Source organism: Pseudoflavonifractor sp. An85, assembly GCF_002161235.1.
Lineage (GTDB): Bacteria > Bacillota > Clostridia > Oscillospirales > Oscillospiraceae > Enterenecus.
In genome coordinates this window covers 1-56,254 of sequence record NZ_NFHE01000011.1, presented here as the reverse complement: position 1 = coordinate 56,254, position 56,254 = coordinate 1, and the positions used below count along the sequence as shown (strand labels likewise).

The following is a 56,254-nucleotide window of genomic DNA, read 5'->3' as shown; positions in this document are numbered from 1 at the left end:
GGTTTCGGAATATCCAATTCTTTATAGATGACGGATATTCTGGAACCAGCTTCCAGAGGCCGGGGTTCCAGGAGATGATGCGATATGTGAAGGATTACAGCGTATCCGCTGTGATTGTCAAAGACCTGTCCCGGCTGGGAAGGGAGTATTCCTATATGGGGCGGCTACAGGATTTCATCTTCCCCGCTTATGACGTCCGCTTTATCGCTATCAACGACGATGTAGACAGCGCCAAGGGGGAAAATGATTTTGCGGTGTTCAAAAATGTATTCAACGACTATTATGCCAAGGATACCAGCAAGAAAATCCGGGCGGTGGTAAAAATGCGGGGCGAAGCCGGGGAGCATATCGCCAGCAACCCGCCTTATGGCTACATAAAAGACCCGCAGGACAAAAAGAAATGGATTGTGGATGAAGGAGCGGCAAAGGTGGTGCGGCGTATCTTCAACCTCTGCATTGCGGGGAAAGGCCCCATGCAGATCGCAAAAATCCTCACAGACGACAAGGTGCTGACCGTCACCGCCTATCACGCAAGGCAGAAAGGCTGGACCATGCCGGAGAATCTTTATCAGTGGTGCGCAAAATCTGTCGCCGGGATATTAGAGCGACGGGAGTACACGGGTTGTACCGTGAACTTCAAGACCTATACCAAGTCCCTGAAATTCAAAAAGCGGATGGAAAACCCGGTTGAGAACCAGAAAGTCTTTGAGGACACCCAGCCCGCCATCATTGAGAAGGGCCAGTGGGAACGGGTGCAGGAACTGCGGAAGAACAAACGCAGGCCGACAAAAACAGGAAGAACCAGCATGTTCTCCGGTCTGCTCTACTGCGCCGACTGCGGAGCAAAGCTATATTTCTGCACCTGCAACACTTACAAGGACAACAGCCAGAATCATTTCGTCTGCTCCAATTACAAGAGCAACACCGGCTCCTGCAAAATCCACTATATCCGGGAACAGGTGCTTTACCGGATCGTACTGGAGACTATCCAGCGGACATTGACTTACGTCCGTATGTTCCGGAAGGATTTCAAGTTGGAAATGCTGGCGCAGGACGAGGAAAGCCGTAAGGCGGAACTGGCGGAAAAGCAGAAAGCCCTCTCCGGAGCAAAAAAGCGGATGGAGGATTTGGACAGGATTATCCAGCACATCTATGAGGACAATGTGCTGGGCAAGCTGTCCGACAGCCGGTACTTAAAATTATCCCGCCAATATGAGAAGGAGCAGGCAGAGATTGAGCAGCTTGCCGCTGTGCTGGAACGGGAAATTGAAACACAGGCCGGGCAGGTTTCCGATGTAAACAAGTTTCTGAAGCTGGTGGACAAGTACCTGGATATTCCAGAACTCGACGCCGCCATCCTCAATGAGCTTGTGAGCAGGATCGTGGTGCACAGCCCGGCAAGGGAGAACGGAAGGAAGCAGGTGCGAATCGATCTGTATTTCACCTATGTGGGGCAAATCCGCATTCCTTTGAAGATTGGAAGGGAGTCCTTAAACGAATCGGAACCGGCGTGACTTGACACGCCGGTTCCTACCAAAATTCTTTTTACTTCCTTATGGGACGTTGCCTAACGGTCAGCCTCTTTTTTGTGGCTGGAATGAATCAGCCTTTGTGCTTGCGGGCGACCACAGCGGCGCCGGACAGCAGACACACAGCGGCAGCGAAAACCACCACATACAGGGTCAGCTGGGCAGAGTCGCCGGTGGAAGTCACCGGGGCATCGGGCTTCAGGGAGGCCTGGGGCTGGTCGGTCACCTCAGGCTTATCGGAAACCTGGGGCACGTCCACGGCCACCAGTCCGTCCATGGCCTTCTGCAGGGCCTGGGCAGCGGCATCCACCGCATCCTGATCCAGCACGGTCAGGGTGGTGTCATCCATCACAGCCTGAGCCTTGGCCAGAGCGTCCCGGAAGTTGGCTACGGTCTCGGCGGTGTAGTTGTCCAGGTTGAGCTTGCCGGCCTCATCCAGCAGCTGGCTCAGAGCAGCCTTGTCGGCCTCCACCACCTGGTGGACATTCCGTTTGGCGGTCTCAGGCAGGGTGGCACCAAAGGCAGAAATGACGGCAGGTACCTGCTTGGCCACTTCCTCATCGGTCATATCCTGGGGCTTATCGCACCAGATGCAGAACATAGCGCCCACGGGGTCCTTTACAGTACCGCCCATGAAGGTATTGATGTCGAACTGGCTGGCCTTGTCGGCGTCGCACTGATAGCCGCCCACCACCCAGTAGTAGTCACCGTGGGTGTTCACCAGCTTGTGGCCCATCTCCGCCAGGAAGGGAGGCTTGGCCACGTCATAGCCCCACCAACCGGAGGACCAGTAGCAGATGATGATGTCCTTGTCGAAGGTGCCCTGATCGGTGGTCTCACCGTAATAGATGCCGTCGTTGAAGGCCATGGGGGTCATGCCGGCCTTCTTGACCAGAGTAGCCACCTGGTTGACGTAGGTGATAAAGTCGTCGTACTGGCCATTCTCCACCAGGAAGGGGAAGCCCATGCCCACGCTGGGGTCGTCGTTGGCAAACTCATCGCAGCCCATGTTGAACAGGGTACAGCCCTTGCTGGCAAAGTAGGTGATGTACTTCTCCACCAGAGCCTGGGTGAAGGCAGTGGCGGTCTTGTTGGTGATGTCGATGGTGCGCTGAGAGGTGCCGTAGGCGCAGTCCACACCGGTAAGCTCCTCGGCGGCGTCCAGAATGGCGTCCATGTGGCCGGGGGTGTTGATGAGAGGGATGATCTCCATGCCCTTAAGGGCAGCATAGGTGAAGATCTCGTCCATGTCGGCCTCGGTCAGCTCGTCCACCTCGAAGTCACTGTAGGCCTCGTTGCCCTTGTGGATGGCAGCAGCCACAGCTTCGCTGGAGTAGGTGTTCTCCCCCACCGTCAGGGACATGTCGTCCAGCAACAGGCGCAGGCCGTCGTTGCCCAGACCCAGCATCAGGTAGTTCATACCAGCCTGAGAGGCGCTGTCCATGATGGACTTCAGAGTATCCACGGAGAAGTACTTGCGGCCAGCGTCCACCATGACGATGGACTTGTCATACTCGTTGGTGGTCACGCTGCCGTGGACGTGGCGCTCAGCGGTCTCGGGCAGAGTTTTGCCAAAGGCAGCAATGACGTCGGCCACTTCCTGGGCCACACTGGCATCGGTCTGATCCTGGGGCTCATCGCTCCAGATGCAGAACATAGCGCCCACGGGGTCCTCCACGTTGCCGCCCATGAAGGTGTTGATATCAAACTGGCTGGCCTTCTCCACGGTACATTTGCCGTGGCCGATGACCCAGTAGTAGTCGCCGTGGGTGTTCACCATCTTGTGTCCCATCTCCGCCAGGAAGGGAGGCTTGGCCACGTCATAACCCCACCAACCGGAGGACCAGTAGCAGATGATAATGTCCTTGTCGAAGGTACCCTGGTCGGTGATGTTGTTGTAGTAGATGCCGTCATTGAAGGCCATGGGAGTCATGCCGGCCTTCTTGACCAGCGCGGACATCTCGTTGACGTAGGTGATAAACTCGTCGTACTGGCCATTCTCCACCAGATAGGGGAAGCCCATGCCCACGCTGGGGTCGTCGTTGGCAAACTCATCGCAGCCCATGTTGAACAGGGTGCAGCCCTTGCCGGCGAAGTAGGTGATGTACTTCTCCACCATCGCCTGGGTAAAGGCAGTGGCAGTCTTGTTGGTGATGTCGATGGTGCGCTGAGAGGTGCCGTAGGCGCAGTCCACACCGGTGAGCTCCTCGGCCGCATCCAAAATGGCGTCCATGTGGCCGGGGCTGTTGATCAGGGGGATAATCTCCATGCCCTTGGTGGCAGCGTAGGCAAACAGAGTGTCCATGTCGGTCTCGGTCAGCTCGTCCACCTCAAAATCACTGTAGGCCTCGTTGCCCTTGTGGATGGCAGCAGCCACAGCTTCGCTGGAGTAGGTGTTCTCACCCACCGTCAGGGACATGTCGTCCAGTAAAAAGCGCAGACCGTCGTTGCCCAGACCCAGCATCAGATAGTGCATACCAGCCTTCGACGCACTGTCCATGATGGACTTCAGGCTGTCCACGGAGAAATACTTACGTCCGGCATCCACCATGACAATGGATTTGTCATACTGGCTGACCGCAGGGGTGGTGTCCTCCTTGGGCTGCTCCACCTGGTTGGCAGCGCCAGCGGGCAGCATCATGCTGGCAGCCAAACAGGCGCCAAGCACGACAGAGCATGCTCGTTGGAATAATTTCATGATTTGAACCTCCTTGATGATATGTGAACTCTCCCTTTCTACCCACTACGTGGGTAACGACAACCGAAACAGACGCCCCTCCGATTGCCCGGGCTGGGACAAGCTGTGTGCTGCTACGACTGTAAGTCGTACGGAATACACTCCTGCATTCCTTTCTCCTTTCACCTCCTGTCTTTCCCATGATTTCCAATTCTATATCGTTATGGAACTTTATGGAACTGTAGGAAATTCACAACTCCCCATGATAAATTCACCACAGTGTACCATCATATTGACAGGTTGTCAACCAGTGAAACAAATTTTATGTCTCTGTGTCGCGTACAAAAAAGGCCCGCCTACGGCGGGTCTTTTTCAGACTATCAAAAAACTGACATTGATTCAAATAGGTCAAAAGTTCTTGTATAGGCAAAAATCCCTGGAGCAAAATTTTTCCGCCCTTAGGCGGAAAAATCAATCAAAATCTGTTTTTCCCGGGGACATGCGCATCGGGAAAAACACATCTCAGCCCGCCAGTGTGGCCTTGGGTCGCCCTCTGACCCAAGGGTACATGCAGCGGGCTGTACCCCCTCGAGAAAATGCTGGCATTTTCGAGAAGCGTGTCGAACTTTTTCGACACGCCAAAAAGACCCGCCGACGGCGGGTCTTTTTCCTTGGATGATTCGATGGTACGTTTATCCCATCTCACCGGGGAGGTCCACTTCGGGCATCAGCTCCTGGCTGACCACCGTGAGCATCTCCTCCAGCTTGGCGCAGTCCTCAGGGGTAAACCGCTGGCGAATGCGCTCCATAACCTTGCGCACATAGTCGGTGCTGATGTTGTAGTAATCCCGGTATTTCTGGGTCACTTGCAGGTGATATTCCCGCTTATCCTGCTCCGACTGGACCTTGGTCAGATACCCCTTGCGCACCAGACTGTTGATCTTGTACGCCGCATTGGGGGGAGAAATGCGCATAAAGGTCGCAAATTCATTGATGGTGGGGGTGCCCAGGGCCTGAATGGTCTCCATGGCAAAGGTCTCCACCGTGGTGAGACTGGCTTCTCGATTTTGAAAATGGGCAAAAATCTCCTGGTAAAAATGGAGCTTAAACTTGGTATACACCGCTCCGAATCTCTCCTCCAACATCCTGCTGCCTCCGTGTTTGTCTGTTTTTTGCTATTCTATCAGATTTCACACCAAAAAGGCAATGGGTTACTTTCCCAGGGCCAGGGTCAGCTCTGCGTTCACGGCCACCTTGCCGTCCACCTTGGCCACGGCTTCCGCCACAGCCACGGGGCCTTTCTGCTTGATAATGGTGCACTCCAGCTCCAGCACGTCGCCGGGCACCACCTGACGGCGGAACCGGGCATTTTTGATGCCGCCAAAGAAGCCCAACTTGCCCCGGTTTTCCTCCATGGACAGCACGGTGATCCCGGCCACCTGGGCCAGAGCCTCCAGAATGAGTACCCCGGGCATCACATGATACTGGGGAAAGTGGCCCTGGAAAAAGGGCTCGTTGACGGTGACGCACTTGATGCCCTTTGCCCACTTGCCTTCCTCTCCGTCCACGATCTTATCCACCAGGGCGAAGGGATAGCGGTGTGGCATAATTTCTGCAATTTGATTGGAATTATACTGCATCATGCCTTAATCCTCCCACTTTTTCATGAGCACACAGGCGTTGTGGCCGCCAAAGCCCAGGGAGTTGGACAGAGCATAGCGCACGGTCTGCTCCCGGCCCTGGTTGGGCACGATGTCCAGGTCACAGGCGGGGTCAGGCTCCTGATAGTTGATGGTGGCGGGAATGTAGTCCTCCTTCACAGCCAGCGCGGTGAAGATGGCCTCCACGCCGCCAGCCGCACCCAGCATGTGGCCAGTCATGGACTTGGTGGAGCTCACAGCCAGCTTATAGGCATGGTCGCCGAACACGGTCTTGATGGCGGCAGTCTCGCCGGAGTCGTTGAGGGGGGTAGAGGTGCCGTGGGCGTTGATGTAGTCCACGTCCTCGGCCTTTACATCGCCGTCGGCCAGAGCCTGGGCCATGGCCCGAGCGCCGCCTTCCCCGTTGGGGGCGGGGGCGGTCATGTGGTAGGCGTCACAGGTGACGCCGTAGCCCACCATCTCAGCGTAAATCTTGGCCCCACGAGCCAGAGCGTGCTCCAGCTCCTCCAGCACCAGGATACCGGCGCCCTCACCCATGACAAAGCCGCTGCGGCGGGCGTCAAAGGGTACGGAAGCGGCGTTTTTGTCCTCTCCGGTGTGGAGGGCCCGCATGGTGGTAAAGCCGCCAATGGACAGCGGGGTGACAGCGGCTTCCGCGCCGCCGCACACCATCACGGTGGCGTAGCCGTCCCGGATGTGGCGGAAGGCATCGCCCACGGCGTTGGAGCCGCCGGCACAGGCGGTGACGGGGCAGGTGCACATGCCCTGGAAGCCCAGGTCAATGGCGATGAGGCCCGCGCCCATGTTGGCAATGGCCTCGGGAATGTAGTAGGGGTTAACCCGGTCAAAGCCCTTTTCCAGTCCGCGGGTCTGCTCGGCCTCGGTGGTGCCGATGCCGCCCACGCCGCTGGAGACGATGACGCCGCACTGGGTCAGGTCCAACTCGTCCTTCTCCAGGCCGCTATCGGCAAAAGCCTCCCGGGCGGCTACCATGGCAAACTGGGCATAGCGGGCCATGTGCTTGACCTCCCGCTTATCCAGCACGGTGGTGGGGTCCCAGTTCTTGACCTCGGCGGCCAGCTTGACCTTGCGGTCGGATGCATCATAGAGGGTGATGGTGTCAATACCGCACACGCCCTCTTTCACAGCCTGCCAGGAGTCTGCCACGTTGTGGCCCAAAGGGTTGACGGTGCCCATACCAGTGATGACAACTCTGCGTTTGGTTCCCATAATATCCTCCTTCTCTGCTCACATGCCCATGCCGCCGTCCACGGACAGCACCTGGCCGGTGATGTATCCAGCGCCGTCGCTGGCCAAAAATGCCACAGCCTTGGCCACATCCTCAGGCGTTCCGGCCCGACGGGCGGGAATGGTGGTGAGCATGGCCTCGCGGGCAGCATCGGGCAGGGCGGCTGTCATATCGGTGGCGATGTAGCCGGGGGCCACGGCGTTGACGGTGATGCCCCGTCCGGCCAGCTCCTTGGCCAGGGACTTGGTCATGCCGATGACACCGGCCTTGCTGGCGCAGTAGTTCACCTGGCCGGGGTTGCCCCGCAGGGCTACCACCGAGCTCAGGTTGATGATGCGGCCATAGCGGCCCTTCATCATAGGCCGGGTCACCGCCTTCATGCACAAAAAGGTGCCCTTCAAGTTGGTGTTGATGACGGCGTCAAAGTCCTCTTCCTTCATGGTCATGGCCAGACCATCCCGGGTAATCCCGGCGTTGTTGACCAGGATGTGCACCCCGCCCAACTCCTTCACCGCGGTGTCCACCAGGTTCTTCACCGCCTCAGGGTCGGTGACATCTCCCTTGACGCTTCTCGCCTCCACGCCCAGCTCTTTGAGGGCGGCCAGGGTCTCCTGGGCAGCGGCGTCGTTGCCCGCGTAGGAGAACACCACGCTGGCGCCCTGGGAGGCCAGCTCCAGGCAGATGGCACGGCCAATGCCCCGGCTGCCGCCGGTGACGATGGCCACTTTTCCGTATAAAGACATGGTCATACTCCTCATTTCAGCGCCTGGACCAGGGCCTCCACATCGGCCACCGTCTCCACGGCATAGGTTTTGATGTCCGGGGTGGTCTTGCGCACAAAGCCGCTGAGTACCTTTCCCGGTCCGATTTCCACAATGGTGTCCACGCCCAGCTCAGCCAAGCGACGGATGGTGTCCTCCATGTACACGGAGGACTGCACCTGACGCTCCAGCAGGGCGGGAATGGTGTCGCTGTCTCCCTTTTCCCGGCCCAGGCAGTTGAAGAGCACGGGCACCTGCATCTCGCCAAAAGTCTCGCCCTTAAACTTCTCCGCCAGAGCGTCCCCGGCAGGCTTCAAGAGAGGGGTATGGAAGGGGCCGCTGACCTTCAGGGGCATACAGCGGCGCGCGCCCATCTCCTTGGCCAGGCGGGCGGCCTCGGCCACCGCCTCCTGGTGGCCGCCGAGAACCAGCTGCCCGGGGCAGTTGTAGTTGGCGATGCACACCACGCCCAGAGAACTGGCCTGCTCACAGGCCTGCTCCAGCTTCTCCCGGTCCAGGCCCAGCACGGCGGTCATGCCGCAGGGCACGCCCTTGGCGGCCTCGGCCATCACCTTGCCCCGGAAGGCCACCAGAGAGATGGCCTGCTGGGGGGTGAACACCCCGGCAGCCTGGAGGGCAGAGTACTCGCCCAGGCTCAGACCCGCCACATAGTCGGGGTGAATGCCCAGGTCAGCGAGAATTTTGGTCACGCCCACGGCAAAGGCCACCATGCAGGGCTGGGTGTACCGGGTCTCATTCAAAACTCCCTGGCTGTCCTGGAAGCTGACTTCCTTGACATCAAAGTCCAGGTTTGCCCCATCCAGAATCTCCCGGAACTGGGGGTAGGTCTCGTACAGGTCAGCGCCCATCCCGGGATGCTGGCTGCCCTGACCGGCATACAAAAAGGCAATGCTCATCCCTGCATCTCCTTTACGGTTTTCTCATAGCCTGCCATCAGATCCTCAAAAATCTGGCGCAGGGGGCGGATCTCGTGGACCATGCCAGCCACCTGACCGGCCATGAAGCTGCCAGTATCCACATCGCCGTCAAACACAGCCCGGCGCAGAGAGCCCAGGGTCAGCTTCTCCAGCTCCTCCAGGGGCAGGTGATCCTTCTCCATGCGCACATACTCCCGAGCCATCTTATTCTTCAGCACCCGCACGGGGGCGCCGGTGGAACGGCCGGTGACGATGGTGTCGGTGGCGCTGGCCTTCATGACCGCCTTCTTGTAGTTCTCGTGGATGGGGCATTCCTCACTGGCCAGCAGACAGGTGCCGATCTGAGCGCCGCAGGCGCCCAGGGCAAAGGCAGCGGCCAGCTGACGGCCGTCGGCGATGCCGCCGGCGGCAATGACGGGGACGGACACGGTGTCCACCACCTGAGGCACCAGGGCCATGGTGGTCATCTCACCCACGTGTCCACCGCTCTCGGTGCCCTCGGCAATGAAGCCGTCCACACCCAGCCGCTCCAGACGCTTGGCCAGAATGGGGGCAGCCACCACGGGGAAGATGCGGATGCCCGCCTCTTTCCAGGCGGGAACGTACTTGCCGGGGTTGCCCGCGCCAGTGGTAATGACGGACACACCCTCTTCCACCACCACTTGGGCCAGCTCGTCAATGTGGGGATTCATGAGCATCAGGTTGACGCCAAAGGGCTTGTCTGTGTTCTCTTTGGCGATGCGGATCTCTTTCCGCAGGGTCTCGCCGTCCCAGCCGCCGGCACCCACCAGGCCCAGAGCGCCAGCGTTGGACACAGCGGCGGCGAAGGCACCGGTCGCAATATTGGCCATGCCGCCCTGAATCAAGGGAAACTCGGTTCCCAGCAGTTCATTTAACTTCATTTTGTATCTCCTTCCCTACCCTGAGCCACTTCCAGCAGCGCGCCGGCCCAGGTCAGTCCGCCGCCAAAGCCCACGCACAAAACCTTGTTACCAGGCTGAATCTCCCCCTTCTGCACCAGCTCATCCAAGAGGATGGGCACGCTGGCGGCGGAGGTGTTGGCGGTATGGGCAATGTTTCCGGTGCATTTGGCCGGGTCTACCCCCAGCTTCTTCACGGCAAAGTTGATGATTCTCTGGTTGGCCTGGTGGAGCACAAAGCGGTCCACCTCCTCCAGGGTGATGCCGGCTTTTTGGGCCACTTCCCGGGCGCACCGGGGCAGGGCCTCCACGGCAAAGCGGAACACGTCCTGCCCGTCCATATGTACCACCGCAGGCACCCCCTTGTTCACACCGGGGATGGTGAGCACCTGGTCATTCCCCCGGCAGCCCAGCACGGCATGGATGGAGGGGAACTCCTCCCGCCACTCCACCACAGCCGCGCCAGCGCCGTCGCCAAAGAGCACGTAGGTGCTGCGATCATTGATATCAATGACCCGGCTGAGCACCTCTGCCCCCAGCACCAGGCCGTACTTCCGCTGGGAAGCGGCCAGCAGGCACTCTGCGGTGTGCAGGGCGTAGACAAAGCCGGAACAGGCGGCGTTTAAGTCAAAACAGATGGCGTCCTCCTGGAACCCCAATTCCTTTTGCAGCACGCAGGCGGTGGCGGGAGTCAGGTGATCGGGGGTGAGGGTTGCCACCAGGCACACGCCCACTTCCTCCGGCTTCACGCCGCTGCGCTCCAGAGCCTTTTTCGCTGCCTCCAGGCACAAGCTGGTGTGGCACTCCTCTCCCTGGCAGTGGTGTCGGGCACCGATGCCGGTGCGGGAGGTAATCCACTCGTCGCTGGTGTCCATGATCTGCTCCAGATCATGGTTGGTAATCATATGCTGGGGCAAGGCGCTGCCTGTGGCCAGCAATTTTATTCCACTCATGTGCGCTCCTTTCTCAGGGCCTTTGCGCCCATGGCTCGAAATTTCTCGTACCGTCCGGTGAACAGGGCGTGGGCGCTCATGCGGCTGAGCCCCGCCAGCTCCTCTTGGAGCACCACATCCAGAGTGCGCACCATGGCGGCCACGTCGGTGTGGGCCCCTCCGGCGGGCTCGGGAATGACCCGGTCAATAACCCCCAGCTCCAGAAGATCTGCGGCGGTGAGCTTCATCACGTCGCAGGCCTCGTCACTTTTGGAGGCATCTTTCCATAAAATCGCCGCAAACCCTTCCGGAGACAGCACGGAATACACGGCGTTTTCCAGCATCAGCACCCGGTTTCCCACACCCAGAGCCAAAGCGCCGCCGCTGCCCCCTTCGCCGGTGACAATGGCGATGGTGGGCACGGTGAGGGCAGACATTTTGGCCAGCATCCGGGCAATGGCCTCGCCCTGACCTCGGGCCTCCGCCTCCAGGCCGGGGTATGCCCCAGGGGTGTCAATGAAGGTGATAACCGGGCGACCAAACTTCTCCGCCTGGTCCATGAGCCGTCCGGCCTTGCGGTACCCTTCCGGGTTGGGCATACCGAAACGGCAGGCCATCCGCTCCTCCAGGTCTTTGCCCTTGCGGTGGCCAATGACGGTGACGGGACGGCCGTGGAACAGGCCCACGCCGCCAAAAATACTGGGGTCGTCGCCACACAGGCGATCCCCCTTCTGCTCAAAAAAGTCGGTGAGCAGTCCCTGGACAAAGTCCACCACCCCAGGGCGGGCGGTATTGCGGGCCAGGGCAACCCGCTGGGCGGGTGTATACTCAGCCATCCCGGTTTGCACCTGCCTTTCCGTGGAGCTTCAGCAGCTGGATCAGGGTGTCCCGCAGATCCTGGCGGGGCACCACAGCGTCCAAAAAGCCATGCTCCAGTAAGTATTCGGCGCTTTGGAAGCCTTCCGGCAGTTCCTGGCCGATGGTCTGTTCAATGACCCGGGGACCGGCAAAGCCGATGAGGGCCCCGGGCTCGGCAATCATAATATCCCCCAGGCTGGCAAAGGAGGCGGTGACGCCGCCGGTGGTGGGATGGGTGAGCACGGAAATGTACAGCCCTCCCCGGCGGGAAAACCGCTCCAGGGCCGCAGAGGTCTTGGCCATCTGCATCAGGGACAAAATGCCCTCCTGCATCCGGGCCCCGCCGCTGGCGGAAAAGAGGATGAGGGGCAGCTTTGCCTTAGCTGCCTGCTCCACCAACCGGGTGACCTTTTCACCCAGGGCGGCGCTCATGCTGCCCATGAAAAAGCGGCTGTCCAGTACGCCCACCGCCACCCGGTATCCGCCGATGCGGCCCAAGGCGGTGACCACGCCCTCATTCATGCCCGTTTTGCCCTGGGCCTGGGTGAGCTTCTGGCGGTAGCCGGGGAAATCCAGGGGATCGGCGGAGGCCAGTTCCGCGTCCAGCTCTTTGAAGGTACCCCGGTCCAGAATCTGGCTCAGGCGGTAGTAGGCTCCAATGGGGTGGTGATAGCCGCACAGGGGACACACATAGCCCTCGGCCACCAGATCCCGGTGGGCCACCTCTCCTCCGCAGTGGGAACACACCTCACTGCTGTGGGGGTGTACCGAGGCGGACACGCTGCGCATGGCCTTTAAGGACAGCAGCTTTTGTCTGCGCCGTTGAAATACGGAACTCATGCCTTCTTCTCCTCCTCAGCCCCGTGGCTCCAGGTCAACAGGGTGTCCAGATTGGCATCCATAAACCCGGTGTGGTAAGCTCCCCGAACAAAGTCGGGGTGATACAAAATCTGGTGCAGCAGATCGGTGTTGGTGGTGGTGCCCTCAATGACCAGCTCCTCCAGAGCCCGACGCATGCGACGGATGGCATCCAGCCGGGTGGGGGCATGGACAATGATCTTGGCCATCATGGAGTCGTAGTAGGGGGGCAGGTCATAGCCGGAGTACAGCCCCGTATCCACCCGCACCCCGCAGCCGCCGGGGAGGTGAAGAAAGTCGATGTGTCCCGGGCAGGGCCGGAAGTTCTCCGCCGGGTCCTCGGCGTTGATGCGGCACTCCATGGCGTGGCCGTGGAGCTGCACCTGCTCCTGGGTCACCGACAGGGGCAGCCCAGAGGCCACCCGGATCTGCTCCCGCACCAGGTCCAGACCGGTGACCATCTCGGTGACCGGGTGCTCCACCTGAATACGGGTGTTCATTTCGATAAAATAGAACTCTCCCTCTTCAGAGAGGACAAATTCAATGGTACCGGCGTTGACGTATCCGGCCGCCTTGGCCGCCGCCACCGCCGCCGCCCCCATACGCTCCCGCAGTTCGGGAGTAAGGGCCTTGGAGGGGGATTCCTCCAACATTTTCTGGTTGCGCCGCTGGATGGAGCAGTCCCGCTCCCCCAGCTGAATGACGTTGCCCTGGGCATCGGCCATGATCTGGAACTCGATGTGCCGGGGGTTGACAATCAGCTTTTCCAGGTACATCTCGTCGCTGCCAAAGCAGGCGATGGACTCGCTTCTCGCCTCCTGGAACAGGGGAATGAGCTGGTCGGGCTCGTACACCCGGCGCATGCCCCGGCCACCGCCACCTGCGGCAGCCTTGATAAGCACCGGATAGCCCATCTCGTCGGCCAGAGCCTTGGCCTGCTCGGGGGTGTCCACCGCTCCGTCAGAGCCGGGTACCACCGGCACCCCCGCCTGCTGCATCAGCTTGCGGGCGGCGGCCTTGTTGCCCATCTTGCGAATCACGTCCCCGGAGGGGCCAATGAAGGCGATTCCTGCCTGGGCACAGGCGTCGGCAAAGTCGGCGTTCTCCGACAAAAAGCCATAGCCGGGGTGGAGGGCGTCACAGCCGGTCTGCTGGGCCACGGTGAGGATGGCGTCCATATTCAAATAGCTGTCGGAAGACCGGGCGGGGCCAATGCAGTAGGCCTCCTCGGCCAGCTGTACATGCAGCGCGTCCGCGTCCCCCTGGGAGTACACCACCACAGGCTGGATGTTCATCTCCCGGCAGGCCCGGAAGATGCGCACCGCAATTTCGCCTCGGTTGGCAATGAGAATGCGTCGAAACATGCTCTCACCCTTCCCGGTAGCGGATCAGGTTCTGGCCAAAGGACACCAGGTCCCCATCCTGGGCCAGTACCTCCTCCACCACGCAGTCACAGGGGGCCTTGATCTCGTTCATGGTCTTCATGGCCTCCACCAGGCACAGCACGTCGCCCTGGCTCACCTTCTGCCCCGGCTTCACATAGGGGTCAGCTCCGGGGGCGGGAGCGGCATAGAAGGTGCCCACCAGGGGGGCGGTGATGCAGGTGCCCTCTTCCACCACCTCTGCCACAGGGGCAGCGGCAGGGGCGGCCACCGGAGCGGCCACCGGTGCCACCGCAGCAGCAGCCACGGTCACCGTCTTGCCCAGCTCCAGGGAGAAGTCCTTCCGGGTCACCTTGAGGGTGGTCAGCCCACTCTGGTCAAAACGAGCCATCAGCTCGTAAATTTCTTGATTGGTCATAGCTCCTCCTTTTGGAAAAAAGGCACCGGGGATACCGGTGCCATTTCTTTCCCTCTTTCGATTAGCCCTGGTGGCTCTCCAGATAGGCCACCAGATCGCCCACAGTCTTCATCTGGGGCAGAGCCTCGTCCTCGATGGTCACACCGAAGGCCTCCTCCAGAGCCATGGACAGCTCCACAGCAGCCAGAGAGTCGGCGTCCAGATCCTCAGCCAGGCGGGCCTCCATGGTCACCTTGTCGGCGTCACAGTTGAGAGTCTCCACAATGATATCCTTGATCTGCTCGAAATCCATATTGACAGCTCCTTTTGATTACTTCAAAGTTTTTATTTAAAATTATTTAAATAAAATAATTTAAGTACATTGTAGCACCCTTTCCCCCAAAGTCAAGGGGGGAAATGAAGTTTTACAGTTTCATATACATCCGACAAACTTCGACGGTTTATCATGGTAGAGATGCACAAGAAAAGGAGGAAGCCCCACGGCTTCCTCCTTGTTGTTATTCTTCTATGGCAATGTCCACTCCATTGACCTGCACCCCGTCCTGGGCGCGGATCAGAATGTACTTCACCCCGTCGATGACCCGGGTGGACACCAGGTCACTCTGGTCGGCAGGCAGGCGCACTGTCACATCGGCGGCGGACACCTCCACCTGCTTGGGCTGAATGACGTTGGCGGGGTTGATGGCCGTCTCCTCCCCAAAGGCCTCCTGGAACTTGCGTCCAAATTCCTCGGCGCAGTGGGCGGGCACGCCGCAGGAGCGCAGCACCCCCGCCATCTCCCCGTGGTCCAGGGTGAGGGGCTCCGGCTCGTGGCTCTCCTTATGGACCTCCATCATCTCCCGCAGCTGCTGGTGGACCCCTTCCACCACCTCATAGCTGCCCTGCCCCTCCAAAGCCTCGCTGAATATGGTCTGGAAGGTCTCCTTCTGGGCCTGGGCGGGCATGGGCGGCTGGCAGCGGAACAGCTCGCTCCACATGGCCTCCTGGCTGGCCTTGGTGTCCTTGGTGTAAAAGAGTGCCCCATACAGGTTGGTGCTGCGCTCGTCAAAGGCAGGGAACAAAAAACCCAGGGCGGGGGGCGACACCAGATGGTTCATCTGGCGGTTGTGGAACTCGTTTTCCCGCATGTAGTAGCTCAAGGCAGGTTTGGTCTCCTTCACCGGACAGATGGAACACATGATGTACCGGTACACCTCGTTGCCTCCGTCATCCTGGCGGCTGCCGTCCTTGCCCCGGTAGGGCACATCGTAGCTGTCCTGAATGAGCAAAATCAAATAGCTGCCCTCCAGCTCCACCGTCTCCACAATGCGGCGGAACAGCTCCTCCACGGCGGTGTCGTCCTTCAATGCGGAATCCCGCACCGTCATCAGCAGCTTGTGCTCTTCTCCATAGGCCACTTGCTGGGTCTCAAACTCCATGGGCAGCAGGTTTTTCCCCAGCTTGCCCGAAAGAGTCTTGCGCAGCACCCCCAAGAACATGTCCCGCTCATCCTCGCTGAGCATGGACAGAGGCTGGTTGAACTGGGAGACAATATGTTTTAACTCATTGACATAGCAACCCCGGATGGAGCCAATGGCGTTGCGATCATCTTTAAAGCGGCGGCGAATTTCGCCGATTTCCTTCTCATTCATGGTGGAATACTCCTTATAACTCGGTAATGCTCCCCTGCCCTGTGCAGGGAACACCAGTATAGCACGCTTTCCCTTCCCCTGGCAAGGCATGTTGTGGAACATGCACATTGACAAGCGGCGAAAACTGCGTATAATAAAACCCATTGGTGTCATGACACATGTATGGATAGAAAAAGGGAGGAAATCCACATGTCCAAATGGAAGGAATTTTTGGCCCGAAAGAATGTGATCATTTCGGGCAAACGCTACGGCATCGACGCGCTGGGGGCCATGGCTCAAGGCCTGTTCTGCTCTCTGCTCATCGGTACCATATTAAATACTCTGGGCAAGCAGCTGGGACTGGAGGCCCTGGTGCTGGTGGGGGGCTACGCTTCGGCCATGAGCGGGGCGGCCATGGCGGTGGCCATTGGCTACGCCTTGCAGGCCCCTCCTCTGGTGCTCTTTTCCCTGGTCACCGTGGGCTACGCCGCCAACGCCCTGGGTTCCACCACCCTGGACGGCGGCTCCGGAGCTGGTGGCCCGCTGGCGGTTCTGTTCATCGCCATCATCGCCGCCGAGCTGGGCAAGCTGGTGAGCAAGGAAACCAAAATTGACATCCTGGTCACCCCCCTGGTGACCATTCTGGTGGGCGTAGGCCTGTCCGCCTGGTGGGCCCCCGCCATTGGCACCGCCGCCGCCGCTGTGGGCGAGTTTGTGGAGTGGGCCACAGTGCTTCAACCCTTCTGGATGGGCATTCTGGTGTCCGTGGTCATTGGCATCGCTTTGACCCTGCCCATCTCCTCAGCGGCCATCTGCGCCGCTATCGGACTCACCGGACTGGCGGGGGGCGCCGCCGTGGCCGGGTGCTGCGCCAACATGGTGGGCTTTGCCTTCCTCTCCTTCCGGGAAAACCGGTGGGGCGGCCTCATCAGCCAGGGCCTGGGCACCTCCATGCTTCAAATGGGCAACATTGTCCGCAATCCCCGCATCTGGCTGCCCGCCATTCTCACCTCCGCCATCACCGGCCCCCTGGCCACCTGCGTGTTCCAGTTTCAGATGAATGACCCCGCCGGTGGCGTGGCCTCGGGCATGGGTACCTGCGGCATGGTGGGCCCCATTGGCGTGTACGCCGGTTGGGTCAACGACGTGGCCACCGGGGCCAAAGCCGCCATCACCGGCATGGACTGGCTGGCCATGGCCCTCATCTGCTTCATCCTCCCCGCCGTGCTCACCTGGGCCTTTGGCCTGGTGCTGCGCCGAGTGGGCTGGATCAAGGACGGCGACCTGACCCTCTCTTGACATTCCCCCTCTCTCCCTGTAACATGATAGAGAAACACAGAGAGAAAGAAGAGAGAAATCCATGGTTGACCGTCACGTTGAGAACAAACTGCGCTCCTTAGGGCTAATGGGAAATTATCAGGGCTACCACTGTCTGGTGTACAGCGTGCGCCTGATCCAGGAGGATGCCACCTATCTGGACATGGCCACCAAGCGACTCTACCCGGAGGTGGCCCGCACTTTTGGCATGAATGTGGGGGCGGTGGACAGCGCCATGCGCACCGCCATCTCCCTGTGCTGTGCCCGATGTGGGGAGCAGGTGGCGGATATGTGCTGTGGCAACGCCCACCCCACGGTGTCCCAGTTTCTCCACGGCCTGGTGGACGACCTCTCCTGATTTCGAATACTACAAGCGACCCCTGAACCCGATATACCGGGTTCAGGGGTCGCTGCTGTTTTATGCGGATGGGGCACCGGCGCGGGGAGCTTTCTCCCGGGCCTGTCCCTTGCCCTGTTCGGTGCGTCGCTTGATGACCTTCAAGCGCACGAACTCCTCCCGTTCCTTTTCCTCCAGCGCCTCGGTGATGAAGCGGATGGTGTTGTCCAGGTCGGGAATGACAATGTTTTTCAGAGCATTGGCCCGCTTCTGGGCCTTTTTAATGGCCTGAGCCAGACGGTAGATGGAGATCTCCACCTCCGCCATGCGGCGTGTCAAATCCTTGACCTTGGCAAACTGGATGTAAGCCTGGTCAAAAGCGGGGGACGTATAGGCAAAGCCATAGCTGGGGCTCAGAGGTGGGGTGTTGTCCGGGATATGGGGCAATTCCACGCCCATCACCGAACGCCAGCGAATGTCCAGACTGTGGTCCGGCTCCACGCCCTCTGCAATACGGTCACACAGGCCCAACTCCACGTTGGCCTTGGCCAGGGCCATATAGGCGGACTGGAACACCTGGTCAATTTCCCGCTGGATGCGAGAGGCGTCCTCCATCAATGTCATCATTTCACGGACCAGAATGTTTCGCTTCCGGTCCATCAGCTCATAGCCGGTGGTTGCCAGCGCACGGGAACGCTTGGCAGCCATGAGGTTGCCCTTGGTGGGCAGTACGGCAGCCATGGGGCCACCCCCTTTCCATCAGATCTGCGCTTAGAGCTCGCCCAGGGACTCGTAGGCTCCTTCCTTGTAGTGCTCGTCCAGCTCCTTGTCGCTGATACGGTCCAGCTCACCCCGGGGCAGGATGGACAGCAGCGCCCAGCCCAGTTCCAGGGTCTGATCCATGGAGCGGTCCTCCTGCTGGCCCTGGCTGACGAAGTAGTGCTCAAAGGCACGGCCAAAGCGGAGGTACTGCTGGTCCAGGGGGGACAGCTCGTCCTCGCCGATGACGGAGGCCAGACTGCGGGCATCCTGCACCTTGGAGTAGGAGGCAAACAGCTGGTTGGACAGAGCGGGGTGGTCGGCCCGGGTGTAGCCCTCGCCGATGCCGTCTTTCATCAGACGGGACAGAGAGGACAGGATGTTGATGGGGGGATACACGCCCGACTGGTCCATGTTCCGGTCCAGCACGATCTGGCCCTCGGTGATGTAGCCTGTCAAGTCTGGGATGGGGTGGGTGATATCGTCGTTGGGCATGGTGAGGATGGGCACCTGGGTCACCGAGCCCTGCTTGCCCACGATCATGCCCGCCCGCTCGTACAGGGAGGCCAGATCGGAGTACAGGTAGGCGGGGAAGCCCTTACGAGAGGGAATCTCGCCCTTGGAGGAGGAGAACTCACGCACGGCCTCGCAGTAGGAGGTCATGTCGGTCATCACCACCAGCACGTGATAGCCGTGGTTGAAGGCCAGGTACTCCGCGGCGGTCAGGGCGCAGCGGGGGGTCAGAATACGCTCAATGATGGGATCAGAGGCCAGGTTGAGGAACATGGCCACCCGGGGCAGAGCCCCAGACTCCTCGAAGTTGCGGCGGAAGAACTCGGCCACGTCGTTTTTCACGCCCATGGCGGCAAAGACGATGGCGAACTCTCCGTCATCCCCGGCCACCCGAGCCTGACGCACCATCTGGGCGGCCAGCTCGTTGTGAGCCATACCGGCGCCGGAGAAGATGGGCAGCTTCTGGCCACGAATCAGGGTGGACGTGCCGTCAATGGCGGACACGCCGGTGTAAATGCAGCTGCGGGGGTACTGGCGGCTCACGGGGTTGATGGCAGAGCCGTTGATGTTGCGCCGCTCGTCAGGGTACAGCTCGCCCAGCCCGTCAATGGGGCGGCCGGCCCCGTCAAAGACGCGGCCCAGCATCTCCTTGGACAGGGCCATATCCATGGGGCGGCCGGTAAAGTGGGTGGAGGTGTTCTCCAGAGAAATCCCCTTGGTGCCCTCAAACACCTGGAGCACTGCCTTGTCCCCTTCGATGAGAATGACACGGCCATAGCGGCGGGAGCCGTCGGCCATCACCAGTTCGGCCATCTCATCGTAGGACACGCCGGAGACCCCTTCCAGGGCCACCAGAGAGCCGTTGAGGTTTGATAGTCCGGTATATTCCAATCTCATGGCAGTCACCTCAGCTATTGGCAGTGTTGACCTGCTCCAGGGCTTTGTCGATCATGGCGGTGTAGTCGTCAAACTTGGACAGGTCTTCGTTGGGAATCTCGTACTTCATCTTCACCACCGCGTCAAAAATGCCGGTGGCGGTGTACTGGGACAGGGGGATGGCCTTGTCAATGCCCTCTTTCACCCCGTCGTACAGGCGCAGAATGGTCTGCATCATCAAAAGCTGCTTTTGCAGGGGCACATAGGTGTCCACGGGGTTGTAGGAGTTTTGCTGGAGGAAGCCCAGGCGGATGAGGCGGGCGGTCTCCATGATGAGCTTCTGGTTCTCGGGGAGAATGTCCGAGCCAATGAGCTTGACAATTTCCATCAGCTGGCTTTCCTCCCGCAGCAGGTTGGCAATGCGCTGGCGGCAGGGAGCAAAGTCCGGCGAGACGTTCTCACTGTACCAGTCTTTGAAATCCACGGTGTACTCCGAGTAGGAGTTGAGCCAGTTGATAGAGGGGAAGTGCCGGGCGTAGGCCAGGCTGCGGTCCAGGGCCCAGAAGCAGCGGACAAAGCGCTTGGTGTTCTGGGTCACCGGCTCGGAGAAGTCGCCGCCCTGGGGGGAGACAGCGCCAATGACAGTGACGGAGCCCTCCTTTCCTTCCAGGGTCTCCACATAGCCCGCCCGCTCGTAGAACTCAGCCAGACGGGAGGCCAGATAGGCGGGGAAGCCCTCTTCGGCGGGCATCTCCTCCAGACGGCCGGAGATCTCACGCAGAGCCTCGGCCCAGCGGGAGGTGGAGTCGGCCATGAGGGCCACGTGGTAGCCCATATCCCGGTAGTACTCGGCGATGGTCATACCGGTGTACACCGAGGCCTCACGGGCAGCCACCGGCATATTGGAGGTGTTGGCAATCAAAATGGTACGGTTCATCAGGGGCAGGCCGGTGCGGGGGTCCTTCAGTTCGGAGAACTCCTCCAGGGCCTGGGTCATCTCGTTGCCCCGCTCGCCGCAGCCCAAGTAGACGATGATGTCTGCGTCCGACCACTTGGCCAGCTGGTGCTGGGTCATGGTCTTGCCCGCGCCGAAGGGGCCGGGAATGGCGGCCGCGCCCCCCTTGCCGATGGGGAACAGGGTGTCCAAAATCCGCTGGCCGGTGATGAGGGGACGGTGGATGGGCAGACGCTGGGCAATGGGCCGCGCCCCCCGGATGGTGCACCGGGTGGCCAGCTTCAGTCTCGTCACCTTACCGCGCTGGTCGGTGACCTCCACCAGCACGTCCTCCACGGTGTAGGCCCCGCTCTCCACCACTCGGGTGACGGTACCGGCGAGTCCAGCGGGGGTGAGGCAGCGGTGGAGGATGGCGGCGGTCTCCTGGCACTGGGCGTAGAGGGTGCCGGGCTTGACCTGGTCTCCCTCTTTCACGGTAATCTCCACATCCCACTTCTTGGTGAGATCCAGAGCTGGGATGTTGACGCCCCGGCCCAGGAAGGGGCCGGAAATGGCCTCCAGGTCCTTCAGGGGGCGGGCAATGCCGTCAAAGATGTTACCCAGCAGGCCGGGACCCAGCATGAGGGCCATGGGGGAGCCGGTGGTAACCACAGGCTGACCGGGGGCCAGACCGGCGGTGTCCTCGTACACCTGCACGGTGGTCATATCCCCTTCCACGCCCACCACCTCGCCGATGAGCTGCTGGTCACCGGCGTACACCATGTCCATCATGGCAAGGCCTTTGCCGCCAACCACCTTGACCACAGGGCCGTTGACGCTATAAATCTGATATTCACTCATATTCCGCTTTCGCCTCCTCACATCTCGTTCAGGTCATCGGACAGGGACAACCCGAAGGACTCGGCGAAGTGGCCGGCCAGCTCGTCCAGCCGGTTGTCAAAGGAACAGTCCACCCGCAGCCCCAACTGGCTGCAGTGGACGATAAAGCCGCCCAGGGAGAAGCTTCCCTCCTGGCACTCCACCTGCACAGGAGCCAGGGCAGCGGCCAGCTTGGGGGCAAAGGGCATATCCTCTCCCCGCAGCTGCACCGTCACCGCCTGAGCTCCGGGCAGCAGCTCCAGGGCATGGCGGAGCATTTCCTCCATGTGGGTGTAGTAGGTCTCCCCGGCGGTGAAGGCTCCAATGCGCTCACACACCTGCTGGAACACCTCTTGGGTGATCTCCTTGCGGCGCAGGTAGATTTTCCGCTTGCTCTCCATCAAGTGTCGGGACACCTCACGGCCGGACTCGGCCCGGATGCGGGCTGCCTCCTTGTCGTAGTAGGCGCGAGCCGCCTCCTTGGCCCCAATTTTCGCCTCGGCCAGGGCCTCCGCTCTGGCCGCGTCCAATTCTTTCTTCATCTGCTCACTTTGCATAGCGGCGTTGCGTACCACCTCTTCGGTAAAGTGAAGCAGTTTTTCCGTTTGTTCTGGCATGTTCCGATCCCTCCTTGTCTTCTGGGATTCTCCTGTCGAGTTATAGTTTTACGCCAATGGCCTCTCGGATGTACCGGCCAATGGCATCGTGGTTGCGAGCTCCATGTCGATCCGGAATCTCCACCACCAGAGGGGTGCGGCCATTCATCTTCCAGTCTGCCAGCTGGTCGGAACACTGCTCGGCCAGACTTTCGGTGATGAGCAAAATGCCCACCGTCTCGTCGGAAAGAACCTTGGCAATGGCCTTCTCCGCCTCCTCCTTGCTGCGAGCCACCACGCCTTCCACTCCGGCCAGGCGCAGGCCCACTTGGGTGTCCGTATTATCGGAGATGACAAAGTAACGCATGGGTAAACTCCATTAAGATACAAACAGGAGAACCAAGGCAATAATCAGACCGTACAGAGCCACGCCTTCGGCCAGACCCACGAAGATCAGGGACTTACCGAACATGGAGTCGTTCTCGGAGATGGCGCCCAGAGCGGCGGAAGCGGAGGAGGACACGGCGATGCCGCCGCCGATGCCGGACAGGCCCACGGCCAAACCGGCGCCGATGTACTTCAGACCAGTGGCCAGACCGTCAGCAGCCACAGCGGTGGTTTCGGGGGTGGCAGCGGAAGCGCCGGTGAGGCCCAGCACGGCGGTGATGACAAACAGGCCGCAGAACATGGCGATGTTGCTCAGCAGAGCGTGACGGGCGGAAGCGCCGGTGAGCTTCTTCACCGCGATGGTCACCAGGGGCAGAAACAGCATCAGGGAACCCAGAATAAACAGGATGATTTTCATAATAATACCTCCAATTTTTATCTTAAGAGTTTTTCGACGTATAATCCACCAGGCGGGGGCGGTACTCCCGACCGCTGTCCTGATAGAAGCGACCAAACAGCTCGTAGAACTCCAGACGCAGCACCTGGATGCCCACCAGCAGGCCCTCAAAGCCCATGACAAACAGGTTGCCCAGGATGAGAACGATGGGGTTGAGGTCAGCCCCTGCCATGGTGTGGATGACCAGCATCAGGCACACGTGGGTGATGGCGTAGGCGCCCACACGCAGGAAAGACAGGGTGTTGGTGAGGAAGGACAGCAGGGTCTCAAACAGCTCGAAGAAGCCGGAGACCAGCAGGCCCCCCAGGGACTCGGGCTTCCAGTCCTCTTTTCCCTCGGCCAGAGCGGACAGGGGCTCCCGGAACAGAATGAGCACCAGAGGCAGCACCAGCACCGGCAGCACATACCACACCTGGAACAGGTTGAACCCGCCAAAGAGGGTGACCATAGCGGCAATGATGAGGCCCAAATAGAACACCATGCCGGCCAGACCGTTGGGACCAAAGAAGATCTTGTCAAAATCGTGCTGACGGATGCCGTTTAACACATTGAGCACCATCACAAAGGCCAGCATCGCCACGCCCATGGCCAGAGAGGCCACCAGCAGGTATACCACATTGCTCCCCTCCAGGATCTTAAATCCGGGGAGGATTTCCTCAAAGCCAAACACCGAGCCGTAGACGAAGCCGAAGATGGTGGAGGAAACGCCGCAGCAGGCGATGATCTTCCCCAGCCACATCTGCTTTTTCACCGCCAAAAACAGGCCGATGAGGGCCAGACCAATGCCCTGGCCCACGTCACCGAACATGATGCCGAAGAACACACAGTAGGTGATGGCCATAAACAAAGACGGGTCATACTCGTGATAGTTGGGCAGGCCGTACATCCGCAAAAACGGCTCAAAGATCCGGCCCAACAGGGAATTTTTCAACTTGGTGGGAGGCGTCAGTTCGGTCTCCTCCGCCTTGTCCACCACGTAGTCCAAAGCGCCGTAGGAATCCACCCGGGCCAGGAACTCGTCCAAGTCGTCCTCGGGCACCCAGCCCATGAGGTAGAAGGTCTCCTTGGAGCGCGCCCCGAAGCGGCGCATCTCCATGACCTGATTTTCCCGGCACAGCCAGGAGCGCAGACTCAACAGGTGCTCCCGCTCCTGGTCGGCTAGTTGGGTGCGCTGTCCTTTGATCTGCTCCAGGGCCTGCTCGTCGTCCTCCATCTCGTGGCGCAGCGCGTCAATGGCCTCTTGGGCGGTGCCGCCCAGGCGGTCATCCAGGGAGACCTGAACAAAGTGCATGGAGTCAAAGAGGGCATCCACCTTCTCCTCCCGAGCACGCAGGGCGAAGTAACAGCCGTACACCTGGTTGTTTTCCGTGTGGGTGGGGAAGAAATAGCAGTCCTCCCGCTTATCCAGCACCTCCGAGAAGGTGCGGTAACTGTCCTCGGGCATGTGGCCGAAGCGGAAAATCAGGTGGTCCATGTTGCGCAGGGTGTCCAGTTGCACCGAGATGCCGGACAGCTTCTCCAGCTGGGACACGGAAGAGCGGTCGTCAGCGGTCTCCTGCTTCAAGGCCTCCTCCCACTGGTCCATCTGATCCAGCTTTTGGGTCAGTTCGTCCAGATACCGCTGTCCCTCGTCCAGCTGGCCCTCATCAGAAAAGGGGCTATACTCCGGCTGGATTCCCAGCCGTTCCAGCACTTCCTCCGCCTGACGCAGCACCGGCATAACCTGATTGGGCATGTTCAGGGAACGCAGGTGGGTGTTGCGGTGCATCACCTGCAACACACTTTCCGGATGAAATTGCTGGCCCACCACACACCGGCGCACCACCGCCTCAAATTCCGGCAGCGGTCCGGTGATGGTGACAAATTTCATTGCTTGAACAGACATGTACTCCCTCCTCAGCGGTCCATCATGTCCAGAATGGACGGGTTCAGGGCCATCTGGTATTTGGCAGCCTCCACCGCAGAGACCACGGCTTTGAGTTCGATCTCCCGCAGGTTGATTAGGGCCACGGCGCTGTAGATGGAGGGCTTGCCCATCATCAGTTGGCGGCGGCTGGTACGGTAGAGGTTGGCTGTGTAGAGGTGGTTGAGGTCCTCCCCGCTCTCTTTGTGAAACACAGAGCCGTAGGGGGTTTGCTCGGCCAGCTCCAGCACCGCCTCCGCATTGGGGGCGGCACACATAGCATGAATCATTTGGGGTTTGAGCTTGTAGTGGTAGGGCAACAGCACCGGCAGGTAGTTGTCCTCCTGGGGGAAATACCGCTTCATGCGCAAAATGTGCATGAGGTTGAGCATATCCACCTGGCTGCCCACGGATTTCTCCAAAATGCGGCGCACATCTCCGTCATACTTGCGGCGGATGATGGACTGCAAGTGGCGGTAGTACACCCCGCTCAGCAGCGCCTCGGTGACACCGTAGTCGGGCAGGCTCCCGTCGGTGGAACGCAGCCGCTCCAGCGCGTCGTGGTAAATGCACCCCTGAGTGGCCTCCAACAGCCCATCGTAGGAGGTACACCGGCGCAGGGCCTGCACATCCACCTTGGTGTGGCTCATAAAGGCGGGGGGCAGGGGCTCCACTTCCTTATAAATGCTGGCGTGGAGGTGGCGCAGCGCCGCCAAAATCTCGTCCATCACCGCCCGCATAATGGGGAATTCCATGATGGTTCGATCTTTATGGGGGACAAAGGCCAGCAAGCTCAAGTATTCCTGGCGAATTTGTTCCCGCAAGGCAGACTCCAGGGTGGCACGGGTCAAGAGAGCATCTTGGGGCAGATGCTCGGAAGCGTGGCTCCATCCAGGCAGCTGGCGCAGCTCGGCCAGCACGTCGTCCACCGAGCGCATTCCGGCAATTCGCTCCAGCTCCTGCCGGGTAATGCGCTTTCCGTACATAGCTTTGGCCTTGGTGGCCAGAGCCTCATATCCTGCGCTCACCGAATATCAACCGTCTGGTGAAACAAGGTATCCACCCAGTTGTCCCCATACCGAGTGTAAGCGCGCTCCATCTTGGCCTCAGCGTCGGCCAGACGCACCTTTTGGGCAGCAATCAGCTGCTCTTTCTTCTCTTCCTCCTGGCTTTTCAGTTCCTCCAGCCAGGTCCCCGCCCGGTCCAGATATTTCTGGGCAATGGCGGCCTTTTCCTGCTCCAATTCTGCTTCGAAATTGGCTTTCTGGGTCTTAACCTCTTCCGCAACATCCCGGGCAGATCGTTCTGCTTCCAGAATTCGGTCAATTAGCATGGTATAGTCCATCCACACTGCCTCCTTCTCTGTGTTCATGTGAAGTATCACAATGTTGTATTATATCACTCATATACCAACAATGGAAGGATATTTTTATGAAAAGTGCCAAGGGCTGTCTCCCATCGGGGTAGGGATTGCATTTCACTGCATTAAAGTGTATAATGTCTTTCAACCCCTTTCCACGCCGGTATCTGCCGCCGGGAAAGGCGGCGGACCCAAAAAAGGAGGATCTAGCATGAAACAGCTGCTGCAACTTTTGGAAAACGATTGTACCCTCACCCCGTCCCAGTTGGCATCCATGACCGGCTCCACCGAAGCGGAGGTGGCAGCAGCCATTGCCGAATATGAGAAGGACCACATCATCGTGGGCTACAAGGCCATTGTGGACTGGGACCGCACCCATCGGGAGTCGGTGACCGCCCTCATTGAGGTGAAGGTGACCCCCCAGCGCGGAGACGGCTTTGACCGCATCGCCCAGCGCATCTACCAGTACGACGAGGTGGAGTCCCTGTATCTCATGAGCGGCTCCTTTGACTTCACCGTCATCATCTCGGGACGCACCTTGCAGGAGGTGGCCCGGTTTGTAGGCGAGAAGCTGGCCCCCATGGAGGGTGTCACCGGCACCGCCACCCACTTTATTTTAAAGAAATATAAGGAAAAGCACCTGATTTTCCCGGTGCAAGAGGAACAGGAAGAAAGGTTCGTGTTAGACTGATGGACTATCAACAGATTTTAAGCCGTCGGATTCAGGAAGTTCCCCCCTCCGGCATTCGAAAATACTTCGACATCATGGCTGAGATGGACGACGCCATCTCCCTGGGCGTGGGCGAGCCCGACTTCCAGACCCCCTGGCACATCCGAGACGCGGGCATCTACTCCCTGGAAAAGGGCTTTACCAAGTACACCCCCAACGCCGGTCTGTCCGACCTGCGCCGTGCCATCTGCCGCTACCTCAAGCGCCGGTTCGACCTGGAGTATCAGCCCATCGGGCAGACCCTGGTCACCGTGGGCGGCAGTGAGGGCCTAGACCTGGCCTTCCGCTGCCTGCTGGAGCCGGGGGACGAGGTCATCATCCCCACTCCCTCTTTTGTGTGCTATGGCCCTCTGGTGTCCATGATCCACGGCGTGCCCGTATACGTGGAGACCAAGGTGGAAAACGAGTTCCGCCTCACCCCTGAGGAGCTGAAGGCCGCCATCACCCCCCGCACCAAGATTTTGGTGCTCCCCTTCCCCAACAACCCCACCGGCGGCATTATGCACCGGGAGGATCTGGAGGCTCTGGCGGAGGTGCTGCGGGGTACCAATATTATGGTGGTGTCTGATGAAATCTATGCCGAGCTCACTTACGGCCAGCACCATGTGTCCATGGCCAACATCCCCGACATGTATGAGCGCACCATTGTCATCAACGGCTTTTCCAAGGCATATTCTATGACCGGCTGGCGCATGGGCTATGTGTGCGGCCCCAAGGAGATCATCGCCGCCATGACCAAGCTGCACCAATATGGCATCATGTCCGCCCCCACCACCAGCCAGTACGCCGCCATCGAGGCCATGGAGCACGGGGACCGGGACATCGAGGCCATGAAGCAGGAGTACGACGGCCGCCGCCGGTTCCTGGTGGACGGCTTCCGCAAGCTGGGTCTGGACTGCTTCGAGCCCCGGGGCGCCTTCTATGTCTTCCCCTGCATCCGCTCCACCGGACTGTCCAGCGAGGAATTCTGCGACAAGTTCCTGGCCCAGGAGCATGTGGCTGTCATTCCCGGCAACGCCTTCGGCCCCGGCGGCGAGGGCTTTGTGCGGGCCTGCTACGCCGCATCCATGAAAAACCTCACCGAGGCCCTCACCCGCCTGGAGCGGTTTTTGGGCACCCTGTAATTGCTTATATATAAGGAGGAATGGGTCATGTACATCACCTGTCTGGATTTGGAGGGAGTCCTGGTCCCGGAGATCTGGATTGCCTTCGCCCAGGCCCGGGGCATTCCCGAGCTGGAGCGCACCACCCGCGACGAGCCGGACTACGACAAGCTGATGCGCTACCGCTTGGATATCTTGGCTCAGCACGGGCTGAAGCTGGCCGACATCCAGGAGACCATCGCCACCCTGGACCCCCTGCCCGGCGCCAAAGAGTTTTTGGACGCCCTGCGAGAGAAAACCCAGGTCATCATCCTCAGCGATACCTTTGAGCAGTTCGCCCAGCCCCTGATGAAAAAGTTGGGCTGGCCCACCATCTTCTGCAACACCCTGGAAGTGGCCGAGGACGGCACCATCACCGGGCACCAGATGCGCTGCCCCCAGTCCAAGCTCACCACGGTGAAGGCCCTGCAATCGGCAGGCTTTACCACCATTGCCGCCGGGGACAGCTACAACGACCTGGGTATGATCGGGGCCAGCAAGGCCGGTTTCCTCTTCAAGAGCACCCCCGCTATCCAGGCCGAGCACCCCGAAGTGCCCGCCCTGGAGGAATACGACCAGCTGCTGGAGGCCATCCTGGCCGCCATGGACTAAGGCTGGAGGTTGCACATGGAGACAAACGCCTACGCCAAGCTGAACCTGTCCCTGGACATTCTCCGCCGCCGGGAAGATGGGTACCACGACTTGCAGATGGTCATGATATCCATTGACCTCACCGACACCCTCACCCTCACACCGGGCGAAGGGACCATGTCCACCAACCTGTCTTTTCTCCCCTCCGATGGCAGCAATCTGGCCCAAAAAGCCGCCGCTGCGTTCCGCTCTGCCACCGGGCAGGGGGAGATGCTGAACATCCACATTGACAAGCGCATCCCCGTGTGTGCGGGCATGGCCGGGGGCAGCTCCGACGCTGCCGCCGTGCTGCGGGCCATGAATGAGATGTACCACACCGGGCTTTCCCCTCTGGAGCTTGCGGACATTGGGGCCACTGTAGGCTCCGATGTTCCCTACTGCGTGGTGGGCGGCACCGCCCTGGTGGAGGGCCGGGGCGAACGGGTCACTCCCATCGCCTCCCTGCCCCCCTGCTACATTGTGGTGTGCAAGCCCCCCTTCCCCATCTCCACCCCCCAGCTGTTTGGCCGGGTGAACGTGAAGAAAATTACCTGCCGCCCTGACACCCAGGGGCTGGTGAAGGCCCTGGAGGGGGGCGACTTACAGGGGGTAGCCCGGCGGCTGTACAACGTCTTTGAGGACGTATTGGAGCCCCGCCACCGCCAAACGGTGGACGAAATTAAGTCCACCCTCATTGAGTACGGCGCCCTGGGGGCTGTCATGTCCGGCAGCGGCCCCACCGTGTTCGGCCTCTTTGAGGACGAGAGCAAGGCCCAACAGGCCGCCGATGCCTTGAAGGAGCAGTACAAAGACGTATTTGTGTGCCGACCGGTCTAGGCTCCCTAGAAGCTCTAGAGCAGAGTTTTCCCGTACACAAAAAATGCTTGTATTTTTTGGACTAAACCAAAAAAACACCGTCCATACTGTAAGAGACTTCACTCTCTTACTTAGGACGGTGTTTTTTATGTACTCTCATCATTTACATCGCTGGGAAGCGGCCCTGCTCATGGCCTTTGCCATTGTGCTCACCATTGGCATGTGGGCCAGCGCCACCCAAGGCGCACTGGCCGACGAGGTGCTGCGCCTGCATGTGGTGGCCAACTCGGACAGCGATGCCGACCAGGCGGTGAAGCTTCAGGTGCGGGATGCCATCCTCACCGCTGCCACCCCCTATCTGGATGGGGTGCAGGGTCAGGATGAGGCCCAGCAGGCTTTGGAGCCCCACTTGGAGGAGCTGGCCGACGCCGGGGCGCAGGTGCTCAGCCAGGCGGGGATGGACTATCCCATCACCGTGTCCATCACGGACCAGTGGTTCCCCACCCGTGAATACACCGACTTCGCCTTGCCCGCTGGCACCTACCGCTCCCTCCAGGTGATTCTGGGGGAGGGGCAGGGCCACAACTGGTGGTGCGTGGTCTACCCTCCCCTGTGCCTGAGCTCAGTGAGCGAGGAGAGCGTGGCCACCTCCGCCTCTGGGGTACTCAGCGAGGACCAAATCTCCCTCATTTCCGGTCAGGACGGGGAATATGTGCTGCGCTTCAAGGTCTTGGAGTGGTGGGACAGCCTGGTGCAGCACTTTCAAGGTTGATGCTGCTTAGAACAGGGGCTGCACGGAGCCGTCGGAGTAGGTCTCCTGGATATAGGCCTTCACCTCGTCGGACTGGAGGGCCTTCACCAGAGCCTGGATGGCCTCGTCATTCTCGTGACCCTCTTTCACCACCAGCACATTGCCGTAAGCCTCGGCAGCGGTGCCCTGGGAGGACTCCACAGCCAGAGCTTCGTTGACCTTCAGACCGCCCTCAATGGCGTAGTTGCCGTTGATAACTGCGATGTCCAGGCTGCTGAGAGAGCGGGGCAGCTGAGCGGCCTCGATCTCCTCGATCTGGTAGTTGTGGGGGTTGTCCACGATGTCCAGCTTGGTGGGCTCCAGACCCACGTTGTCAGCCAGCTGAATGAGGCCCTGCTCCTGGAGCAGCAGCAGAGCACGGCCACCGTTGGTGGGGTCGTTGGGAATACCGATCTGAGCGCCGTCAGGCAGCTCAGCCAGGTTGGTGCACTTACCGGCGTAGATGCCGAAGGGCTCGTAGTGGATGGTGGCCACGCTCACCAGGTGGGTGCCGTTTTCCTTGTTGAAGTTGTTCAAATAGGTGATGTGCTGGAAGTAGTTGGCGTCGTTCTCGCCGGACTCCACAGCCTGGTTGGGCACGATGTAGTCGTTGTACTCCTGGATCTCCAAGGTGTAGCCCTGCTCGGCCAGCACATCCTTGGCCACTTCCAGAATTTCAGCGTGAGGGGCAGGGGAAGCGCCCACGGTGATCACTTTGGCATCGTCGGTCTTGGACCCGCAGCCGGCCAGCAGGGACAGGGAGGCCACAGCGGCCAGGGTCAGAGCAAGAATTTTCTTTTTCATGGTAATTTCTCCTTCAAAATGTTCTACATAAAACAAAAACGCCCTTAACAGAACCCAATCTGTCAAGGACGAGAGCTTTCGCTTCGTGGTACCACCTTGGTTCACTTTTCCCTCACGAGAAAAGCCTTACAGAGTGCGGGAGGGTAAGCTACTACCATCCGATACTCCTGTGCGATGACGGGCACTCCCGTCGCAGCCTATGCAAGGGCCCTTGCAGTCGGTGCGCAGCTCCGAGACCATGTTCACCGTGACCTTCCGTACCCGCTTCCAGCTACCCGGGCTCTCTGTGCCGTATCTTCACGCCTACTCTTCTCTTCATTGCCTTTGTGAAACCGTATTTTGTTTTACTGGGCAAGAGTATACCCCCCTTCCCCGCCCATTGTCAACCAGCAGATTGCACAAAAGAAAAACCGAGAGAGCCACCCGCTCTCTCGGTTTGATACAGTTTACTGGAGTCCGGCCTTCTCTGCCCGCTGCTTTTTCCGGGCGGACTTGCGGCCACGCTTGGTGATGCGCCGATCCAGGGACACCGCGAAATGGGTGCCCAGAGACTGGAAGATCTGCACCAAAATCACAATGAGCACCACAGCAATGAGCATCACGGCGGGCTGATAGCGGTAGTAACCGTAGTTGATGGCGATCTTACCCAGACCGCCGCCGCCAATGGCGCCAGCCATGGCGCCATAGCTCAAGATGGTGATAAACGAGGTGGTAAAGCCAGAGATCAAAGAGGGTAGGCACTCGGGCAACAGAACTTTCCAGATGATCTGCCAAGGTGTGCAGCCCATGGCCTGGGCGGCTTCCAGCACACCCTTATCCATCTCCCGCAGCGAGGCCTCCACCAAACGGGCCACAAAGGGAGCAGAGGCAATGACCAGGGGTGGGATGGAGGCAATGGTGCCAATTCGGGTGCCCACCAGCACCGCGCTCAGAGGCAGCACAATGATCATGAGGATGAGGAAGGGCACCGAACGGAGCACGTTGATGATCACGTTGAGCACCTTCATCACCGGGCGAGGCAAGGGCAAGATTCCATTTTCCTCTCCTGCCACCAGCAGCACGCCCAGAATCAAGCCCAGGGCATAGGCCACCAAGGTGGCCAAAATGGTGGAGTACAGGGTTTCCCAGGTGCCGGAGAGGAACTCATGGAGGTACTTCTCATTGGTAAAGACCTGGGCCAAATCGGCCATAAACTTATCCATGATAGTCGTGCACCTCCTCCATGGTCACATTGGGCTGGTTTTTGATATAGGCCACGGCACGGGCCCGCTCCTCGGCGTCCTCGGGCAGGCCCAACAGCATGGTGCCAAAGGCCTTTCCATCCACGTTGCGGGTGTCGGCACCCAGAATGTTCACCTTCACCTGGCAGTCCATGGCCAGAGAGGCGATGAGGGGCTCGTAAGAAGAACTTCCGTTGAAGGCAATGCGGATGACATTGGCCGCAGGCAGCTGGTCAATGACCACCCCGTCAGGGTACACCAGGCGGCGGCCCGCCTCGGTCTTGGGGTTGGAGAACACCTCTTCCACCGTGCCCGTCTCCTGGAGCACGCCGTGGTCCAGAATGGCCACATGGGAGCAGATCTCCTCGATGACCCCCATCTCGTGGGTGATGATCACCACGGTGATACCCAACCGGCGGTTGATGTCCTGAATCAGGCGCAAAATATCCCGGGTGGTCTTGGGGTCCAGAGCGGAGGTAGCCTCGTCGCACAGCAAAATTTTGGGGTCAGAGGCCAGAGCACGGGCGATGGCGATGCGCTGCTTCTGGCCGCCGGAGAGCTGGGCGGGGTAGGCATCCGCCTTGTCGGGCAGACCAACAATGTCCAGCAGCTCCCGGGCCTTTTTCTTCACCTCAGACCCCTTCTTCCCGGCAATCTCCATGGGGAAGCAGATGTTGTCCAGGCAGGTGCGCTGCATGAGCAGGTTGAAGTGCTGGAAAATCATGCTGATGGAGCGGCGGCGCAGGGTCAGCTCCTTCTGAGACATGACGCACAGGTCCTCCCCATCGATGACCACCTGGCCCTCACTGGGTCGCTCCAGCAGGTTCAGGCAGCGCACCAGGGTGGACTTACCGGCGCCACTCATGCCCACAATGCCGAAGATGTCCCCATCTCCAATGGTCAGGGACACATCGTTCAAGGCGGTGAACTCCCCCTCAGCGGTGGGGAAGCGTTTTGTGATATGTTTTAACTCAATCATATGACGTTCTCCCTTTGTTTCCAAACAATAGCTTGATTTTATGACAATTTTCCTACTGTGTCAATAGGGCATACACCCCGGGATTTTCTTGGCAAACACCCTTACAATGTGATATCATGGCAAAAAAGGCGGGTGAAACCATGCAATCCATTCTCTTAGTAGAAGACGACAAACACATTGTGGACAACCTCACCGAGTATCTGGAGGGGGAGGGCTTCCGGGTGGGCAGCGCATCGGGCCAGGCGGCAGCCCTGGAGCGGCTGGAAGAGGAGCAGTTCGACCTCATCCTGCTGGACATCTCCCTGGCTGACGGCAACGGCTTTGCGGTGTGCTCGGCGGTGAAGGCCCTGTACCACCTTCCGGTGATTTTCCTCACCGCCTCCGGGGACGAGTACAGCACCGTCACCGGGTTTGAAGTGGGGGCAGACGACTACATTCCCAAGCCCTTCCGCCCCCGGGAACTGCTCATGCGCATCAAAAACGTGCTGCGGCGCACGGGCAGCGGCGGCGGTCTGGTGCGCCTGGGCCGGGTGGAAGTGGACACCGTCCGGGGCACTGCTACCAAAGACGGGCGGGATTTGAACCTGTCCGCCCTGGAGTACCGGCTGCTGCTGATGTTTCTCAACCACCCCGGGGCGGTACTCACCCGCAACCAACTGCTGGAGGGCATCTGGGACATTGCCGGGGACTTTGTGAGCGACAACACCCTGACGGTGTACATCAAGCGGCTGCGGGAGAAAATTGAGGACAATCCCCAGGCCCCCACCCTCATCAAAACCGTGCGAGGGCTGGGGTACAAAGCGGAAATGGGGTGAAGGGCTTGGCATATAAAACCCTCACCCGTCTGCTCTTTCTCCTCCTCACCATTGCCGCCACCGGATTTGGCTTCTACCTAGGTGGAATACCGGGTCTGCTCCTGCTGCCTCTGTGTCTGGGCTTTTGGGGCCTGGCGGAGTGGAATGCCACCCGCACTGACCGGGAACTGGCCCGGCTCTCCCAGACTCTCAACCGCATTCTCCACGGGGAGGAGCACCTGGGAGTGGAGGAGTACCGCGAGGGAGAACTGGGCATATTGCGCAGCGAAATTCACAAGATGACGGTGCGGCTGCGGGAACAGCAGCAGGCCCTCCAGGAGGACAAGGTATATCTGGCCAACTCCCTGGCCGACCTGTCCCACCAGCTGCGCACCCCGCTGACCTCCATGAATCTGGTGGCAGAACTGCTGACCCGGGAGGACCTTCCCCCCCAGCGAAGGGCCAAGCTGTGCCGGGAGCTCACCCAGCTGCTGGGCCAGATGGATTGGCTGGTGACCACCCTCCTGAAGCTCTCCAAGCTGGAGGCAGGCACCATCCCCTTCCGCTCCGACACCGTCCCTCTGGAGCAGGTGGTGGCGCAAGCTGCCGCCCCCTTCCTCATCCCCATGGAACTGCGGGAACAGACCTTCTCGGTGGACTGCTCCGGCTCCTTCACTGGGGACGTACACTGGACATCCGAGGCGGTGGGAAACCTCATCAAAAACGCCATGGAACACACCCCAGCTGGGGGTTCCATTACCATTTCCGGACGGGAAAATGCTCTCTTTTCCGAGTTGGTGGTGGAGGATACCGGGCCAGGGATTGCCCCCCAGGATCTCCCCCACCTCTTTGAGCGGTTCTACCGGGGTTCCTCCCGCTCCGCCCACGGCTTTGGCATTGGCCTGTCCCTCACCCAACGCATTGTCACCGGCCAGGGGGGCACCATCCAGGCCCGCAACCGCACCCCTCAGGGGGCACAATTTGTCCTGCGTTTTTACAAGGGGACCGTCTGATAGGCGGTCCCTTTTGTGACGGATCTGTCACTTACAAGTCACGGCCCTGTCACCTGGGTGTGGTAGGATGTAGCCACAATCCCAAAGGAGGAATGAACATGGAACTGCTTCGTGTGGAGCATTTGTGTAAAACCTACGGCACCGGGGAAAATCAGGTCAAAGCCCTGGATGACGTATCGTTTTCCGTAAACCGCGGGGAATTTGTGGCCATCATCGGCCCCTCCGGGTCGGGCAAGTCCACCCTGCTGCATCTGCTGGGGGGCGTGGACAAACCCACCAGCGGCAAGGTGTACGTGGATGGGTGTGACGTATACGCCCAAAACGAGGAGAAGCTGGCCATTTTCCGCCGCCGTCAGGTGGGGCTCATCTACCAGTTTTACAACCTGATTCCCGTGCTGGACGTGGTGGAGAACATGACCCTGCCGGTGCTGCTGGACAGGCAGAAGGTAAATCCCAAGCGGCTGAATGAATTGCTGGACACTTTGGGACTGCGGGGCCGGGAGCGGCACCTGCCCAACCAGCTATCCGGCGGCCAGCAGCAGCGGGTGTCCATCGGGCGGGCCCTGATGAACGCCCCGGCGGTGGTGCTGGCCGACGAGCCCACCGGAAACCTGGACTCCAAAAACAGCCAGGAGATCGTGGAACTGCTGCGGCTGTCCAACCGCACCTATCACCAGACCCTCATTGTCATCACCCACGACGAGTCTTTGGCCCTCCAGGCCGACCGGGTAATTGCCATTGAGGACGGAAAAATTGTGCGGGATGAGGTGATTCGTCCATGAACGTGCTGCACAAGGTCACCCTGCAAGCCCTGAAACAAAACCGCACCCGCACCATCGTCACCATCATAGGCATCATCCTGTCCACCGCCATGCTGTGCGCGGTGACCACCTTCACCACCAGCATGCAGAGATATTTGCTGGACCGGGAGGTGTATTCCTCCGGCAGCTGGCACGTAGGCCAGTTGGATATCACCTACCAGAAGTATCAGCAGTTGGCCCAGGCCACAGATGTGGAAACATCCGTATACACACAGCATCTGGGCTACGCCAAAGCCCCGGACAGCCTCAACGCCTACAAGCCTTATTTCTATGTATTGGGCCTGCCAGACACGGGGACAGACCTACTCTCCATCCACCTCACCCAGGGCCGCATGCCCACCTCATCCAATGAAATCGTCCTGCCTCAGCACTATTTGGATGCCTGTGGTCGGCGCTATCAGGTGGGGGATATTCTCACCCTTTCGGTGGGCCAGCGCATGTCGGAGGGCTTTGCCCTGGGACAAAACAACCCCTACGACTTCGACCAGGAGGAGACTCTGGAGGAAACCCAGCCCCACACCTATACCGTGGTAGGCATTTGCCAGCGTTGGGGACTGGAGGATTACTCTGCTCCAGGGTATACCGTATTCACCGGGGCAGACCCCTCCCTGTCGGGGGATGAAATCTGCGACGTGTACTTGTCCCTCACCGACCCAAGCCAGGCTTACACCTTTCAGACCAACCACAACCTGAAAAAAACCAACAGCCGAGTGCTGCTCTACTCTGGCATTTCCCGATATGCCCCCTTCTACGATACCCTGTACCGTCTAGCCGCTATTGTCCTTATCATCATCGTGGCCGCCTCGGTGATTCTCATTTACAACGCCTTCGCCATATCCGTCTCCGAGCGCACCCGGCAGTTCGGGTTGCTCTCCTCTCTGGGGGCCACCAAAAAACAGCTGCGGCGCATGGTGCGCTTCGAAGCTCTGGCCCTCAGCGCCATTGGCGTACCCCTGGGCATCTTGTCCGGCATCGTAGGTATCGGAATTACCCTGAAACTGGTCAGCACCCTATTTCTCAACGACTACCTGTTGGTACCCATGCAGCTGCATATATCCTGGCTGGGAGTACTCATCGCGGTGGTGCTGGGGGTGGTGACGGTGCTTCTCTCCGCCTGGATTCCCTCCCGTCGGGCCACCAAGGTGTCCGCCATGGAGGCCATTCGCCAGTCCCAGGACATCCACGGCACCAAAAAGCTGGTGCGCCCCTCCCTTTTGACCCGGAAGCTCTTCGGCCTGCCTGGAGTGCTGGGTGTGAAGTACTACAAGCGCAGCGCCAAAAAGTACCGCACCACGGTATTCAGTCTCTTCCTCAGCGTGGTACTCTTTGTCTCTGCCTCCTCCTTTGCATCTTCCCTCACCCAATCCGTACTGGGTGGTTTTTCCGGCATGCCTTATGATTTGGAACTGTCCTATGACCCCGCTCCGGGCCTAACGGAGGATTCTCTCATGACCCAGCTGCGTCAGATGGATGGTGTGGATCAGGCCGCCATGGTTTGGGAAGTATCTTGTGTGGGAGATTTTCTCCCCAACGATTTGAACCCAGCCATTCAGACCCCTTCCAGCACCGATGAGGATAAGGTTCGAGGGAATTTCCAGCTGGTGTTTGTGGATCAAAACACGTTTGACGCACTGGCCCAAACCTATTCCATTTCCCATGGCCAGGGCATTGCCTTTGACGGCGCCGCCCTGTTTGACTCCCAACAGGGAAAATATGTCTGGGTGGAGTCCCTCCAGACCACCTCCTGCTCCTTTACCATGCTGCGGCCAAAGTTCCTGGAACACTGCATTCCACAGCAAGAAGTAACCCTCTCGGATGGGAAAATCTATTTTCAATACCTGGACTACACTTCCGGGGTTTACAAAGACCTCTTTGTCCCTGTGGAAGAGGCTTACAATTCCACAACTCTGGACATTGGCGTGGTATCTCAGGACTGGCCCTTCTACCTCCAGCGCAGCAACGGCCTTACTCTGGTCTACCCTGTCTCCCAAATGGCAACCATAGTGGGCGCGGATACTCAAATCATGCCCAGCGTCCGCATGCTGTCCCAAGAACACGATCAAGCCGCGGAGGACATCAAAGAACTGATGCGCTCCCACAGTTCCATGGAATCCCCCCGTGACTATGCCGAAGAAGAACAGGGACAGAAAAACCTCATTCTTGTCATCCAGGTCTTTGCCTACGGCTTCATTGCCCTCATTTCCCTGGTGGCCATGACCAACGTGTTCAACACCATTTCCACCAACGTGATGCTGCGCACCCGGGACTTCGCCATGCTCCAGTCGGTGGGCATGACGGCGCGGGAGATGCGGCGCATGCTGGGCTTTGAGTGCATCCTCTACGGCACTCGAGCCCTGATTCTAGGCATTCCCGTGTCCATCTTCGTCAGCTACCTCATCTACGACGCCATCAACCAAGGCTACCCCCTCCCCTTCCAGGTGCCCTGGATTCCTCTGGGTATTGCCTGTCTGAGCGTGTTTGTGGTGGTGTTTGCCACCATGGCCTACGCCGCCAGAAAGGTACGCAAACAGCAGCTGGTGGAAGCTCTGAAAAACGAAAACCTATAAAAAACAAGTGCTATCCGCTTTGGATAGCACTTGTTTTTTCTTGTATTTACTTCTTGGCCAAAGGCAGGGTCACCGCCACGGTGGTGCCGGAACCCACCACACTGGCCAGCTTGATGTTGCCCTGGTACAGGGCCACAATGTGCTTGACAATGGCCAACCCTAAGCCGGTGCCGCCAGCTGCCCGGCTGCGGCCCTTATCCACCCGGTAGAAGCGCTCAAAGACACGGCTCTGGCTCTCCTCGGGGATGCCGATGCCGGTATCTGCCACCACAAAGTACGCCATACCGCCGGAGGGCTCCACAGTGACGGTGACCCGTCCCCCCTTGCGGTTGTACTTGATGGCATTTTCCATCAGGTTGATGGCCACTTCCTTAAAGCGGTCGGGGGCAATGCAGGCCTCCACCTCGCCGCCCGTCACGTTCAGCTGCACCCCCGCCTTTTCCGCCTGGGGCTGGAGAATGGTTGCCACGTCCCGGGTGATGCTCATCAGGGGCGCCCGCTCGGTGCCGGTGGCTCCCGCCACTGTCTCCAGTTCCGAGACGGTGAGAATGTCATCCACCAGATTGGACAGTCGGTCCACTTCCACGGAGATCATGGTCAAAAACCGCTGCTGATCCTCCGCCTTGGTCACCATGCCCGAAGAGAGCATGTCGGTAAAACCCTTGATGGAGGTCAAAGGCGTTTTCAGCTCGTGGGTGACGTTGGCGGTAAATTCGCTGCGCGCCGACTGCAAGGTCTCATCCACCTGGCGCACGGCCACCTCGGCCTCCTCCACCGGCTTGGCGGTGGTGGTGGCCAGACGTCGGGCCAGCACAAAGGCCAGCACCAGAGCCAGCACCGCCGCGGCAATGAGGCCCACAGCGGTCTGCGCCACCAGAGCGTTGACGGAAGACAAAGCCATAGCTGCCCGGCCCACATACCCGTCGGTAAACACCCGGGCCACGTAAATGGTGTAAATGCCGGTGGTGGCGGAGCGGCGCACATCCTCGCCCACCCCGTTTTCCTTGGCCTCGATCACCTCGGGCCGGGTGGCGTGGTTCTCCCGGGATTCCTTATCCGTATCCCCCAGCACCGTGCCGTCAGGAGAAATGATGGTCAGGCGCTTTTCCGGGGCCGCCTTGGTAAACTGCTCCAACAGCTCCTCCGTCCAGGTCTCATAGTTCTGGGCATCCATAAGTGCCAGCAGCTCGGTGAGGTTGGACCGGGCCGTGTCAATCTCCCGCTGGCGGAAGGTCCACATCCCCACGGCGGCGGAAATCACCACCGACAAGGCCGCAATGAGAAAAATGGATATGGTCAGTTTCTTCTTCAACGTCACTCACCCCATCTTATAGCCCACGGAACGCACCGTGGTGATATAGCCCTCGCCCAGCTTCTGGCGCAGGGCCTTGATGTGCATGTCCACGGTACGGGTCTCGCCGGTGAAATCGTAGTCCCACACGGCGGCCAGGATCTCATCCCGGGTGAGCACCGTGCCCCGGCGGCGCACCAGCAGCCGCAGCAGCTCAAATTCCTTGTACGTCAGAGAAATGTCCTCGCCGCCCCGGGTGACGGTGCGCCCGGCGGGGTCGATCACAAGATCCCGATAGCGCAGCAGAGGGTCACTGTCCCCCACCCGACGCATCACCGCGTTGACCCGGGCTTGCAACTCCATGACCCCGAAGGGCTTGGATATGTAGTCGTCCGCTCCCAAATCCAGGGCAGTGACTTTGTCCATCTCGGTCTGACGGGCGGTGAGCATGATGATGGGCATCTTGGCCGTGGCCTCATCCCCCCGCAGCCGCCGGACAATGTCCAGGCCATCCATACCGGGGAGCATGCCGTCCAGCAGAGCCAAATCCGCCACAGGCGCGTCGGCAAAGAAATCCTCGCCGCTCTCGTAGGCCAGCACCTCGTGGCCCATGGATTTGAAATAGTACTCCAACATGGTGCGGATGGACTGGTCGTCCTCCACAATGGCAATGCGTAGGGCCATGGTTGTTCTCTCCTTTAGTCGTTACTGAATTTCGCCGGTGACACAGAAAATTGCCCAGTTGGCAATGTTCACGGCGTGATCGGCCACTCGCTCCAGGTACTTGCCGATGATGATGAGGTCCACAGAGCGGTCGGAGTGGTCGGCTCGGGTGGCAATGCGCTCCACCAGGATCTTCTTGAGCTGGACAAACAGGTCGTCCACCACGTCGTCCAGATTGATGACCGCCCGGGCGGTGTTCTCGTCCCGGTCCACGTAGGCAGCAATGGCCTGACGCACCATGAGGCCCGCCTGACGGCTCATGGAGACAATCTCCTGGGGTACGTCGGGCTTGTCGCCGCTCTCGGCAATGAGCAGAGAGATCTCGGCAATGTTGGCGGCTTGGTCGCCAATGCGCTGCAGGTCGGTGACCATCTTCATAGCAGCGGAAATGGTGCGCAGGTCCCGGGCCACAGGCTGCTGGCGCATGAGCAGGGACATGCAGCGGTTCTCAATGTCCCGCTCCATCTGGTCCATGTTGTTGCGCATCTCAATGGTGGCCTTTGCACCCTCCGCCTTGCCCTGGGTGAGGGAGGCGGTGACCAGGTCGATGGCGTCCTGGGTCACGGTGCCCATGGCGGTGAGCTGGTGGCTGAGCTCCACCAGCTCAGCGTCAAACGTCTTTCTCATACAGCAACTTCCTCCTTAGCCGAATCGTCCGGTGATGTAGTCCTCGGTACGCTTATCTCTGGGGACAGAGAACAGCTTCTCGGTGTCGTCTGCTTCCACCAGCTCGCCGTGGAGGAAGAAGGCGCAGCGGTCGGACACACGGGTGGCCTGCTGCATGTTATGCGTCACAATCACTATTGTATACGTTTTTTTCAATTCTGCAATCAGATCTTCGATCTTGGAGGTGGAAATGGGGTCCAGAGCAGAAGTGGCCTCATCCATGAGCAGCACGTCGGGCTCCACCGCCAGAGCCCGGGCGATGCAGATACGCTGCTGCTGGCCGCCAGACAGGGACAGGGCGGACTTCTTCAGCCGGTCCTTCACCTCGTCCCAGATGGCCGCGCCACGCAGGGACTTCTCCACAATCTCATCCAGCTGCTTTTTGTTGCGGATGCCGTGGGTGCGAGGGCCATAGGCGATATTGTCGTAGATGGACATGGGGAAGGGGTTGGGCTTCTGGAACACCATGCCCACATGGCGGCGCAGCCAGGTCACATCCACCTGGGGATCAAAGATGTTCTGGTCCCGGTACATGACCTTGCCCTCGATGCGCACGGAGGGCACCAAGTCGTTCATCCGGTCCAGGGTCTTGAGGAAGGTGGACTTGCCGCAGCCAGAGGGGCCGATGAGAGCGGTGACCTGGTTCTGGGGCATCTCCAGGTTGATATCCTTCAGGGCATGGTTCTGGCCATACCACAGATTCAAATTCTCGGTTTTTAAAATGGCGTTCATGGGAGCAGTTCTCCTTTACTTGTTCTTCAGGCGGCTACCGGCCACGGCAGCCAGGATGTTGATGACCAGGGTGATGACCATCAGCACGGCGGCAATGGCCAGAGCGCTTTGCACGTCGCCGTGCTCGCTGGCGTACACATACAAAGCCACGCTGAGGGTGCCGGAGGAGGTGGTCAGCGACTCAAAGAAGTTGTTAAGCACGCTGCCCATACCGGCAGTGAACAGCAGAGCGGCAGACTCGCCCACGATACGGCCCACGGCCAGGATGCAACCGGTGACAATGCCGTCCACCGCGTTGGGCAGCACCACGGTACGCACCATGCGCCACTTACCGGCGCCCAGGCCCAGAGCGCCCTCTCGATAGGACTGGGGCACGGTTTTCAGGGATTCCTGGGTGGTACGCACGATGGTGGGCAGGATCATAATGACCAGGGTCAAACCGCCGCCCAGAATGCCGTACTGCAGACCCATGATCTGCTGGAAGAAGAGCATACCCACTAGACCGAAGATGATGGAGGGGATGCCGGTGAGGGTCTCGGTGGCAAACTCGATGATGGCCACCAGCTTGTGATTGGTGGCGTATTCGGTGAGGTAAATGGCAGCGCCCACACCCAGGGGAAGCACAATAATCATGGAGAGGAAAATGATGTACAGGGTGTTGAGGATGTTGGGCAAAATGCCGTCGGTACCACGGATTAGGCTGCGCTGGGTGGTCAAAAACTCCCAGGTGATGCCACCCAGGCCACGGTAAAAGACATAGCCGATCATGAAGACCAGCAGGGCCACGGTGAGGGCTGCACACAGGTAGAGCAGAGCTCGCAGGCCGCGATCATAGATACGGCGGCTCAAAGACAGATGTTCCACGATTTAGCCCTCCTTTTTATTCTTGACAAACACATTGAGTGCCACGTTGATGAGCATGATGAAGAGGAAGAGTACCAGAGCAATGGAGAAGAGAGATTCCCGCCACAAAGAGCCCACGGTGGCGTAGTTCATCTCGGAGGCAATGGCGGTGGTAAGGAAGCGCACGGAGGTAAACAGGTTCTCGGGCATATTGGCCACGTTGCCGGAGACCATGATGATGGCCATGGCCTCGCCAATGGCACGGCCCACGCCCAGCACAATGGCGGTGGCCACACCGGAACGGGCGGCGGGGAGGGAGACTCGGAAGATGGTCTCAGTGTGGGTGGCGCCCAGAGCCAGGGAGGCCTCCTCATACTCCTTGGGCACCGCCCGCAGGGAGGTCTCAGCCACGTTGATGATGGAAGGAAGGATCATGACGGTGAGCACCACGATGGCAGCCAGCAAGCAGGCGCCGGAAGACAGCTTGAAAGCCTTTTGAATGGCGGGCACCAGCACCACCATGCCCACCAGGCCGTACACCACGGAGGGAATGCCAGCCAACAGGGACACAGCAGAACGGATTACCGAGGCCACTCGTTGGTTGGCCACCTTGGCCAGGAACATGGCGGTGAGCACGCCCACCGGCACACCCACAATCACAGCCCCAGCCGTACCCGCAAAGGAGGTGAGAATGAAGGGCAAAATGCCGTGGGGTCCATTCTTACCGTCCCAGGTGTCTCCCAACAAAAAGTCGGTGACCCCGATTTCCAGCATGGCGGGCAGACCGGAAATCACCAGGTAGACGCTGATAAACAACACACTGGCCACGGCCACAAAACCGCACAGGAAGAAGATCGTTTTTACCAGCAGCTCCACGGCATCCCGCAGCTGCCGAGCTGTGTGCACCTTAGACTGTTCTTTACTTTTCTCTGAGGCCATGGGTACAACCTCCTTGGTGGTTTGAGTCATTACATTCTCGTTATCCACTTATATTCTCCTTTACACAGGGGAATGGCCCCCATCCCGCTACGGGGATGGGGGCTAGTCCCTTTGAGTTGTTGTTACTCAGCGGTGGGCACGGCGCCAGCCTGACGGATCAGGTCAGCAGCGTCAGCGGACATAGCCCAGTCGAAGAAGGCCTGAGCCTGAGCGGAGAGCTCCACACCTTCCTTGGTCACGACCACGAAGGGACGCTGAATCTTGTAAGTACCATCCAGAATGGTGGACTCGTTGCACTCCACACCGTCCACAGTGATGGCGGCGATGCCGTCCTCACCCTCAACAGCGGACAGAGAAGCGTAGCCGATGGCAGCGGTGTTGCTGCGCACAGCCTCGATGACAGCGCCGGTGGAGGTCAGCTCCTGATCCAGCTGGCACTTGTCCTCGGTCTCGGTGATGGACTCGAAGCCGTCACGGGTGCCGGAACCAGCCTCACGGCCGATGATAGCGATCTCGCCAGCGTCGCCGCCCACCTCAGACCAGTCGGTGATCTCGCCGGTGAAGATCTTGGCGATCTGCTCCACGGACAGGTCGGCAACCTTATTCTCAGCGTTGACAATGATGGCGATGCCGTCCAGAGCAATGATGTTCTCCACCAGGCCCTCAGCCTTCTCCTCGTCCTTCAGGCCGCGGGAAGCCAGGCCAAAGTCGGCAGTGCTGTTCATGGCAGCCTCCACACCAGCGGAGGAGCCGCCGCCCTCCACGGACACGGTGACACCCTTGTTGTCCAGGCCGAACTGCTCAGCCAGGATGCTCATCACGTCGGTCATAGAGGTGGAGCCCAGGCACACCACGTTGCCGGACAGAGCCGGGCTCTCGGACTTGTCAGAACCTGCGTCGGACTCCTTGGCAGCCTGGTTGCCGCAAGCGGCCAGGCTGAAAGCCATGGCGCCAGCCATCAGCACAGCGATAAACTTCTTCATTTGTTTCGTCTCTCCATTTCATTTATGACTTGTTTGTTGTTTTCCTCGTTTGGGAACAGTACCGAGTTTACAAAAGTTTTGTAAAGTACGCGCTCATGACTTTGTAAAGTCTCTGTAAAGTCAGCCCAATTCTTCGCAATTAGCGATACCATTGTAAAACCAGTGCATTTCCTTCCCGTTTTAGTGCAAAACTACTAACCAGGCAATCAGCCAGGAATACGATCCACGCTGGGGTGGAAAGCTGGGGAGGAATGGCCAAGACACAAGTCTTTACAAAGGGGTGTACTGTGTAAAGAAGCACCAAAGCCAGCCCAGACCAGGCCAGAGAGAAGGGCAGACACACCAATCCCCCCACATTTCCCCCCACTTGGGAATAATCCCAAAAGGAGACCCCCAACACATATTTATAATAGAGGCCAAAGAGAAACTCGGTGGCTGTGGCCACCAAGCACCCTACCGTCATACCCCACAGCGGTTGAGGGTCCGGTCCGCTCAGTGCCACAATGGCCACTGCTCCCACCCCGTACACCGGGCACAGGGGAAGCAGCAGCAGACACTTGCGCCCCCGCCCATGGCCGTGAACCACCTTGGAATAGGCCACCTCCAACAAATAACCCAGAAAGCTATACACCAATATATACCAAATCAATTCTTGCATGGTTTCCCCTCCTGTCCCCCTAGTGTGTCCCAAGGAGGGGTTTCTCATGAAATGAATAAAAATTTTTTCTTTCCACCGGATTTTTACCACCAGTTACCTGTTGTTTGACCTGGGGGTTTGTGGTACAATGTATCGAACTTTGCAAGGAGGGACTCCACATGCGTCATTTGATTGACTTCGGGGATTTGACACGACAGGAATGGGACGAGATTTATAAAAGAGCGGACAAGATCATTGACCATCCGGAACAGTATTTAGATGTATGCCACGGTAAGGTGTCGGCCAACCTATTTTACGAGCCCTCCACCCGCACCAACTTCTCCTTTCAAACTGCCATGATGCGCCTGGGCGGTTCGGTGTTCGGCTTTGCCGACCCCAACTCCTCCTCGGTGGCCAAGGGCGAGACGTTGAAGGACACCATTAAAATGGTATCCAACTACGCCGATGTCATCGTCATGCGCACCCCTTGGGAGGGCGCAGCCAAGGCCGCATCTCTCTACTCCGACGTGCCGGTGATCAACGCCGGTGACGGCGGACACATGCACCCCACCCAGACCACCGCCGACCTGACCACCATCACCCGCCTGCGAGGCAGCGTGGATGGCCTGTCCATCGGTCTGTGCGGCGACTTGAAAAACGGACGCACCGTCCACTCCTTGATTAAAGCGCTGGCCAAGTTCCAGAACATTCGCTTCTACCTCATCGCTCCCCGGGATCTGGCCATTCCCCAGTACCTGCGCCAGTTCATGCAGGAGCGCAACATGCCCTTTGTGGAGGTCACCGGTCTGGAGACCGTCATTCCCCAGTTGGACGTGCTGTATATGACCCGCATTCAGAAAGAGCGGTTTGTGGACCCCCTGGAGTACGAGCGCAACAAGGGCATTTACGTGCTCACCCGCTCCAAGCTGGACCGGGCCCGGGAAAACCTGCTCATCATGCATCCCCTGCCCCGTGTGGATGAGATCACCGTGGATGTGGACGACGATCCCCGTGCCGTGTACTTCCAGCAAGCCCGCTTCGGCATGTTTGCCCGCATGGCTCTGCTGTCTGATCTGGCCAACCAGCCCCGTATGACCCCCGCCCCCGTGGAGATCGGCACCAAACCTGTGTGCCACAATCCCCGGTGCATCACCCAGACCGAGCACTATCTGCCTCCTCTGGTGAAGAAAAACGGCGGTGTGGACTGCTGCGCCTTCTGTGACGCCCCTCTGGATTGATTTTTTACAAAAAGGGCTTGACACCCCAGACATTCTGTGCTATTATACACAGGCTGATGTTTGGGGCGTCACCCTTTACCTGCGGGTGTAGTTCAATGGTAGAATCCCAGCCTTCCAAGCTGGTCGCGTGGGTTCGATTCCCATCACCCGCTCCATACGCGCCTGTAGCTCAGGTGGATAGAGCAACTGCCTTCTAAGCAGTGGGTCAGGGGTTCGAGTCCCTTCAGGCGTGCCAGTTTTTCGCCCTGCTTGAATCAGCGCAAGAAGTAAATATGGTGGGTATAGCTCAGTTGGCAGAGCACCGGATTGTGGTTCCGGGTGTCGTGGGTTCGAGCCCCATTACCCACCCCATACTGTGGCTAAGGGCCGGAGCGTCCGCTCCGGCCCTTGCTTCCATCCTTTCATTGGGGTGTAGCCAAGTGGTAAGGCACGGGACTTTGACTCCCGCATTCGTTGGTTCGAGTCCAACCATCCCAGCCAGACCAACGTCCCCCTGGCTCGCCCGGGGGGACATCTGGAAAACTTCATATGACCTAGTAGCTCAGTTGGTAGAGCAACGCCCTTTTAAGGCGAAGGTCCGGGGTTCGAGTCCCCGCTGGGTCACCACGTCGGAGCAAGCGTCATATCGCTTGCTCCGACTTTTTTCAAAAGTCAGAGTGCGCTCATTTTGCTGCTCCTCCTTTCCAAATCGAACCCGCTGCGCTGGGCTTCGATTTGGTTTTAGGTGCAGACCTGATAGCCGTGCATCTATACTGTTGCGATACTTCAAATAAAAGGACACAACATAAGTTGTGTCCTTTTATTTGGTAGCCGCAAGTGATTTATGATGCTCGGGGTCGGCAGAGCCGCCCCACCATGTGGGGCCCCAGTCCCGAATGCGAATGCGTTCGGGATTTTTACTTCTTCACTATTCACTCTTTACTTTTCGCCCACTTCTACTGCCTACCCAGGATTTTGGGAAGTGAATGAGTCATACTCTTGCACGTCTTTTGTAAATCCGTTATACTTCATTCATCCACAGAAATTGCAATGGAGGAGAGCGAATGGAAAAAATTCAGTATGAAAACTTAATCATCCGTCAAGCCGAAGTCTCCGATGCAAAGCAGCTTGCCACCTGGTGGAATGATGGCGCTGTCATGGCACACGCAGGTTTTCCCCACGGCGTAGGAACCACCGAGGAGGAAGTCATAAGAGGACTTGGTAAGGGTTGTCTGGTCATTCAAGAAAATGATCGTCTGATCGGTGAGTGCAATTATCGTAATGTAGATCACGGTGTTGCTGAAATCGGCATTAAGATCTGCGAAACCGATGGTCAAAATCGTGGTGTGGGAAGAAAAATTTTGAGTATGCTGATTGGCTGGCTGTTCCAAAACGGCTATTCTAAAATCATTCTCGACACAAATTTGAAGAACACCAGAGCACAACACGTTTATGAATCCTTGGGTTTTCGCAAGGTGAGAACGAACATAGACGCTTGGAAAGATCAGATGGGTCAGCTTCAATCTTCCATTGACTACGAGTTGGTTGAGCAGGATTTTATCAGCTACTTAAACGATGGGCTTCCGGTTTAAGCTGCCCTGCGTTTGCGCCAAAGGCCCGGCTGTCAGAGTTACATAGCATGCGCACAGCGGCCCACTTCCGAATCAGTGCCGCCCTGTGAAAACCGAAAAGGAACGAAAGATTATGGAGAATTATGTTGCACCTGGCGTTTATACGGAAGAATTTGATTCCGGCATGAAACCTATGGACGGCGTGGGTACCAGCACAGCTGGCTTTGTCGGCCTGGCGGAAAAGGGTCCTATCACGGGACAACCGGTTCTGATTCGCAGCTTTTCAGAATACAGACGGTGGTTCGGGGAGTATCTCTCAGAAGAAGAATACAGAACCTATCGTTTTTTACCCTATGCGGTGGAGCAGTTTTTTGCCAATGGCGGTATGGCCTGCTATGTCATGCGAGTTGCTCCTGGAGATACCGCTGTGGCCAAACATACCGACGAGGTGATGCAGATAACCGCTCTTTCCCCTGGTACCTGGGGCAATGGTATACAGCTCACACTGACCCGCTGTGTGCGAGCCTGTACCCGGATACTGCGGGCCGAACCCACCGCAAGTGGAACTCCATACCAACTGGAAAATGCCACCGGATTTCAGGTGGGGGATGTGATTGCATGCCGGATGGGAGACCATGTGAGTTATCATAAGATCACCGCCCTGAACGGAAGTGCCATTGCCACCGATCCGGGCCTACCCGACAACGTTGTAGACCCCCACCTGATCTCCCAATATACTCTGGAAGCCTGTGGCGTGGACCTTGCCATTTGTGGAGGTGGCGAGGAAGAAAAATTCTCCGGATGTTCCCTCAATCCGGCGGCACCAGAGTACCTACCTACGATAGTCAAACAGTCTACGCTGGTGTCCTTGTCCCTGCACGAAGCGGACAAAACCGGGGATTTGTTGGTGGTGCTGGGTGGAACCGCACAAGACACAGAACTCCGCTTTTCCCTGTGCGGCGGCACCAACGGTACGCTGAGCAACATCAGTGCCGATGTGTTCCGCGGCACCGATGGAGGACCTGGGAAGCGCACAGGCATCGAGGCATTTCAGGAGATCCATGACGTATCCATTTTGGCGGTACCCGGTGTTACCGATGCCAATGTACAGGCTAAACTCATTGCCCACTGCGAACATCTGGGCAACCGTTTCGCCGTGCTGGACGCCCCGCTGGACTGCACTTCGGTGGATGCCTTGATCACCTACCGCAGCGCCTACAACACCTCTTACGCCGCACTTTACGCTCCCTGGATACAGATATATGATTCACTGCTCAAACGTCCCACCTACATGCCACCTTCCGGTTCGGTGTGTGGCATTTATGCCCGGGTAGACATTACCCGCGGCGTACATAAGGCCCCGGCCAATGAGGTTGTCAAAGAGTGCACCGGGTTATCCGCCCTGTACAACCAGGAGGAACAAGGCACACTTGCCCGAAAGGGTGTAAATTTGATTTGCGCCATTCCAAAACAGGGCATCCGGGCGTGGGGCGCCCGTACCTGCTCCAATGACGACAACTGGAAACATATTAACGTACGGCGGCTCTCCATCTTCTTGGAGGAATCCATCCGAGTCTACACCAGTTGGGCGATGTATGAGCCCAATGACGAATGCCTTTGGAACCGTGTTAAGAGCACAGTTTCCCTTTTCTTGGAATCCCAGCGCCGCAACGGCATTTTGATGGGAGCAACACCGGATCAGGCGTACTACGTCAAGGTGGGTCATGACACCATGACGCAAAATGACATCCTCAGCGGACAGCTCATCTGTGAGATCGGCATAGCTGCCATGCGGCCAACGGTGTTTCTTCCCATGCGTATTACCCACTCCAGCCAGAACAAAACCTGAGTCGTAGCCCATATTCAAGCAAAAGCCTGGGTGAGCAAACCGCTCACCCAGGCTTTTCTCATTTCTCCAGCTCCTCCACCATCTGCGCCACTTCGTCCGGGGTATGCAGGGCATTGAGCATGGCTAGTAACGCTTTACTGTTCATGTGCTGGGGCAGGCCCAGCTTGTGCAGCAACGCCTCCCGGCGGGCGGCGGAATCAGGGCGGCCGGTGAGACCCAGAGCGAACATGTCCGCCGGGGTCAGGTCACCCCGGGCTTGGGCAGGGCCTTCCCCGTCCACCACCGTGGCCCCCGCTCGCAAAAGGGCCTGACGAAGGATATCCGGGTTCATCCCCTCCACCCCCAGCTTGCCCTCTTTGCCGGCCTTGCGCTTGCGCCGCTCCTTGCCGTACACGTCGGGAATGTAGGCGTGTTTCACCTGATTCTTAGGAATGGCCCCTTTGAGATAGTTGCGGATGACAAATCCCGCCCCGTCGGAATCGGTGAGCACGATAATGCCCTGGCGCTGGGCCAGGCGGCGGATCAGTTCCAGCTTCTCCCCATCTTTGAACACCCCAAACCCGGAGGTCTCCAAGATGAGGGCATCCACCACCTGGGACAGACTGTTTTTGTCGTAACGGCCCTCTACAATGATGGCCTCTTTGATTTTCAGCACTCGATCACCTTCCGTCCTGCGGATAATTCCATGAGCAGCTGGGTGAGAATCTCTCCATCTGCTCCATAGTTCACTTTCAGCTGGATATCCGCCTCACTGCACCGGCGCACCGCGTGGCGGCACCACAGCAGGGAGAATTTCCGGGCGGCATCCATGATTTTGTCCCCCTGGAAAGAATGCTTCATCCCCCACAGCTCCATAAAGTCACTGCGGCTCTTCCCCGCGTCCAGGTAGAGCCGAGCGGTGTACAGCTGGCGGAAGTATTTGCCCATCACTGAGAGGATCATCACCCCCGACTCCTGACTGTGGAGCAGGTCGGCCAGCACCGAGGCGGCTTTGTTAAAGTCCCGCTGGGCCAGGGCGTCCGTCATCTGGAACACCACCGCATCCACCTGAGGGATGGCCACCGCGTCCATATCCGCCCGGGTGATGCGCTCTTGGGCGGCGTAAGCGCAGATCTTCTCCAACTCGGTGGACAGGTTGGTCATGCTGTCCCCGCACAGGAAGATGAGATATTGGGCATCGGCCCGGTCCACCTGATGGCCCATAGCCTTGCATTTGCGCACGATCCAGTCGGTGAGGTCGCCGGTACTCTGACGCTGGAAATTCACCAAGGCCCCAGACTGTTTCAGGTAGGTACCCAACTTGCTGCGCCCGTCCACCTTAAAATTCACCAGATCGTAGACAAACACCAGGCAGCAGTAGTCGGGCAGGTCGGCAAACAGCTCCAAAAGTTGCTTGCGCCCGCTCTCCCCCTGGCCCATGAGGTCAAAGTCGGTGACCAGCACCAGAGTGCGCTCACTCATCATAGGCAGGCAGTCCACCGCCTGGGCAATCCAGTCCACGGTGCACTCCTTGCCCTGGGCGGCGTGGAGGTTGAAGTCCTCCATGCCCTGGGGCAGAATGGCCTTTTTCACCTCACCCAGGTAATACTCCCGCAAAAAGGCCTCGTCCCCGTAAAAAACGTAGAGATTTTTTAGGTTTCCCTGGCGCAGCGCCTGCTTCAATTCCCGCATGGCGGTGTTATCTGTTTGATTCTTGGGCGGCATACCGTTCCCTCCTCCTTGTTCTCACCAGATTCCCACCTGGTCCCCCTGCACCACCACCGTCACCGTACCCTCCAGATCGGTGCGGTGGACCTCCACCCCTGAGCGGTGCAGCCGCTCCAAGGTCTCATCGTCCGGGTGTCCATATGGATTGTCCTCCCCCACCGAGAGGATGCCCAACTCCGGCCGGGCCCAGCCCAAAAGCTCCGTCCCAGTGGAATCCGCCGAACCGTGGTGGCCCACCACCAGCAGTTCAATGTTGGGGATGACAAAATATCGCACAATCATGTGCTCCACATAGCTGTCCGCATCTCCCGTGATAAGCACGTCAAAGTCGTTCACCGTACACAGGGCGGACAGACCTTCCTCATTGGTGGTGCCGCTGCCCAGGGGCGGAATCACCCGGATGTTCAGGGTTTCCAAGGCCAGCTCGGTCTCATCCCCCACCCACTGGCAGGGAATGTCCCGCTCCTCCAGCCAGCCTTCCAAGGTCTGGGCCTGCTCCTGGTCCAAATCCGAGTCGGGTACCAGCACCTGGCCCACCTCTATCCGGTCCAAAAGACGTTCTACGCCGTTGAAGTGGTCCTCGTCCAGGTGGGTAAGCAAAAGCACATCCACTCCATCGCGTCCCACAGAGTTTAGATAGTCTGCGGCAATATCTCCCGCCGAAGTGGACAGGCTTCCGCCGCAGTCCACCAACACGGTGGCATCCCCGGTGAGCAGCAGCGTGGACGAGCCTTGGCCCACGTCCAGCCCCACTACCATCAAATCGGACTGGGCCACTGTCAGGGCGGACAACCCCACCGGAAGGGCCAGCGCCGCCGCCAGACCACCCCCGGCCAAAACCATTTGCACGGTGCGCACGCTGCCCCACAGCACCAGGCCGCCCACGGCATACACACCCACCAGCCAAATCACATGGTACGGGTTGTTCATATCCAACACCCCGTGGGGAAGGGTGCCAAACTGGTGGATCACCCACAGGGCATAGTGGCCCAGCACCCCCGCGCCCTGACCCAGCAGGGTGGCCACACCCGGCAGACACAGGGCCAGAAAGCCCAGTCCCAGAGCGCATACCATCAGGGCCGTCAAAGCCCACAACACCAAAATGTTAACCAGCGGCGCCACCAAAGACACCTGTCCGAACAAAAACCCACACAACGGCGTAGTCAACGCCATGGCGCCCAGGGAGGCAGAAATAGACGCGCTGACCCACTGCCAGCCTCGGCGCACCAGCCGCCTCCATCCTGTTCTATTCTTCCAGTCCTCCAAGGGCTTGGTCATGCGGGTATAAATCCGCCCGGTGATCAGAAGAATCCCCATCACCGACAGAAACGACAGCTGCAATCCCACACTGGCCACGGAATAGGGGTTGAACATCAGCAGCACCAACAGCGCCAAAGCCAGAGCAGAGGGGGAATCCTGCTCTCGCCTCACCCAGGGCACCGCCAGCACCGTCCCCTGCATCCACACCGCCCGAAAGGCGGAAGGAGTGGCCCCCGCCATAAAGGCATAAAAGAACAGCACGGGAATCAGTGCGATGCCCCACCGGCGGCTGCCCCGGCAACACAAGGTGAGCACGCCCACCAAAAAGGAGATGTGCAGGCCGGACACCACCGCGGCGTGGAGCACCCCCGCCCGGGTCATGTCCTGATACGCCCCATCGGACAGTCCGGTTTTGTCTCCCAGGGTCACCGCCACCGCCATAGGGGCCACTGTCTGGTCAAAGGCGGTCTCCACTCCTTCTTTGAGCCGCTGGGCCACCCAAGCCGGCCACTCCGCCCATGGCAGCACACGGGGGCGTTCCACGGTGGGAGCCTGGTCGCAGGAGGCCATGAGAAATACTCCCTTGGCGGTGAAATACAACAGTTCATCCCCATAGGTGAAGGGAGCGTGTTCCACCTGCCCCTCCACTTGTACGTGGTCACCCAGCTGCACGTCCTGCCAGCTCTCCGGGGCGTTGAGGCGCAGGTCTGCCCCGCCATCCAGCCGCACCACCAGGGAGTAGCTGCCGGTGGTGGTCATCTGGGGTTGGGAGATGACGGTACCGGAAATGGTCTGTTCTCCCACACAGGCCTGGGCAGGGAGACACACCATATAATAATAGATGGAAAACCAGCACAGCCCCGCCACACAGCCAGCGGCCACTGTCATACCTCTCCGGCACACCTGCCAGACAAAGTATCTGCGGGGATGGCACCCCCGCAACTCCACCCAGTCCTCCCGGCTTTTGGGCTGGCACTTCTGCCAACCCAAAAGCAGGGGCACGCCGGGAATCACCAGATATCCCACCGGAGCCCCCAACACCAGCAGCAGGCACATCATGGCAAAGCCCCCGGCAAACCAGGTTAGCTTTCGCATGCCCGCCACCTCCCATTGTACATCTTTTATTATTGTAACGGCTGCACCCCGGCAAGTCAACCGCCGGGGATCGGTTGCCCTGTTTGGCGGTATCTGCTATAATGACAGAACACCGATTTTGCAATAAGGATTTGATGATAGATGCTCAACGAAAAACAGCGCTCGGAATTTGCCTCTCTGCGCCGGGCCGCCATTGCTCTGGACTACCCCAACCTAAACCCGGAGCAGCTCCAGGCGGTGCTCACCACCCAAGGCCCCCTGCTGCTGCTGGCGGGGGCAGGTTCCGGTAAAACCACCGTGCTCATCCACCGGGTGGCCAACCTCATCCGCTACGGCCGAGGCTCGGATTCCACCGAAGTCCCCGGCTGGGCCACGGACGAAGATTTGGACTTTTTACGCCACTATGTGGACCATCCCACCCCGGAAGGGCGGGAGTACGCTTCCCGGCTGTGTGAACTGGACCCCGCGCCCCCCTGGACCATTCTGGCCATCACCTTCACCAACAAAGCCGCCGGGGAACTGAAAGACCGGCTGGAGCGGGTACTGGGCCCTCAGGCTCTGGACATCTGGGCCTCCACCTTCCACTCCGCCTGTGTGCGCATCCTGCGCCGGGACATTGAGCGGCTGGGCTTTCCCTCCTCCTTCACCATCTACGACACCGACGACTCCCTGCGGGTGGTAAAGGACTGCCTGAAGGAGTTCGGCATGGATGAAAAGCTCTTCCCGCCCCGCTCGGTGCTGGGGGTCATCTCCAAGGCCAAGGACCAGATGCAGTTGGCGAAAGACTTCCACAACGAGGCCAAAAAAAGTGGAGATTTCCGTCTGGAACAAATCTCTCGCCTGTACACCGCCTACGAAAAGCGGCTGTGGGAGGCCGGAGCCCTGGACTTTGACGACATCATCTTCCACACTGTGCGCCTGCTCCAGCAGGAGCCGGAGGTACTGACCTACTACCAAAACAGGTTCCGCTACGTGCTCATCGACGAGTACCAGGACACCAACCACATGCAGTACCTCCTGGCCTCTCTCCTGGCCGGAGGCCACAAAAACATCTGCGTGGTGGGGGACGACGACCAGTCCATCTACCGCTTCCGGGGCGCCACCATCGAGAACATTCTCTCCTTTGAGAACCAGTACAAAGGCGCCCAGTGCATCCGCCTGGAGCAGAACTACCGCTCCACCAAGACCATTCTGGCAGCGGCCAACCACGTCATTCGCCGCAACCAGGGCCGGAAGGGCAAGGAGCTGTGGACGGCAGGGGCGGAAGGGGACAAAGTACATCTCTACACCGCCATGAACGAAAGCGATGAGGCCCAATATGTGGCCAACACCATTTTGGAGCACTACCGGCAGGGGATGAAGTGGCGGGACCACGCCATTCTCTACCGTATGAATGCCCAGTCCTACCAGTTGGAATTGGCCTTCAAGCGCACCGGCATCCCCTACCGGGTCATCGGGGGCACCCGCTTCTTTGACCGGGCGGAAGTCAAGGACATGCTGGCCTATCTGTGCGTAGTGGCCAACCCCCAAGATGATTTGCGGCTGTCCCGCATCATCAACGTCCCCACCCGGGGCATCGGCGCCACCACTGTGGATCGGGCCCGGGCCATCGCCGCCCAAGAGGGGCTTTCCCTGTGGCAGGTGGTGAGCCAGGCCGAGCAGTACCCCGAGTTGCAAAAGGCCACCGCCAAGCTGAATGCTTTCGCCTCCCTCATCCGGGACTTACAGGTCATGAGCCGCTCCATGGACTTAGCCGCCTTCTATGAGATGGTCATGGAGCGCACCGGGTACGCCGCCATGCTGAGCGTAAAGCCCGACGTGGAAAACCGAACCCGGTTGGAGAACATCCGAGAGCTGCTCACCTCCATCAAGGGGTACATGGAAAACAGTGAATCCCCCACTCTGGCGGGATTCTTGGACGAAATCGCCCTGTACACCGACCTGGACAACCACGACCCCAACGAGGACGCGGTGGTGATGATGACCATGCACTCGGCCAAGGGCCTGGAGTTCCCCGTGGTGTTTGTGGTGGGCATGGAAGAGGGCATCTTCCCCGGTATGCGCTGCATCGGCGACGAGGAGGAGATGGAAGAGGAGCGGCGGCTGTGCTATGTGGCCCTCACCCGGGCCAAAGAACAGCTGCACCTGACCTGCGCCAGTATGCGTATGCTCTACGGCCGCACCAGCGCCAACCGCCCCTCCCGCTTCGCCGGAGAAATTCCCCCCGAGCTGTTGGAGCAGAGCGGGCGCAGCTATCAGGAGCACTCCCGCCCCTGGGAGAGCGGCAGCAGCTATGTCCCCTCCCCCCAGGCTCGGCCCAAGCC

General features: G+C 59.2%; 53 protein-coding genes, 5 tRNA genes and 1 other annotated feature (1 of these 59 cut by a window edge). Of the genes, 21 read left to right on the top strand and 37 right to left on the bottom strand.

The window, feature by feature from the left end; genetic code table 11:
- A protein-coding gene (locus tag B5G37_RS07045; RefSeq protein WP_021658777.1) for a recombinase family protein crosses the window boundary here: on the top strand, positions 1 to 1,514 show its 3' portion. The gene continues 127 nt to the left of window position 1, outside the view; the window shows 1,514 of its 1,641 coding nt (coding positions 128-1,641); its start codon lies off the left edge, out of view; it ends in the stop codon at positions 1,512 to 1,514.
- Between the two features lie 88 nt (positions 1,515 to 1,602).
- Here B5G37_RS07045 and B5G37_RS07040 read toward each other — a convergent pair whose 3' ends face one another.
- From B5G37_RS07040 to B5G37_RS06970, 14 genes are all read right to left on the bottom strand, one after another.
- Positions 1,603 to 4,227: a family 20 glycosylhydrolase gene (locus B5G37_RS07040; protein WP_087255888.1), complete on the bottom strand. Its 2,625-nt coding sequence runs from the start codon at positions 4,225 to 4,227 to the stop codon at positions 1,603 to 1,605.
- 671 nt (positions 4,228 to 4,898) lie between these two features.
- Complete coding sequence (locus B5G37_RS07030) at positions 4,899 to 5,351, bottom strand: MarR family transcriptional regulator (protein ID WP_087255884.1); 453 nt, start codon at positions 5,349 to 5,351, stop codon at positions 4,899 to 4,901.
- Positions 5,352 to 5,417: 66 nt separating this feature from the next.
- Positions 5,418 to 5,846: a 3-hydroxyacyl-ACP dehydratase FabZ gene (fabZ, locus tag B5G37_RS07025; RefSeq protein ID WP_204217892.1), complete on the bottom strand. Its 429-nt coding sequence runs from the start codon at positions 5,844 to 5,846 to the stop codon at positions 5,418 to 5,420.
- Between the two features lie 6 nt (positions 5,847 to 5,852).
- Positions 5,853 to 7,097, bottom strand: coding sequence for a beta-ketoacyl-ACP synthase II (gene fabF / locus B5G37_RS07020; RefSeq protein ID WP_087255881.1), 1,245 nt, complete (start codon positions 7,095 to 7,097; stop codon positions 5,853 to 5,855).
- An 18-nt stretch (positions 7,098 to 7,115) separates the two neighbouring features.
- Positions 7,116 to 7,859: a 3-oxoacyl-[acyl-carrier-protein] reductase gene (gene fabG / locus B5G37_RS07015; RefSeq protein ID WP_087255879.1), complete on the bottom strand. Its 744-nt coding sequence runs from the start codon at positions 7,857 to 7,859 to the stop codon at positions 7,116 to 7,118.
- 11 nt (positions 7,860 to 7,870) lie between these two features.
- Complete coding sequence (gene fabD / locus B5G37_RS07010) at positions 7,871 to 8,794, bottom strand: ACP S-malonyltransferase (protein WP_087255877.1); 924 nt, start codon at positions 8,792 to 8,794, stop codon at positions 7,871 to 7,873.
- The gene (locus tag B5G37_RS07005; RefSeq protein ID WP_087255875.1) at positions 8,791 to 9,717 is read right to left on the bottom strand and encodes a nitronate monooxygenase; all 927 of its coding nucleotides are present in this window, start codon (positions 9,715 to 9,717) and stop codon (positions 8,791 to 8,793) included. The genes fabD and B5G37_RS07005 overlap by 4 nt, the downstream gene beginning before the upstream one ends.
- Positions 9,714 to 10,688: a beta-ketoacyl-ACP synthase III gene (locus tag B5G37_RS07000; RefSeq protein ID WP_087255873.1), complete on the bottom strand. Its 975-nt coding sequence runs from the start codon at positions 10,686 to 10,688 to the stop codon at positions 9,714 to 9,716. Before B5G37_RS07000 ends, B5G37_RS07005 begins: the two co-directional genes overlap by 4 nt.
- On the bottom strand, positions 10,685 to 11,503 hold the full coding sequence (locus B5G37_RS06995; protein WP_087255871.1) for an acetyl-CoA carboxylase carboxyltransferase subunit alpha: 819 nt from the start codon (positions 11,501 to 11,503) through the stop codon (positions 10,685 to 10,687). The genes B5G37_RS07000 and B5G37_RS06995 overlap by 4 nt, the downstream gene beginning before the upstream one ends.
- Complete coding sequence (gene accD / locus B5G37_RS06990) at positions 11,496 to 12,365, bottom strand: acetyl-CoA carboxylase, carboxyltransferase subunit beta (protein ID WP_087255869.1); 870 nt, start codon at positions 12,363 to 12,365, stop codon at positions 11,496 to 11,498. The genes B5G37_RS06995 and accD overlap by 8 nt, the downstream gene beginning before the upstream one ends.
- Positions 12,362 to 13,747: an acetyl-CoA carboxylase biotin carboxylase subunit gene (gene accC, locus B5G37_RS06985; protein WP_087255867.1), complete on the bottom strand. Its 1,386-nt coding sequence runs from the start codon at positions 13,745 to 13,747 to the stop codon at positions 12,362 to 12,364. Before accC ends, accD begins: the two co-directional genes overlap by 4 nt.
- A gap of 4 nt (positions 13,748 to 13,751) precedes the next feature.
- Positions 13,752 to 14,183: an acetyl-CoA carboxylase biotin carboxyl carrier protein gene (gene accB / locus B5G37_RS06980; protein WP_087255864.1), complete on the bottom strand. Its 432-nt coding sequence runs from the start codon at positions 14,181 to 14,183 to the stop codon at positions 13,752 to 13,754.
- Positions 14,184 to 14,244: 61 nt separating this feature from the next.
- On the bottom strand, positions 14,245 to 14,475 hold the full coding sequence (acpP, locus tag B5G37_RS06975) for an acyl carrier protein (RefSeq protein WP_087255862.1): 231 nt from the start codon (positions 14,473 to 14,475) through the stop codon (positions 14,245 to 14,247).
- A 205-nt stretch (positions 14,476 to 14,680) separates the two neighbouring features.
- Positions 14,681 to 15,814 carry a DUF4317 domain-containing protein gene (locus tag B5G37_RS06970; RefSeq protein WP_087255859.1) on the bottom strand — a complete coding sequence of 378 codons (1,134 nt, stop codon included), beginning with the start codon at positions 15,812 to 15,814 and terminating at the stop codon, positions 14,681 to 14,683.
- A 189-nt stretch (positions 15,815 to 16,003) separates the two neighbouring features.
- Between B5G37_RS06970 and B5G37_RS06965 the strand changes: the two genes are divergently transcribed.
- Together B5G37_RS06965 and B5G37_RS06960 are read left to right on the top strand one after the other, a co-directional pair.
- Positions 16,004 to 17,092 (top strand): PTS sugar transporter subunit IIC, encoded by a 1,089-nt coding sequence (locus tag B5G37_RS06965; protein WP_087255857.1) that lies wholly within the window; start codon positions 16,004 to 16,006, stop codon positions 17,090 to 17,092.
- A gap of 61 nt (positions 17,093 to 17,153) precedes the next feature.
- Positions 17,154 to 17,468 carry a sporulation initiation factor Spo0A C-terminal domain-containing protein gene (locus tag B5G37_RS06960; RefSeq protein WP_087255855.1) on the top strand — a complete coding sequence of 105 codons (315 nt, stop codon included), beginning with the start codon at positions 17,154 to 17,156 and terminating at the stop codon, positions 17,466 to 17,468.
- Between the two features lie 60 nt (positions 17,469 to 17,528).
- Here the strand turns inward: B5G37_RS06960 and B5G37_RS06955 are convergent, their stop codons facing one another.
- The 9 genes from B5G37_RS06955 to B5G37_RS06915 are packed head-to-tail and all read right to left on the bottom strand — an operon-like array spanning position 17,529 to position 26,096.
- On the bottom strand, positions 17,529 to 18,188 hold the full coding sequence (locus B5G37_RS06955) for a V-type ATP synthase subunit D (RefSeq protein WP_087255854.1): 660 nt from the start codon (positions 18,186 to 18,188) through the stop codon (positions 17,529 to 17,531).
- Positions 18,189 to 18,218: 30 nt separating this feature from the next.
- Positions 18,219 to 19,616: a V-type ATP synthase subunit B gene (locus B5G37_RS06950; RefSeq protein WP_087255852.1), complete on the bottom strand. Its 1,398-nt coding sequence runs from the start codon at positions 19,614 to 19,616 to the stop codon at positions 18,219 to 18,221.
- A gap of 10 nt (positions 19,617 to 19,626) precedes the next feature.
- On the bottom strand, positions 19,627 to 21,390 hold the full coding sequence (locus B5G37_RS06945) for a V-type ATP synthase subunit A (RefSeq protein WP_087255849.1): 1,764 nt from the start codon (positions 21,388 to 21,390) through the stop codon (positions 19,627 to 19,629).
- A 17-nt stretch (positions 21,391 to 21,407) separates the two neighbouring features.
- On the bottom strand, positions 21,408 to 22,025 hold the full coding sequence (locus B5G37_RS06940; RefSeq protein WP_087255847.1) for a V-type ATP synthase subunit E: 618 nt from the start codon (positions 22,023 to 22,025) through the stop codon (positions 21,408 to 21,410).
- 40 nt (positions 22,026 to 22,065) lie between these two features.
- Positions 22,066 to 22,371, bottom strand: a complete 306-nt coding sequence (locus B5G37_RS06935) for a V-type ATP synthase subunit F (protein WP_087255845.1) — start codon at positions 22,369 to 22,371, stop codon at positions 22,066 to 22,068.
- 12 nt (positions 22,372 to 22,383) lie between these two features.
- Positions 22,384 to 22,809, bottom strand: a complete 426-nt coding sequence (locus B5G37_RS06930) for an ATPase (RefSeq protein ID WP_087255843.1) — start codon at positions 22,807 to 22,809, stop codon at positions 22,384 to 22,386.
- Between the two features lie 22 nt (positions 22,810 to 22,831).
- Entirely contained in the window at positions 22,832 to 24,733 is a 1,902-nt protein-coding gene (locus tag B5G37_RS06925) for a V-type ATPase 116kDa subunit family protein (protein WP_087255842.1), read from the bottom strand.
- 11 nt (positions 24,734 to 24,744) lie between these two features.
- A complete protein-coding gene (locus B5G37_RS06920; RefSeq protein WP_087255840.1) occupies positions 24,745 to 25,779 on the bottom strand; it encodes a V-type ATPase subunit in 1,035 nt (344 codons plus the stop codon).
- Complete coding sequence (locus B5G37_RS06915; RefSeq protein ID WP_087255837.1) at positions 25,776 to 26,096, bottom strand: hypothetical protein; 321 nt, start codon at positions 26,094 to 26,096, stop codon at positions 25,776 to 25,778. Before B5G37_RS06915 ends, B5G37_RS06920 begins: the two co-directional genes overlap by 4 nt.
- 226 nt (positions 26,097 to 26,322) lie before the next feature.
- Here B5G37_RS06915 and B5G37_RS06910 point away from each other — a divergent pair, with 226 nt between their 5' ends.
- The 5 genes from B5G37_RS06910 to spoIIR all read left to right on the top strand — a co-directional run bounded on the left by B5G37_RS06910 (position 26,323) and on the right by spoIIR (position 30,201).
- A complete protein-coding gene (locus B5G37_RS06910) occupies positions 26,323 to 26,802 on the top strand; it encodes an Lrp/AsnC family transcriptional regulator (RefSeq protein ID WP_087255835.1) in 480 nt (159 codons plus the stop codon).
- On the top strand, positions 26,802 to 27,965 hold the full coding sequence (locus B5G37_RS06905; RefSeq protein ID WP_087255833.1) for an aminotransferase class I/II-fold pyridoxal phosphate-dependent enzyme: 1,164 nt from the start codon (positions 26,802 to 26,804) through the stop codon (positions 27,963 to 27,965). The genes B5G37_RS06910 and B5G37_RS06905 overlap by 1 nt, the downstream gene beginning before the upstream one ends.
- Before the next feature lie 27 nt (positions 27,966 to 27,992).
- Positions 27,993 to 28,595, top strand: a complete 603-nt coding sequence (gene thrH / locus B5G37_RS06900) for a bifunctional phosphoserine phosphatase/homoserine phosphotransferase ThrH (protein WP_087255832.1) — start codon at positions 27,993 to 27,995, stop codon at positions 28,593 to 28,595.
- Positions 28,596 to 28,610: 15 nt separating this feature from the next.
- On the top strand, positions 28,611 to 29,450 hold the full coding sequence (ispE, locus tag B5G37_RS06895; protein WP_087255829.1) for a 4-(cytidine 5'-diphospho)-2-C-methyl-D-erythritol kinase: 840 nt from the start codon (positions 28,611 to 28,613) through the stop codon (positions 29,448 to 29,450).
- Between the two features lie 127 nt (positions 29,451 to 29,577).
- On the top strand, positions 29,578 to 30,201 hold the full coding sequence (gene spoIIR, locus B5G37_RS06890) for a stage II sporulation protein R (RefSeq protein WP_087255825.1): 624 nt from the start codon (positions 29,578 to 29,580) through the stop codon (positions 30,199 to 30,201).
- 6 nt (positions 30,202 to 30,207) lie between these two features.
- Here the strand turns inward: spoIIR and B5G37_RS06885 are convergent, their stop codons facing one another.
- The 3 genes from B5G37_RS06885 to B5G37_RS06875 all read right to left on the bottom strand — a co-directional run bounded on the left by B5G37_RS06885 (position 30,208) and on the right by B5G37_RS06875 (position 33,222).
- Positions 30,208 to 31,023 carry a MetQ/NlpA family ABC transporter substrate-binding protein gene (locus B5G37_RS06885; protein ID WP_087255823.1) on the bottom strand — a complete coding sequence of 272 codons (816 nt, stop codon included), beginning with the start codon at positions 31,021 to 31,023 and terminating at the stop codon, positions 30,208 to 30,210.
- Positions 31,024 to 31,084: 61 nt separating this feature from the next.
- Positions 31,085 to 31,351 (bottom strand) — a binding site (T-box leader).
- A 118-nt stretch (positions 31,352 to 31,469) separates the two neighbouring features.
- Positions 31,470 to 32,225, bottom strand: coding sequence for a methionine ABC transporter permease (locus tag B5G37_RS06880; protein WP_087255821.1), 756 nt, complete (start codon positions 32,223 to 32,225; stop codon positions 31,470 to 31,472).
- On the bottom strand, positions 32,218 to 33,222 hold the full coding sequence (locus B5G37_RS06875) for an ATP-binding cassette domain-containing protein (protein WP_087255819.1): 1,005 nt from the start codon (positions 33,220 to 33,222) through the stop codon (positions 32,218 to 32,220). The genes B5G37_RS06880 and B5G37_RS06875 overlap by 8 nt, the downstream gene beginning before the upstream one ends.
- A gap of 140 nt (positions 33,223 to 33,362) precedes the next feature.
- Between B5G37_RS06875 and B5G37_RS06870 the strand changes: the two genes are divergently transcribed.
- The 4 genes from B5G37_RS06870 (at position 33,363) to B5G37_RS06855 (ending at position 38,417) form a co-directional block, all read left to right on the top strand.
- On the top strand, positions 33,363 to 34,037 hold the full coding sequence (locus B5G37_RS06870; RefSeq protein WP_087255817.1) for a response regulator transcription factor: 675 nt from the start codon (positions 33,363 to 33,365) through the stop codon (positions 34,035 to 34,037).
- A gap of 5 nt (positions 34,038 to 34,042) precedes the next feature.
- A complete protein-coding gene (locus tag B5G37_RS06865; RefSeq protein WP_143482894.1) occupies positions 34,043 to 35,029 on the top strand; it encodes a HAMP domain-containing sensor histidine kinase in 987 nt (328 codons plus the stop codon).
- A gap of 98 nt (positions 35,030 to 35,127) precedes the next feature.
- The gene (locus tag B5G37_RS06860) at positions 35,128 to 35,811 is read left to right on the top strand and encodes an ABC transporter ATP-binding protein (protein WP_087255813.1); all 684 of its coding nucleotides are present in this window, start codon (positions 35,128 to 35,130) and stop codon (positions 35,809 to 35,811) included.
- The gene (locus tag B5G37_RS06855) at positions 35,808 to 38,417 is read left to right on the top strand and encodes an ABC transporter permease (protein ID WP_087255811.1); all 2,610 of its coding nucleotides are present in this window, start codon (positions 35,808 to 35,810) and stop codon (positions 38,415 to 38,417) included. Before B5G37_RS06860 ends, B5G37_RS06855 begins: the two co-directional genes overlap by 4 nt.
- 46 nt (positions 38,418 to 38,463) lie before the next feature.
- On the opposite strand, the gene B5G37_RS06850 is transcribed toward B5G37_RS06855, so the two are convergent.
- The 8 genes from B5G37_RS06850 to B5G37_RS06815 form a co-directional block, all read right to left on the bottom strand.
- On the bottom strand, positions 38,464 to 39,729 hold the full coding sequence (locus B5G37_RS06850) for an ATP-binding protein (protein WP_242962805.1): 1,266 nt from the start codon (positions 39,727 to 39,729) through the stop codon (positions 38,464 to 38,466).
- Between the two features lie 6 nt (positions 39,730 to 39,735).
- Positions 39,736 to 40,392 carry a response regulator transcription factor gene (locus tag B5G37_RS06845; protein ID WP_087255809.1) on the bottom strand — a complete coding sequence of 219 codons (657 nt, stop codon included), beginning with the start codon at positions 40,390 to 40,392 and terminating at the stop codon, positions 39,736 to 39,738.
- Positions 40,393 to 40,413: 21 nt separating this feature from the next.
- Complete coding sequence (gene phoU / locus B5G37_RS06840) at positions 40,414 to 41,058, bottom strand: phosphate signaling complex protein PhoU (RefSeq protein WP_087255807.1); 645 nt, start codon at positions 41,056 to 41,058, stop codon at positions 40,414 to 40,416.
- A 15-nt stretch (positions 41,059 to 41,073) separates the two neighbouring features.
- Complete coding sequence (pstB, locus tag B5G37_RS06835; protein ID WP_087255805.1) at positions 41,074 to 41,829, bottom strand: phosphate ABC transporter ATP-binding protein PstB; 756 nt, start codon at positions 41,827 to 41,829, stop codon at positions 41,074 to 41,076.
- A gap of 15 nt (positions 41,830 to 41,844) precedes the next feature.
- Positions 41,845 to 42,696, bottom strand: coding sequence for a phosphate ABC transporter permease PstA (gene pstA / locus B5G37_RS06830; protein ID WP_343229694.1), 852 nt, complete (start codon positions 42,694 to 42,696; stop codon positions 41,845 to 41,847).
- Positions 42,697 to 43,611 (bottom strand): phosphate ABC transporter permease subunit PstC, encoded by a 915-nt coding sequence (gene pstC / locus B5G37_RS06825; RefSeq protein ID WP_242962803.1) that lies wholly within the window; start codon positions 43,609 to 43,611, stop codon positions 42,697 to 42,699.
- Positions 43,612 to 43,733: 122 nt separating this feature from the next.
- A complete protein-coding gene (locus B5G37_RS06820) occupies positions 43,734 to 44,594 on the bottom strand; it encodes a phosphate ABC transporter substrate-binding protein (RefSeq protein WP_087255800.1) in 861 nt (286 codons plus the stop codon).
- A gap of 139 nt (positions 44,595 to 44,733) precedes the next feature.
- Positions 44,734 to 45,252, bottom strand: a complete 519-nt coding sequence (locus B5G37_RS06815) for a putative ABC transporter permease (protein ID WP_158099364.1) — start codon at positions 45,250 to 45,252, stop codon at positions 44,734 to 44,736.
- 158 nt (positions 45,253 to 45,410) lie between these two features.
- On the opposite strand from B5G37_RS06815, the gene pyrB reads away from it, so the two are divergent.
- The 8 genes from pyrB to B5G37_RS06775 all read left to right on the top strand — a co-directional run bounded on the left by pyrB (position 45,411) and on the right by B5G37_RS06775 (position 49,868).
- Positions 45,411 to 46,469 carry an aspartate carbamoyltransferase gene (gene pyrB, locus B5G37_RS06810; protein WP_087255796.1) on the top strand — a complete coding sequence of 353 codons (1,059 nt, stop codon included), beginning with the start codon at positions 45,411 to 45,413 and terminating at the stop codon, positions 46,467 to 46,469.
- An 81-nt stretch (positions 46,470 to 46,550) separates the two neighbouring features.
- A tRNA-Gly gene (locus tag B5G37_RS06805) sits at positions 46,551 to 46,624 on the top strand.
- Between the two features lie 3 nt (positions 46,625 to 46,627).
- Positions 46,628 to 46,704: transfer RNA gene (locus B5G37_RS06800), tRNA-Arg, on the top strand.
- Positions 46,705 to 46,744: 40 nt separating this feature from the next.
- Positions 46,745 to 46,820 (top strand) — tRNA-His (locus B5G37_RS06795).
- Between the two features lie 54 nt (positions 46,821 to 46,874).
- Positions 46,875 to 46,949: transfer RNA gene (locus B5G37_RS06790), tRNA-Gln, on the top strand.
- A 50-nt stretch (positions 46,950 to 46,999) separates the two neighbouring features.
- Positions 47,000 to 47,075: transfer RNA gene (locus B5G37_RS06785), tRNA-Lys, on the top strand.
- A gap of 437 nt (positions 47,076 to 47,512) precedes the next feature.
- Entirely contained in the window at positions 47,513 to 48,040 is a 528-nt protein-coding gene (locus B5G37_RS06780; protein WP_087255794.1) for a GNAT family protein, read from the top strand.
- A 112-nt stretch (positions 48,041 to 48,152) separates the two neighbouring features.
- Positions 48,153 to 49,868: a phage tail sheath subtilisin-like domain-containing protein gene (locus B5G37_RS06775; RefSeq protein WP_087255791.1), complete on the top strand. Its 1,716-nt coding sequence runs from the start codon at positions 48,153 to 48,155 to the stop codon at positions 49,866 to 49,868.
- A 58-nt stretch (positions 49,869 to 49,926) separates the two neighbouring features.
- On the opposite strand, the gene B5G37_RS06770 is transcribed toward B5G37_RS06775, so the two are convergent.
- Genes B5G37_RS06770 through B5G37_RS06760 form a run of 3 tightly spaced genes read right to left on the bottom strand, consistent with a single transcriptional unit; the run spans position 49,927 to position 53,930 of the window.
- Positions 49,927 to 50,523 carry a DUF4093 domain-containing protein gene (locus tag B5G37_RS06770; protein ID WP_087255789.1) on the bottom strand — a complete coding sequence of 199 codons (597 nt, stop codon included), beginning with the start codon at positions 50,521 to 50,523 and terminating at the stop codon, positions 49,927 to 49,929.
- On the bottom strand, positions 50,517 to 51,572 hold the full coding sequence (gene holA, locus B5G37_RS06765) for a DNA polymerase III subunit delta (protein ID WP_087255788.1): 1,056 nt from the start codon (positions 51,570 to 51,572) through the stop codon (positions 50,517 to 50,519). Before holA ends, B5G37_RS06770 begins: the two co-directional genes overlap by 7 nt.
- A gap of 21 nt (positions 51,573 to 51,593) precedes the next feature.
- Complete coding sequence (locus B5G37_RS06760; protein WP_087255786.1) at positions 51,594 to 53,930, bottom strand: DNA internalization-related competence protein ComEC/Rec2; 2,337 nt, start codon at positions 53,928 to 53,930, stop codon at positions 51,594 to 51,596.
- 141 nt (positions 53,931 to 54,071) lie between these two features.
- Here B5G37_RS06760 and B5G37_RS06755 point away from each other — a divergent pair.
- The coding region (locus B5G37_RS06755) for a UvrD-helicase domain-containing protein (RefSeq protein WP_143482892.1) at positions 54,072 to 56,254 on the top strand (2,183 nt) is incomplete at its 3' end.

Bases quoted from the DNA above. Each gene is read 5' to 3' on its own strand.
- B5G37_RS07040 (WP_087255888.1), bottom strand. From the start codon at position 4,227: ATGAAATTATTCCAACGAGCATGCTCTGTCGTGCTTGGCGCCTGTTTG.
- B5G37_RS07030 (WP_087255884.1), bottom strand. From the start codon at position 5,351: ATGTTGGAGGAGAGATTCGGAGCGGTGTATACCAAGTTTAAGCTCCAT.
- fabZ (WP_204217892.1), bottom strand. From the start codon at position 5,846: ATGCAGTATAATTCCAATCAAATTGCAGAAATTATGCCACACCGCTAT.
- fabF (WP_087255881.1), bottom strand. From the start codon at position 7,097: ATGGGAACCAAACGCAGAGTTGTCATCACTGGTATGGGCACCGTCAAC.
- fabG (WP_087255879.1), bottom strand. From the start codon at position 7,859: ATGTCTTTATACGGAAAAGTGGCCATCGTCACCGGCGGCAGCCGGGGC.
- fabD (WP_087255877.1), bottom strand. From the start codon at position 8,794: ATGAGCATTGCCTTTTTGTATGCCGGTCAGGGCAGCCAGCATCCCGGG.
- B5G37_RS07005 (WP_087255875.1), bottom strand. From the start codon at position 9,717: ATGAAGTTAAATGAACTGCTGGGAACCGAGTTTCCCTTGATTCAGGGC.
- B5G37_RS07000 (WP_087255873.1), bottom strand. From the start codon at position 10,688: ATGAGTGGAATAAAATTGCTGGCCACAGGCAGCGCCTTGCCCCAGCAT.
- B5G37_RS06995 (WP_087255871.1), bottom strand. From the start codon at position 11,503: ATGGCTGAGTATACACCCGCCCAGCGGGTTGCCCTGGCCCGCAATACC.
- accD (WP_087255869.1), bottom strand. From the start codon at position 12,365: ATGAGTTCCGTATTTCAACGGCGCAGACAAAAGCTGCTGTCCTTAAAG.
- accC (WP_087255867.1), bottom strand. From the start codon at position 13,747: ATGTTTCGACGCATTCTCATTGCCAACCGAGGCGAAATTGCGGTGCGC.
- accB (WP_087255864.1), bottom strand. From the start codon at position 14,183: ATGACCAATCAAGAAATTTACGAGCTGATGGCTCGTTTTGACCAGAGT.
- acpP (WP_087255862.1), bottom strand. From the start codon at position 14,475: ATGGATTTCGAGCAGATCAAGGATATCATTGTGGAGACTCTCAACTGT.
- B5G37_RS06970 (WP_087255859.1), bottom strand. From the start codon at position 15,814: ATGAATGAGAAGGAAATCGGCGAAATTCGCCGCCGCTTTAAAGATGAT.
- B5G37_RS06965 (WP_087255857.1), top strand. From the start codon at position 16,004: ATGTCCAAATGGAAGGAATTTTTGGCCCGAAAGAATGTGATCATTTCG.
- B5G37_RS06960 (WP_087255855.1), top strand. From the start codon at position 17,154: ATGGTTGACCGTCACGTTGAGAACAAACTGCGCTCCTTAGGGCTAATG.
- B5G37_RS06955 (WP_087255854.1), bottom strand. From the start codon at position 18,188: ATGGCTGCCGTACTGCCCACCAAGGGCAACCTCATGGCTGCCAAGCGT.
- B5G37_RS06950 (WP_087255852.1), bottom strand. From the start codon at position 19,616: ATGAGATTGGAATATACCGGACTATCAAACCTCAACGGCTCTCTGGTG.
- B5G37_RS06945 (WP_087255849.1), bottom strand. From the start codon at position 21,390: ATGAGTGAATATCAGATTTATAGCGTCAACGGCCCTGTGGTCAAGGTG.
- B5G37_RS06940 (WP_087255847.1), bottom strand. From the start codon at position 22,025: ATGCCAGAACAAACGGAAAAACTGCTTCACTTTACCGAAGAGGTGGTA.
- B5G37_RS06935 (WP_087255845.1), bottom strand. From the start codon at position 22,371: ATGCGTTACTTTGTCATCTCCGATAATACGGACACCCAAGTGGGCCTG.
- B5G37_RS06930 (WP_087255843.1), bottom strand. From the start codon at position 22,809: ATGAAAATCATCCTGTTTATTCTGGGTTCCCTGATGCTGTTTCTGCCC.
- B5G37_RS06925 (WP_087255842.1), bottom strand. From the start codon at position 24,733: ATGTCTGTTCAAGCAATGAAATTTGTCACCATCACCGGACCGCTGCCG.
- B5G37_RS06915 (WP_087255837.1), bottom strand. From the start codon at position 26,096: ATGGACTATACCATGCTAATTGACCGAATTCTGGAAGCAGAACGATCT.
- B5G37_RS06910 (WP_087255835.1), top strand. From the start codon at position 26,323: ATGAAACAGCTGCTGCAACTTTTGGAAAACGATTGTACCCTCACCCCG.
- B5G37_RS06905 (WP_087255833.1), top strand. From the start codon at position 26,802: ATGGACTATCAACAGATTTTAAGCCGTCGGATTCAGGAAGTTCCCCCC.
- thrH (WP_087255832.1), top strand. From the start codon at position 27,993: ATGTACATCACCTGTCTGGATTTGGAGGGAGTCCTGGTCCCGGAGATC.
- ispE (WP_087255829.1), top strand. From the start codon at position 28,611: ATGGAGACAAACGCCTACGCCAAGCTGAACCTGTCCCTGGACATTCTC.
- spoIIR (WP_087255825.1), top strand. From the start codon at position 29,578: ATGTACTCTCATCATTTACATCGCTGGGAAGCGGCCCTGCTCATGGCC.
- B5G37_RS06885 (WP_087255823.1), bottom strand. From the start codon at position 31,023: ATGAAAAAGAAAATTCTTGCTCTGACCCTGGCCGCTGTGGCCTCCCTG.
- B5G37_RS06880 (WP_087255821.1), bottom strand. From the start codon at position 32,225: ATGGATAAGTTTATGGCCGATTTGGCCCAGGTCTTTACCAATGAGAAG.
- B5G37_RS06875 (WP_087255819.1), bottom strand. From the start codon at position 33,222: ATGATTGAGTTAAAACATATCACAAAACGCTTCCCCACCGCTGAGGGG.
- B5G37_RS06870 (WP_087255817.1), top strand. From the start codon at position 33,363: ATGCAATCCATTCTCTTAGTAGAAGACGACAAACACATTGTGGACAAC.
- B5G37_RS06860 (WP_087255813.1), top strand. From the start codon at position 35,128: ATGGAACTGCTTCGTGTGGAGCATTTGTGTAAAACCTACGGCACCGGG.
- B5G37_RS06855 (WP_087255811.1), top strand. From the start codon at position 35,808: ATGAACGTGCTGCACAAGGTCACCCTGCAAGCCCTGAAACAAAACCGC.
- B5G37_RS06845 (WP_087255809.1), bottom strand. From the start codon at position 40,392: ATGGCCCTACGCATTGCCATTGTGGAGGACGACCAGTCCATCCGCACC.
- phoU (WP_087255807.1), bottom strand. From the start codon at position 41,058: ATGAGAAAGACGTTTGACGCTGAGCTGGTGGAGCTCAGCCACCAGCTC.
- pstB (WP_087255805.1), bottom strand. From the start codon at position 41,829: ATGAACGCCATTTTAAAAACCGAGAATTTGAATCTGTGGTATGGCCAG.
- pstC (WP_242962803.1), bottom strand. From the start codon at position 43,611: ATGGCCTCAGAGAAAAGTAAAGAACAGTCTAAGGTGCACACAGCTCGG.
- B5G37_RS06820 (WP_087255800.1), bottom strand. From the start codon at position 44,594: ATGAAGAAGTTTATCGCTGTGCTGATGGCTGGCGCCATGGCTTTCAGC.
- B5G37_RS06815 (WP_158099364.1), bottom strand. From the start codon at position 45,252: ATGCAAGAATTGATTTGGTATATATTGGTGTATAGCTTTCTGGGTTAT.
- pyrB (WP_087255796.1), top strand. From the start codon at position 45,411: ATGCGTCATTTGATTGACTTCGGGGATTTGACACGACAGGAATGGGAC.
- B5G37_RS06780 (WP_087255794.1), top strand. From the start codon at position 47,513: ATGGAAAAAATTCAGTATGAAAACTTAATCATCCGTCAAGCCGAAGTC.
- B5G37_RS06775 (WP_087255791.1), top strand. From the start codon at position 48,153: ATGGAGAATTATGTTGCACCTGGCGTTTATACGGAAGAATTTGATTCC.
- holA (WP_087255788.1), bottom strand. From the start codon at position 51,572: ATGCCGCCCAAGAATCAAACAGATAACACCGCCATGCGGGAATTGAAG.
- B5G37_RS06760 (WP_087255786.1), bottom strand. From the start codon at position 53,930: ATGCGAAAGCTAACCTGGTTTGCCGGGGGCTTTGCCATGATGTGCCTG.